We start from the raw sequence: 55,405 nt of genomic DNA, 5'->3' as shown, positions 1-55,405 counted from the left end.
CCTCGCTCGGCCTGTCCCTCATCGAGGCCATGCTGCTCGGCATGCCCGTCGTGGCGCTGGCCACCACGGAGGCCGTGGAGGCCGTCCCCGCCGCAGCGGGGGTGATCTCGACCCGCGTCGCCACCCTGACCGCCGCCCTGGAGTCCTTCGCCTCCGACGCCGCCCTGGCGAGGCGGACGGGCGAGGCCGCCAGGCGTGCCGCCCTCTCCCGGTACGGCCTGGGCCGTTTCCTGTCCGACTGGGACCTCCTGCTCACGCGGACGGCCTGAGGGGCCCCGCGGGCGTGCGTGGGGCTCAGGCGCTCCCGGCCTCCCGTGGCCGGTCCTGGCGCCGTTCGGGTCGTTCCAGTGAGTCACGGGCCGCCTCCACCCACGGCGGCAGTGCCCGGCGGCTCGCCAGCGCGGCGGGCAGCCTTCCCACGGCGTCCCGGATTCCCCGCCGCCCCGCGGGCCCGCCACGCGCGGCCGACGACACGGCGCGCGCGACCACCGGCCACGGCCGCCGCATGACGGCGGTGAGGACGGCGTTGCGGGCGGCCAGCGCCCGCCTGCCCCCGGGGTCCCGCGCCGGGGAGGGATGGTGGTGGGCGACCACGGTCTCGACATAGGCCAGTCCCCATCCGGCCGCCGCCAGGTCCAGGGCCAGGCGTTCCTCCTCCCCGAAGAAGAACACCACCTTGTCGAAGCCTCCGGCGGCCAGGTAGGCCTCCCGCCGTACCACCGCCCCGCACGCCAGGAAACCCAGCACGCTCGGCCCCGGCAGGTCCGGCTCCGTGCCCAGCGGACCGGCGGCCATCTCCGCGCAGACCGGGTCGGGCCGGCCCTCGGGGCCGACCAGGACGCGCCCGGCCAGCACCGCCAGCCGGGGATGGGCGTCCAGCACGTCGGCGGCCCGTTCCAGGGCGCCCTCGGCCCACCAGGAGTCGTCGTCGGCGAAGGCGACGTAGGGCGTCCCGGCGAGCCGTACCCCCAGATTCCTGGCGGGCGCGCCCAGGTTTCGTCCCAGCTCGACGACCCGCACGTGCACGAGGCGCCGTCGTGCCATCTCCGCGCTGCCGTCGGCCGAGCCGTTGTCCAGCAGGATCACCGGCCCCTCGTGGCGAGGCAGGGAGCGCTCAAGCTCGGCGCGGCGGTCGCGGCTGGCGACCACGACCGTCACTCTCGGCCCGTCCGCCCCGTTCCTCTCCGGCGTCGTGTCGCCCATCTCCGGCGGGCCCCCTTCCCGGGTACGGCGGGGCCGTACCCGCCGGTCAGTCCCGCTGCTCCCCACCGCCGAACCCGAGCGTTTCGGCGATCTCCTCGACGTTGGCGAAGGTCCGGTCGGGCAGCGCCCGCAGGGCGGAGAGCACCGGATCCGGCGCGGACTGCGCCTCGGCGCGGGCCAGCAGGGTCGCGCGGTCGGCGGGAAACGCGTGGGTGCCGCTGATCCAGCGGGCCAGGACGCTACGGCTGTCCACCTCCTGCGGGGTCATCTCCTCCGGGGAGCACGGTTCGTGCCCGGGTGGCCGGGGCCCCGGGGCCAGATCCCTCTCGCCGGGGGCGTCGAGGGGCTCCGGCTCCTTCCACTCCTCGACGCTGCTGTCCTCTCCTCCTTGGACGATGCCCTGAGCCTCGTGTTTCTGCTCGTCGTCCAGCCGCGGACCGTGCTTGGTGCTTCCCCGTTCCATCTCTGGTCCCCCTTCCGAGTTCGTACTCCTGCCCCTGCCCCGTATGCCGGCGGCTACCCACCACCGGACCGCCGAGCGGCGTGGCCGGGACAGGCGCCGCCCCCGGAGACGGATCTCCAGGGGCGGCCGTACGGTGCCTATCCCTGGATGAGCGGGAGGTGGCGCACCCCCGTCAGAGAGGGGGTGGGGATGAACAGCACGGGGTCGTCCGGGTCGGTCCGCAGGGTTTCGAAGCGGTCGAGCAGGATGTCCAGCGCGACCCGTCCCTCCAGCCTGGCCAGTGGCGCGCCCAGGCAGAAGTGGATGCCCCGGCCGAACCCGAGGTGCGGGTTGGGGTCACGGCCCGGGTTGAAGACGCCGGGATCGGGGAACTGGCGCGGGTCCCGGTTGGCCACCGCGAGCCAGACCATGACCATCTTGTCGGCCGGGATCGTCACGCCGCCCAGTTCGGCCTCCCGGGTGGTGGCGCGGCCGAGAAGGGCGAAGGGGGTCATGTACCGGATCGCCTCCTCGATGACGGCCGGGATCGAGGACCGGTCGGCGCGCACCTTGGCCTGCTGCTCGGGGAAGGCGTCCAGGCACAGCACCGTGTTGCCGAGCAGCATCGTCGTGGTGATGTGTCCCGCGAGCAGCAGGATGATCGCGAAGTTGACCACCTGGTCGTCGGGCAGGCGTTCGCCGTCCACCTCGGCCTGGACCAGCCTGGTGAGCAGGTCGGCGCGCGGCTGCCGCCTGCGTTCGGCCGCGTGGGCGGCGAGGTAGGCGGTCATCTCCCGCCACGGTTTCAACGTGGCCGCGACGTCCGCCTTGCGCTCCTCCTCCGAGCGGTTGAGCGAGATCTCGGCGTCACGCTGGAACAGCGCGTCGGCCCACTGCTTGAACAGGGCGCGGTCGCCGCTGGGCACGCCGAGCAGCTCGGCGATGACGATGACCGGCAGCGGATAGGCCAGGTCGCGCACGAGCTCGAAGCGGTCCTGCTCACGTGCCGCGTCGAGCAGTTCGTTGGTGAGGGCGGCGATCCTCGGTTCGAGGTCCGCCACGACCTTCCTGGTGAAGGCGTTGCTGACCAGCTTGCGCAGTTTGCCGTGCTCCGGCGGGTCGATCTGGGTGATGAAGCCGTCCAGCGAGAACTCCTCGCCGAACGACATCTCCTGGGGAATCACCCGCATGGTGTCGGAGGAGTACGTCGCGGGGTCGCTGAAGACCTCGTGCGTCTCCTGGTATCCGTAGACGTTCCACAGCCCGGTCCGGCTGTCGAACTCGACCGCCGGGCCCGATCGGGGCCCGTGCAGCCAGAAGTGCTGTTTGGGGATGTCGTACCGTTCGACGATGCCTGACATCGCCTCTCCTTGGTTGAGGATCCCTCTGCCTGATGCGGTACGTCAGGACGTCTTCTCGCGGTACTCCTTCCAGCGCTCGAGCATCCCGTCCGCGTCCTGCAGGACGAAGGCGTAGAAGTCCCGGGTCTCCTTCAGCCGGGCGCGCTGGTCCGGCCGGTCGTCGCCGACGATCGACAGTCCGAGGTCGAGCGTGTCGAGGCTCTGCCTGACGGCGGCCAGCTGGGCCCGCACGATCTCGGCCCACTCGCCGCTGGCCGTCCGGTAGCGGTGTTCACGGGTGGCGGTCGGAACGCGCTCCGCCATCCCGCTCAGCTCCAGCTGCCTGGCGACCGTGCTGACCGCGGTCTTGCTCACGCCCAGTTCGGCCGCCAGCTCGGTGAGGGACCTGTCGGGCGGGTCGCAGATCATGAGCCACGCGTGCAGGCGGCCCATCGTGCGCGTCCTGCCCATACGCTCCATGATCAGCCCCATGCGATCGACGAACTCGGTCTCCGAAGGGTCCACAAGCGCCAACTCCGCAATGAACGTCAAGTACGTACTTTACGAAGCGTACGCCTCTTTCCGGCGGGAGTGAAGGACCGCGCGTCCACCCCTCCGCCGGAACCCGCCGGGCTCCATGAGTGACGTAGATCACACTTCATCCGCCGGGCGCGCGACGAGCCGGGACATGATCCGCGAAACCCCAGGTCCCACCCGCGAACGGAGACATCCGTCACACACGGGACGAGCCGGACCGGCCGGACCCGTGGCGTCAATCGCCCGTTCACGGTTGACGCGCTTTCTTGACATGTCGCATGCTCTTGAAGTCGAACATATTCACTCGCACCGGGAGCCGTTTTTCAGCCAGGCGTGCGGGACAGTGCTTTCCTTATAGCGGAACGGTTCTCGGGAAGGGTTCCCTCCGCGTTTCCGGAAAGATGACAAACGGACGCGCGACCCTCATTTCCCGCCCGTCCGGAAACACTGCACAACCTCTTGAAATTCTATTGAGCGTACGAGAGGTGAAAGGCCGTGGACTGGTCCCGTAATCTTGTGGTCGTCGTGAGCCCCGATTCCTTCATTCGCGGGCTCGGGCGCCGAATCGTGGACGACGTGCTGAACGCCGGCTGCGAGGAGGTGGCGGCACGGGTCGTCCAGCCGGGAAGTCTCCTGCTCGACGTCATCTACGACGACCTGGCCCTCAGGAGGATCCACTTCGGGACCTACCGGTACCGCGCGATCGACGCGCTGTACCGGCTCGGGCCCTCACTGGCGCTCCTGCTGACCGGCGGGCCCGACATCCACCGGCGCTTCACCGAGATGAAGGGCTCCGGACCGCTCGAACGGGCCTCCCCCTCCTCCCTGCGGCTGCGCTACGGGGCGGTCAACACGATCCTCGGCCTGCTGCACGCCTCGGACAGCCCGCAGGAGGCCGAACTGGACTGGCGGACGTTCTTCGTCAGGGAGTGGGGCAACCTCGGCCGCGGCGAGCTGCCGGAGAGCCACGCCCAGCTCGCGACGCCGGGGGCCCGCACCCTCGCCTCCCTGCTCGACAGAGCGCCGGGAACCGGGGAGAACCGCGGCTTCCTGCAGGTGAGAGACCAGTTCAGGAGGGTCCTGATCGCCCACCTGTGGGAGCTCCTACCGGACTCCGAGGCCGCCTCCGTGGCCCACGACCTCGCCGGGACGCCAAAGACCCCGCTCGACGACGAACTCGTCGCCCGTGTCGCGAAGAGCCTGGACGGCTCCGCCGACCTGCTCCTGCGCCGGGCCCTGGGCTCCACGTTCACCCCCGAGGGGCCGCCGCTGGACACCGACCGGCTGTGGACCGCGCTCCAGGGTTACGGAATCAGGGTCGACCCCTGGTCCAGGGCCGTCCTGGCGACCTCGCAGTACTTCCCGCCGGTGGCCTATCCCGACCCGGTCGCGGGCGGTGACGCACGTGGGTGAGAGCGCCTCCGCACGGATGTGGACGAGCGCCCAGGAACCGCCGGAGGACTCCCCCGAATGGGTCTCCCGGGAACGGCGGCGAATCCGTGACGCCCTGCTCTCCACCCATCCCTTTCCCTACCCCTGCCACTTCGGCGCCATCGGCGAAGCCGCGGGAAACAATTACTACACGTTCATGAACCTGCGCCGGGACTTCTCTGGCGAGGTGGCCGCCGTGGCCCGCGACCTCGCGCATTTCATCGGGATCCAGCGCGGTTCCCCCGAAGAACGTCTTTCGTTCCTCCTCATGGTCGGCCCGCCGTCCGGCGAACGCGACTTCGCAGGGTACCGCGCCCTTTTCTGGAAGGTCCTTTCCGGCCTGCATTCGTCTGACAGAGGACCACGCCCCCCTGACGTTCCCGACGACCCCGACGACCCGAAATGGGATTTCAACTTCGGCGGCGAACGGCTCTTCGGTTTCGGCATGTGCCCGGCCTACGGCCCCCGGCGCAGCCGGGCCCTGGGGCAGTGCCTCCTCATCGCGATGCAGTCCCGGAGCGTCTTCGGGAACATCGGCGGTTCGACGGCGGCGGGACGCGCGGCCAAACGGCGCATCCGCCGGAGCCTGTCCCGGTACGAGGACGTTCCGCTGCTCTCGGACGCCGGAGACGGCCTGGGATCGACGGCCGAGAAGTGGAAGCAGTACTTCCCCGAGATCGACGGACGGCCGCTGACCGGCGGGTGCCCCATCCGATGGGAGCGGCGTTGAGGGCCGGGGGCGGGGCGCGGCTCGTCGTCGACGAGGCCCTGCCGCCGCACTGGCCCGACCTGACCTTCCTGACCTCGCCCGCGTGGCTGGAGATGATGGGGGACAGACCGCCGGGCCGGGGCCACTACTTCCGGCTCGTGCGCGACGGCGTCACCCTCGCCGCGACCACGGGATACCTGATCGAGGACCCGGACTGCTACGAGTCGTTCAACCTCCACGAGCTGATGTGGCGTGATCCGCCCGTCTTCCCCGACCAGCGGCGCCCGCCCGGCGAGGCCCCGGAACGCTCGCTCTGCTTCCCGTTCCTCGCGATCGTGCAGCCCGGCTACGACGCCGGCGTGGTCGGCCCCGGCGGCCCCTCACCCGAGCGGGTCGGCGATCTGCTGGCCGCCGTCACGACGTGGGCGCGGGAGGCCGGTGCGGTCTGCGCGGCGGTGCTGTACGCGGCGGGTCCCGCGCTGTGCTCGGCGCTTTCTGCCTCCCCCGCGTGGTCGCGGATCCCCGGCACGGTGCGGTCGGTCCTCGACGTGCCGCGGGGCGGGTTCGACGAGTACGTCGCCCGGCTCCCCAAGACCAGCCGCCAGAAGGTGCGGTGGGACCTTCGCGACCTCGCCCGCGCCGGAGTGCGCACCGCCCCGGCGCCCGCGGACGTCCCCGGCGCGGCGGAGATCCGCCTGCGGATGAACCTCGTCGGGAAGTACGGCGGGTACAGCACGCCGGAGACCGAGTGGTCCAGGCTGGAGCGGCTCACCTCGCTCTTCCCGCCACAGCGCCTCCGGCTGTTCCACAGCCGCTCCGCCGGCGACGAACTGCTGGCGTTCAGCCTGTTCATCCGGTACGGCGAGCAGTGGCACGTGTTCTGGTGCGGTTTCGACTACGAGAACCCGGCCTGCCGCAGGACCTACTTCGACGTGATGTTCTACACCCCGGTCCGTGCCGCGCGGGAGGAGGGGGTACGGACGATCGACTACGGGCTGGGCTACGAGCGGAGCAAGAAGTGGCGGGGATGCCACGGGGCGAGGCGGGACATCTGGGTCACCGACCTCTGCGGAGGACTCACCCCGTGGATCGAACGTGCCGCACGCCGGGACGACCCGCCCTGAGAACCACCCGGCAGCACCCCCCGACAGCACAGCGAGTGCACGGCGAACTGGAGACGCAGACTTGGATGTCATTGCCGCGCGAGAAACCGAGCGAACTCCCGTGCTGGCCGAGGAGGTCTTCGCGGCCGGATACGACTTCATCACCGGCGTGCCCGACTCCCACCTCGCGGGTTTCCTGAGCGGGCTGGCGGAACACCCCCGCGCCATCGACCGTTACCTGCCCGGGACGCGGGAGGACAACTGCGTCGCGCTCGCGGCGGGCGCGTACCTGGCGGGCGCGACACCCCTGGTGTTCATGAAGAGCGCCGGGCTCGGGACGTGCGTCGACGCACTGACCAGCCTGGCGCTCGTCTACCGCGTCCCCCTGGTGCTGATGGTCTCCTGGGCCGGGCACGACGGCCGGGACGTCCCCCACCACAACGTCATCGGCGGGCCCGCCCCCGCCGTACTGGACGCGCTGGGCATCCCCGTACTGCGCTGCCGGCTGGCCGACCCGGCGCAGGTGGCGGAGCGGTTGCGCGCGGCCCTGCGCACCGCGCGCTCCTCCCGGATCCCCGTCGCCGTCCTGTGCGCGCCGGAAGGGGCGTGAGCGGCGGATGCTGACCAGAGGCGAGGCGCTCACCCGCGTCACACGGGCGGCCGACGCGGCGGACGCTGCGGTCTTCACCGGCAACGGGCTCATCCCCCGCGCGCTGTACGCGCTCTCCGACCGGGCGGAGAACTTCTACATGATGGGCAGCATGGGGCTCGCCCTCCCCATGGCCGTCGGGTTCTCGAAGCTGTCCGGGGCGGTGGCCTTCGCCGTCGAGGGCGACGGGAACACCCTCATGGGGCTGTCGGCGGCGCCGCTGGCCGCGGCCGCCACCGGCCCCCTGGTCCACGTGGTGCTGGACAACGGGATGTACGAGAGCACCGGCGGGCAGGGGTCACCGGCGCCCCGGTTCTCCTTCGTCAAGATGGCCGAGGCCTGCGGGTACTCGACGGCCGTCTCCGTGGCCGAGGGCGACGCGCTCTCCCTGGCGCTGTCCGCGGCGGTCGGCGGAGGGCACGTCGGCCTGGTCCACGTCCTCGTCGCGACGGACGGCGGCCCGCCTCCGCCCCGGGTCCCCTTCCACCCGGCCGAGATCACCGAGAGGTTCATCGCGCGGTTCCGTGAAGACGTTTCCCGGCAGGAGACAGCCCAATGAACGAGTTACGCATCGGCATAGGCGTGCACAGCCCCATCACCGCGTTGCTCGCGGAGGAGGCCGGGGCCGACGTCCTGTGGCTCGGCAGCCTTGAGATGTCCGCCAGCCGCGGTGTCCCGGACCGGGAGGTCCTGGAGGTCACCGAGGTGGCCGCCATCGTCCGCTCGGTGCGGGCCGTGACGTCTCTGCCGATCTACGTCGACGCCGACACCGGCAGGGGCAGCGACGAGGTCGCCGTGCTCGCGACCAAGCTCTACGAGGAGGCGGGCGCCACCGCCATCTGCGTCGAGGACAACGTCTTCCCCAAGCGGAACTCCCTCGACGACCGGTTCAGCGGCCGGGAGCTGCTGGGCGCCGAGGCGTTCGCCGAGCGGATCTCCGCCATGGTGGCCGCCCGCCGTTCCATCCAGGTCATCGCCAGGACCGAGGCCCTGGTCGCCGGGCACGGGGCCGACGTGGCGGTGCGGCGGCTGCGGCGCTACGCCGCGGCGGGCGCGGACGCCCTGTTCGCGCAGGCCAACCGGGCCAGCGCCGACCAGTTGCTCCCCGTCGTCGAACGGATCGCCCCGCTGCGGCCCATGGTGCTCGCCCCCACCGTGCTGCCCGGCGTGGACGCCGAGGCCTTCGCCGCGCACGGCCCGGTGACCGTGATCTTCGCCAACGTCGTCATCCGCAACCTGGTGGCGCAGACCTCCCGGGTGCTGCGCGACCTGATGGCCTCGCGGCGTCTGGAGAACGTCCTTCCCGACCTCGCCGGGGTCGAGCGGCTGTTCGAGCTTGCCGAACACGGCCACGCGACCGACCCGCCGCCCGCGACCGGCGTCCCCGTTCCCGAGCCCCGGCCCCGGGTCGAGGAGCGCGCGACCCGCCCCTCCGACGTCGAGACGGCCAGGGTCAGGATGACCGAGGCGGCCTTCGACTACTGCGCGGGCGGCGCCGGGGACGAGTCGGGGATGCGGCGCAACGTCGAGCGCCTGGACGCCCTGACGCTCACACCGCGTGTGCTGCGGGACGTCTCCGCCCGCAGCACCCTGACCGAGCTGCTGGGCACCCCGCTCTCCGCGCCGCTCCTGGTCACCCCGATGGGGCTGCAGGCCCTGTGCCACCCCCGGGCCGAGGTGGCCACGGCCGCCGCCGCGCACTCCCTGGGGCTCGGCTTCACCCTGTCCATGTTCAGCTCCCGCCCGGTCGAGGAGGTGGCCGAGGCCGCCCCGGACCGGCTGTGGCAGCAGGTGTACCTGCTGCGGGAACGCGAGGTGAGCTGGTCCCTGGTCGGCCGGGCCGAACAGGCGGGCGCCAGGGCGGTGGTGTGCACCGTGGACGTCCCGCTGGTCGGCCGCAGGAGCCGCGACGCCCGCAACGGGTTCCGGCGGTTCGACACGGCGCCGCCTGCGATCGTCCAGGACCCGTGCTTCGTCGACCTGCTCGCCCACCGGCGGCGCCGGGACCCCTCCCTGACCCCCGCCGGTCTGGTCGCCGAACTGTTCCCCGATCCGGCCGTCTCCTGGGCGGACCTCGCGGAGCTGCGCTCCCGCACCCGGCTCCCGCTCGTCGTCAAGGGCGTCCTGCACCCCCAGGACGCCCGGCGGGCCGTGGACGCAGGCGCGGACGCGATCCAGGTGTCCACGCACGGCGGCCGTCAGTCCGACCGGCACGTGGCCGCGGCGGACGCGCTGCCCGCCGTCGTGGCGGCGGTCGGCGACCGGGTGCCCGTGCTGTTCGACTCCGGGGTGCGCACCGGGGCACACGTGGCGACCGTGCTGGCGCTCGGCGCGCGGGCCGTCCTGGTGGGCCGTCCCGTGCTGTGGGGGCTGGCGGCGCGCGGCCAGGAGGGGGTTGAGGGCGTCCTGCGTTCCCTCACCGAGGAACTCGACCACACGATGGCCCTCCTCGGCGCCCCCGCCGTCGACGGCCTCGACCGGGAGCTGATCGGGGTGCGGGAGTGGGCGTGAACCAGGGACAGACGAGCGGCACCCCGGCCGGCACCACGGTCGGTATTACGGCCAGCACCACGGCCCACCAGCACTGGGACCAGGTGTGGCGGACCGGCGACGGGCGCGCCGACTGGTCGACCGTCGACCCCTGGGTCGCCGGCACCGTAGGCCTGCTGCGTGAACGGCGGGCGCGGACGGTGCTCGACCTGGCCTGCGGGGTGGGCAGGCACGCGGTGTTCCTGGCCCGGTCCGGCTTCCGCTGCTGGGCCGTCGACGCCAGCCCGACCGCCGTCGAGCACACACGCGCGGCGGCCGAGCAGGCCGGGGTCGACGTGGACCTGCGGATCGGCCAGATGAACCGGCTCCCCTACCCCGACGGCCACTTCGACTACGTGCTGGCCTACAACGCGATCTACCACGGAGACCCGGAGGCGGTGCGGGCGACCGTCCAGGAGATCCACCGGGTGCTGCGGCCCGGCGGGCTCTACCAGGTGACGATGCTGTCGCGGCGCAACCGGGGCTACGGCCAGGGCGTCGAGGTCGCGGAGGGGACCTTCGTACGGCCCGACGCCGACGACGACAAGGTGCACCCGCACTTCTACTGCGACGCCGCCGGGCTGGTCACGCTGAACCGGCCCGCGGAACCCCTGTCGATCCACGACGCGGAGCACTCGGCGCCGGGGTCCTTCCACTGGCACTGCCTGTTCGAGACGCCCGCGGGGCCGGAGCGCGGATGACCCGGGAGCCCAGGACCACCCTGCTGTCGCGGATGGCGGACCGGCCGCAGCTGCGGCCCTTCCGGATCCGGGACTTCAGGTACCTGTGGGCCGGGTTCGCGGTCTCGCTGCTCGGGGACGGCATGATGTTCGTGGCGCTGCCCTGGCTGGTGCTCTCCATGAGCAACACCGCGACGGCGCTGGCGTCCATCGGGGTGGTGATGGCCCTGGCGGCACTGCCCGCCGCGCTGGTCGCCGGGGCGCTCGTGAACCGTTTCGGCGCTCGGCGGGTGATGCTGGCCGGTGACCTCTGCCGGGCGGTCACGCTGGCGGCCCTCGGCCTGCTGGGCATGGCCGGCCTCCTCAACGGCTGGTTGCTTCTGTGCGGGCTGGCCCTGTTCTCCGCCGCCGAGGCCGTCTTCGTCCCGGCCTTCGCGACGATGGTGCAGTCGCTGGTCCCTCCCGAGCACCTGGTGGGCGCCAACTCGGCCGACCAGGCCATCCGGCCCCTGATGTGGCGGCTGGTCGGCCCGGTGGCCGGCGGCGCCCTGGTGGCGAACTACAGCGCGGACTGGGTGCTCCTGCTGGACGCGGGCACCTTCGTCGTCTCGTTCCTGTTCCTGCTGCGGGTCGGCGCCGAGCGGGATCCCGGCCCCGGGGACGGCGCGAACCTGCTGGCCGACGGCCTCGGCGGCTGGCGTTACGCGTGGAGGCACCGCTGGCTGCTCTACGCCTTCTCCGCGGGCGCGGTCGCGGTCGTCTGCGTCATGGGGCCGTGGAACGTGCTCGTCCCCTACGTCCTGCGCAACGAGGTCGGCGGCGGCGCCGAGATGTACGGCCTCGTCCTGGCCGTCGGCGGGGTCGGCCAGGTCGCGGGCGCCCTCCTCGTCGGAGGCAGGCCACTCGACAGGCGGACGCTGCCGTTGCTCTACCTCGCGTGGGGGGTGATGGCGGGCGGCCTGGCGGGGTTCGCCGTCCACTCGTCGCCCTGGCCCGCGCTGGCCGGCAGTTTCGTGATCAACGCGGCGCTCGCCGTCTCGACGGTCCTGTGGGGGGCGCTGTTGCAGAGCGCCGTGCCACGCGACCAGGTGGCGCGCGTGTTCGGCATCGACTGGGCCCTGTCCCAGGTACTGGTGCCCATCTCGTACTCCGTCGCGGGGGCGCTCGCGGACACGACGTCCACGCGTACGGCCCTGCTGGTGGCCGCGGTGGGCGGCCTGGTCTGTGTCCCGGCGATGCTGATCGTCAAGTCGGCCCGGCGGATGCCGGAGGTGAGGGGTGTATGAGCGACACACTCGTTGAGGCGCTGGCACGGCGTTTCTCCTGGCCGGACGGCTGCGGCGTGGTGCTGGCCGGCTCCACGGCCGAGGGCGTGGCCATGCGCGGTTCCAACGTCAACGTGCTGGTGGTGGACGCGCCGTACGGCTGGGCGCCACCCGGTGACGGCACGCCGCGCGTGGTGCGGCCGATGAGCCTGTGCCTGAACCACATCTACTCCTGCGACCCGGTGATCAGCCTTGAGGTGCTGCGTCCGCTGGACGGCCTGGCCGAGCTCGCGGCCGGGATGTCCCGCGTCGGGGACCCGGGTACCCCGGATCTGGAGCTGCCCGTCCTCGACGTGCTGGAGATCAGGCTCCTGTCGCGGCTTCGGGGCGGCCTGGTCCTGCACGGGGACGAGACGGTCGAACGCTGGCGGAAACGGATGGAGCTGGGGTGGCTGCCCGCGTTCCACTGCGCCACCACCTACCTGACCGCGCTCCACTTCCATCGCAAGGCCGCGACCGCCCAGGCCGACGGGCTGCCGCTCGACGCCTCGGTCCAGTTGCGCCTGGCGGTCGAGCACCTGCTCGTCAGCGCGCTGGCCGCCGACGACCGTGTGCTGCACGAGGTCAAGAACCTCGGCAGGCATCTCACCGCGGACCTGTCGGCCGCCGTGGACAGGCCCCGGCTGCTCGTGGAGGCCGGCGCCCTGCTGCGCCGGGACATGACGGCCGTACCCGAGCTCTTCGCACGGATCGAGGAGCTGGCGGCGGGCCTGCTGGACTGGCTGCCCGGCACGGAGCACGGCGCGACCGCGGCCCGCTACCTGCGCGGCCAGGGGCTCGGGGGGCGTCCGTGACCACGCCTGCCTCCCACGTCCCCGCGCTTCCGCCCGTGGTCCGCCAGGTCGTGGACGGCCTCGCCGGCTCGCCCGTCGTCCGCTCCGTCCGGATCGCGGGCTCACGGGCCCGCGGCAGGCCGACCAGCCCGGACAGTGACTGGGACATCCTCGTCTACGTCGAGGAGGTGCCCTCCGAGGCGGAGCTGCGCCGCCTGCTGCCCGCTCTCCCCTCGGGGAGCGAGCCGGTCGAGCTCGTCACCGCCAACCTCGGCCACCCGTTCCAGGAGTCGGAGTTCTCGGTGCCGGTCTCCCCCAGGATCGACGTCTGCCTGCGCCCGCTGGCGAACCTGGAGGCCGAGCGGGAACGGGCGGACAGGGGGGCCTTCCTCGTCCACTCCTACCCCAAGATCCACAGCGGTGTGCCGTCCTACATCCTGCTGAGCGAGGCCGCGCTCTCGGTCTCCGTGCACGGTGAGGTCGGGCGGCCCCCCTGCCCCGTCGCGCTGCGGGACAGCGCCGCCGCCTGGTGGCGCGGGCGCGCGGCGTGCTGCCTGCTGCTGGCGACCGACCACGTCAGGGCGGGAGAGACGATCGGCGCCCTGGGGCACGTGCTCGCCGCCGCCACCTCCCTCGCGCACGCGCGGCTCATCGGCCGGGGGTACTGGTACCCCATCACGAAACGCCTGCTCGACGAACCGGGCGCGCTGCCCGACGGCGCCCGCCGCGGCCTTGAGGACCTGTCCGCCGGTCTGATGACCACGGCCTCGGTCGACCGGATCGCCGGGGACATGGCCCTCGACCCGGAGGACGGGCTCGAATGGCTGGCCCAGGGCCGGCACATGGGAGTCGAGTGATGCCCGCGAAAAGCACATCGACGACCCGCGACCACAGAAGCTGGAGATCTCGTGCCCGACGCCGGACTGTACGACTGTGACACGCACTTCACCGACCACCTTCCCGAGATCTGGGAGGACATCGGGTTCACCGCCGCCGAACGCCCCGAGGTGGTCGTCGAGGCGGGGGTGACACGGCTCCGGCTCGGAGACCGTGTCTTCCCCAAGCCGAGCGGCCCCGGGCACGGCAACCCCAAGGGCCTGGGCCACCTCATCGGGCCGGGCCAGGACGAGGACAGGGCCGTCTTCACCGGCAAACACGGCATCGCCGCGGCCGTCCTCCAGCCCGGGTTCGTCGGCCTGTCGGTACAGGCCGTCGAGGACGAGCAGACGCGCCTGCGCCTGCTCGACGGGTACAACCGGCTGGCCTCGCGGGCCTGCGCCCGGTCCCGCCTGACCCTGAAGTGGGCCTTCCTCGCCTCCGCCGAGGACCCGAAGTGGAGCGAGGAGACGCTGCGGGGGTACGCCGACGACCCGCACCTGGTCGCCGTCGTGGTACGGCCGACCGCCCGCACCGCCACGGCGCGGCTGAACTCCCCGGACCTCGCCCCGCTGCTCGGCACGGCGGCGCGGCTGCGGCTCCCGCTGGCCGTGCACGGCGGAACCGGCTGCCACCAGTGGTCGCCGCTGGCGGACGCCTACGACGACTACGCGATGACCCACGCCTTCGGGCACATGGGCGAGCAGATGATCGCGCTGGCCGACCTGGTCACCCGCCCCGACGGGCTGCCCGACGGCATGCGGGTGGTCATGCTGGAGTCCGGCATCGCCTGGATTCCCAGCGTGCTCGGACGGCTCGCGAGCCACACCAGGCGGCTGGCGGGGGACGTGCCGGACCCGGTCGAGACCTTCCGCGAGCACTTCGCCGTGGTGCCCGACCCCGGGGAGGAGCACGTGCTGTGGGCCGCTCGTCAGCTCGGCGCGGAGAGCATCCTGTTCGGCTCGGACTACCCCCACTGGGACACCGTGGAGTCCGGTGGCTGGCTGGCGAAGTTCTCGGACCTCTGCCCCCCTGACCTGCTGGCCGCCAACACCTCGCGGTTCGTCCCGCGCCTGGTCGGGCGGGCGGCGGGTGACCCGCGATGACGCCCCCGCCCCTCGTCCCCGCCGGGGACCGCCCCGTCCGTGTCCTGGTGGCCGGTTGCGGCGACCTCGCCGTACGGGTGCTGCACGGGCTGGCGAACGCGCCGTCCCCCCGCCGTCTCGCGATCCTCGGACGTGATGGGGAGGCGGTCGTCCGTACGGCCAACATGGTGGCGCTCTCGGCCGCCCAGCTGGGCAGGCACTGGCCGGTCGAGCCCCTGGTGGCGGACCTGGACGACACCGCGCGCACGGCGGAGGCCCTCGCCGGGTTCGCCCCGGACATCGTGTTCGCCGCGGCCAGCCTGCAGTCCTGGCACGTGCTCTCCGAACTGCCCCGGGACCGTTTCGCACGTGTCGGCGCCGCCCGTTTCGGGCCGTGGCTCCCGATGCACCTGTCCCCGGTGCTCGGCCTCATGAGAGCCGTACGGCTCGCCGGCAGTCCGGCGGTCGTGGTCAACGCGGCCTACCCCGACGCCGTGCACCCGGCGCTCGCCGGGGTGGGACTGAGCCCCCACCTGGGCATCGGCAACGTGGCCAACTCGGTCCCCGCGCTGCGGGCCATCGCGGCCCGGCACCTCGGCTGCCCGCCGGAGGAGGTACGGCCGCGTTTCGTGGCGCACCACTTCGTCGGGCACCGGCTCTCCCGGACCGGGGACGGCGGCGGCGCCGCCTACCACCTGACGTTCTGGCGGGACGGCGCCGACGTCACGGCGGCGTTGCCTCCCGAGGACGTCATGTTCGCCCTGATGCGTACGCAGTACCGCCGTACCGGCGGCCGGGAGGGGCAGGTCATGACCGCGGCGTCGGCCCTGAGCGTGCTGGAGCCCCTGGCCACCGGCACCGGCGCCGAGGTGCACGCCCCCGGCTGGGCGGGCCTGCCCGGCGGCTACCCGGTCAGGATCACCCCGGACGGCACGGAGCTCGACCTGCCGCCCCGGCTGTCGGAGAAGGAGGCCGTGGAGATCAACCTCGACGGCCAGCGTCACGACGGAATCGCCCGGATAGGGGCCGACGGCCTGGTGGAGTTCACCGAGGAGTCGACGGAGATCATGCGGGCGGAGCTCGGATACCACTGCAAGCAGCTCGCGCTCGACGACGCCGGGCAGGCCGCGGCGGAACTCGCCGCCCGATACGCGGAGTACAGCCGACGATGAGCGATGAGCCGGTACAGACCCTCGTCCTCGACCACATCGGTTACCGGTACTACCGGGACACCGACGGCCGTGCCTTCCTGCCCGCCTCCCGCAACCGCGTCCGGCTCGTCACCGACATCCGCAAGCTGGACCAGGCCCGCGGTGACGAACTCGCGGGCGTCGTCGGCGTCCCGCGCGGTGACGAGACCCTCCTTGAGGCCGCCGCGCACTTCCTGGACGGCGTCTCGGAGCGCCCGACCCAGCGGATCGTCGCCATCAGCGAGGGCCTGCTGCTGACCGCCGCCAGGATGCGGGACCGGCTGGGCGTGCCCGGCCCGACGGAGCACCAGGTCCTGGGGTACCGGGACAAGGTGGTCATGAAGGAGCGGCTTCGGGAGCGCGGCGTGCGCGTCCCCGACTTCGCTCCCTTCACCGAGGCGAACGCCCTGGAGCTGCTGCGCAGGCACGGCGCCGTGGTGGCCAAACCGCGGCGCGGGGAGAGCTCCGCCGGGATCGTCTTCCTCGACGACGCCGAGGACGTCCGCCGGTTCGCCGCCACGACCTCCAAGGACGAGCTGGCCCGCTACGAGGTGGAGGAACGTGTCGACGGGCGGCTGTTCCACATCGACAGCGTCGTCCGTGACGGGGTGCCGCTCGCCGCGGTGGCCGGGCGGAGCGTGGAGGAGACGACGTCCTACCGCCGCCTGGAGGCGTTCCGCGACGTGGCCGTGGGGCCGGGCGCGACCCTCGACCAGCTGCTCGCCTTCAACCGCCGGGTCCTCGCCTGCTACCCCGACTTCAGCGGCGTCACCCACCATGAGGTCTTCCTCACTCAGGGCTCCGGGGGCTCCGGGGACGAGGTCTGTTTCTGTGAGATCGGCGGCCGCGCGGGCGGCGGCGGCATCATCCCGGGTTTCCTGTCCCGGACCGGTGTCAACCTCGACGAGGTCGTCATCCGCTCCCAGCTGGGGCTGGAGGTTCCCCGGCCCCCTGAACCGGCCCCGCACCTGACCGGTTACGCGCTGGTCTACGCCCCCGCAGGACGGCTCGACACGGACCTGACGCCCCCGGCCGAGGACTGGATCATCGACACCCAGCTGCGCTTCCAGGTCGGCGACGTCATGCCGCGGCCCGCGGCCTGGAACCAGGCGGCCGTGACGGTGACCGTACGCGGTGAGACGGAGGCGCAGGTCCAGGCCCGGCTCGACGAGGTGATCGAGCTGACGCTGCGGCGGCTGCGCGGCCGGGAGCGGGGGTGAGACGGCGTTGGACACCGAGTCGGACACCGGGTTGGACACCGGGTTGGACATCGAAAGGCTCGCTCTCGTCGTGGCCCGGCGCGCGGCGGCGGAGATCGAGGACACCGCGCGGGAGACCTACCGGGTCACGCGCAAGAGCACCGAGCAGGACCTGCTGACCGAGGCGGACCTGAGGTCGGAGTCGGTCATCATGGACCTGCTGCGCACGGCCAGGCCGGACGACGCGGTCCTGGCCGAGGAGTCCGGCTACCAGGCCGGGCGTTCCGGGGTCACCTGGATCGTCGATCCGCTCGACGGCACCGCCAACTTCGTGCGGGCCTCGCCCCACTACGCGGTGAGCGTCGCGGCGGTCTCCGGCGAGCGCTGGCTGGCCTCCGTCATCGTCCGGCCCTCCGACGGGCAGTGGATGGCGACGCTCGACGGTTCGCTCGACGGCAGCTTCACCCGGTCGCCGGGCCCTGCGGAGCGGCACGTCCGGGTCGCCGTGGCGCTGCCGTACGGGGCCGAGGAGCTCAAGGAGGCCCACGGCATCCTCCGGCTCGTCGGCAGGCGCTACCAGGTGGTGCGGACCGGTTCGGCGGCCTGTGACCTGCTGAGGGTGGCGGCCAGGACCCTCGACGCCCACATCGCGGTCGCCCTCCCGTGGTGGGACACGGCGGCGGGACACGGCCTGGTCCGCGCGGGCGGCGGCACCGTGACACGCGGCCGCTCCCTGCGGCGCACCCGGATCGACATCGCCGGGGAACCGGCCGTGGTGCGCGCGCTGCTCGGCCTCCTGACCGAGCACCGCCACGTGGTGGGGTGACGGGAATGGCCCACACCCGCGCCGGGCGGCCCGTGCTGCTGCTCGTGACGAGCCGCAGGCGGCGTTTCACCCGTCACCTGCTGGAGCGGCCGGACATCGGCACGGTGCTGCTGTGCACAGGGGCCACGGCGGGTACGGTGCCGGACGGCGTGCCCTGTTTCGTGATCGACGAGGACCGGCCGCTGGCCGGGGAGGTGACCCGTTACAAGAAGTGGGCCGCCGGGCTCGGGGCCGTCCCCACCCACTTCTGCAACCCCGACGAGACGCTCCAGCCGCTGACGCACCGCTTCGCCGCGTTCGCCGGGCTGCCGCACATGACCCGGGACCAGGTCCGCCTGGTCACGGACAAGGTGGCGATGAAGGAGTTGTTCGCCGCCGCCGGGCTGCCCGCGGCGCGCTGGCGCGCCGTCACCTCGGCGCAGGAGGTACGGGCGTTCGCCGACCGGCACGGATGGCCCGTCGTGGTGAAACCGGCCGTCTCCGGCTCCAGCGTGGACGTCTGGAGGTTCCACGCCCACGAGATGACCTCGGCCGCCCGGATCATGGCGGTACGGCCCCGGCGGCGGTGGATCGTCGAGGAACACGTGGCGGGCACCGAGCACCAGCTGTGCGCCCTCGTGCACCGCGGCGAGGTCCAGGACGCCTTCGTCGCCGTCAACCCGGCCCCCATGCTGGAGACGCTTGAGGGCGCGATGAACGCCGACATCACCCTGGCGCCGTCGGAGCCCAAGCCCCTCGAGCCGAGGAAGGTGGCGCAGCGGATCTCCGACGCGCTGGGTTATCGCGACGGTTATCTCCACGCGGAGTTCTTTCTCCGGCCGGACGGTTCCCACGTCATGGGTGAGATCGCGGCGCGGCTGAGCGGGGCCTGGTTGCCGGAGAACCACGGCCTTTCCCACGGGTTCGACATGCTGGCCGCCGTCGCGGACGTCTATGTGGGACGGCGTCCGAAACTGGCGTACACCCTCGACAGGTCGGTCGGGGATCTTCTCCTTCCCGCCCGCCGTGGCCGCGTGCTGGACATCTCCCCCATAGAAGACCTTCTTTCCCTTCCCGGGGTCATCTCCGGCGAGGTCACGGCCTCGGTCGGCGACCGTCTCGAACCGGCGCGCGCCTCGAACGCCTGCACCGGATATCTGCACATAGCGGGAAGGGATTCGAAAGAGGTCAGGGAGCGCATGGAAAACGCGCTGTCCGAATATCGTCTGGTGACAACAGAATGATTCCACCGATAAATCATCGTCACATGTGTCGTTCAGGGCTTTTTCCGGCCGGTCGGCCGGTCCGCTGGCGACCGGCCGCGGCGGCCGTGTAGAAAAGCACCTGAGACCCGTACCCGACGCGGCCAGAAAGGACATTCGATGGTGGCAAGTGTCGCTGTTCTGTCCGATATTCACGGGGTGTTGCCCGCGCTTGAGGCCGTGCTCGCCGAACCCGAGGTGATGGCCGCCGACAGGATCGTCGTCACCGGCGACCACGCCGCGGGCCCCCAGCCCGTCGAGGTGCTCGACCGGCTCCGCGAGCTGGGCGACAGGGCGGTCCTGGTACGCGGCAACGCCGACCGCGACCTGGTCGCGTTCGCGCGGGGAGAGGGCGTCGAGGACGCCTGGGAGATCGACCTGTGGGCCGCGCGGCAGCTCCGCGACGAGGACGTCAAGCTCCTGGCCGACCTGCCCCACCCGGTCACCATGGAGGTCGAGGGCTTCGGCAAGGTCGTCTTCTGCCACGGGACCCCGCGCGACGACAACGAGGTCGTGCTGGTCGACACCCGGCTTGAGCGCTGGGCGGAGGTCTTCGCCGACCTGCCCGGCGACGTGCGCACCGTGGTGTGCGGGCACACGCACATGCCGTACATGCGGCTCGTGGACGAGCGTCTCGTGGTGAACGCCGGAAGCATCGGCATGCCCTACGGCCGCACCGGCGGTCACTGGCTGCTGCTGCGCGACGGCCAGGTCCAGATCCGCCGCACCCCGTTCGACCTCGACGACGCCGTGGAGTCCGTGGTGCGCAGGTCGGGTTACCACGACTGCCGCTCGTGGGCCGAGCACTACATCCACGCCGTCACGACGGACGCCGAGGCCGTCACCGCCTTCGGCCCGCGCGACGGCCGTACGGCCTGCTGAACGCCACCAGCCGGTCACCGAGGGGACTTCTGCGGTACAGGACGTGCCGCCCGTCACGGACCCGGGTGACCAGGCCGGTGCCGTACGGCACGCGCAGGTGCTGGGAGACGGCGTTCGGGGTCACCCCCATGCGGCGGGCGAGTTCGACCGTCGGCGACGGCTCCTCAAGCAGGCCGAGCAACGTGGCCCTGGGCGCGCCCAGCAGCGCCGCCAGGGCGGTGGCGTCCGGGGGCGGAGCCGATTCATTAAACCCCACCCTGCGTTGCTTGGCCGTTCGCGCCGGGTGGCGTGGACTTCTCACGTGGGCTCCTCCGGGGCGGGGAGCGCCGGACCGAGCGAGAGGAAGAGGACATGGAGGGGTTCGATCCGCGCACGAGCTTCGGCCGTGAGGTGTCCATGCGCTACGACGCCGAGGACACCCGTGGTGACGAGGAGCGGACGGTCGCGTTCCTGGCCGGGCTCGCTGCCGGGCGTGACGCACTGGAGTTCGCGGTGGGCACCGGCCGCGTCGCCCTGCCGCTGGCCGGAAGCGGGATACGGGTCGACGGCGTCGAGCTCTCACCGGACATGGTGGACCGGATGCGCGAGAAGCCGGGCGGCGACCTGATCGAGGTGACCATGGGCGACATGTCCACCGTCACCACCGGACGCCGCTACGGCCTGGTCTACCTGGTGTACAACACGATCGGCAACCTCCTCACCCAGGACGACCAGGTCCGCTGCTTCGAGAACGCGGCCCGGCACCTGGCCGAGGACGGGGTGTTCGTCGTGGAGTGCCGGATACCGACCGCCCCGGCGCGCCCTCGTCACCAGTACGTCGACGCCGAGCACGTCGGGGTCGACCACGTCGGCCTGGACGTGTGCCGCTACGACCCGGTGACGCAGATCCTCGACGAGAACCACGTCAGGATCAGCGCCGAGGGCATCGTCCTCAGTCCCATCAGGCTCCGCCTGGCCCATCCGCCGGAGTTCGATCTCATGGCCAGGATCGCGGGTCTCCGGCTGCGCGAGCGCTGGGGAGGCTGGGAACACGAGCCGTACACGGCCACGAGCCGGCGGCACGTCAGCGTCTACGAACACGCCGGGTGAGCCGGGGCGGTCCGGTCACGCCGGCGTCCGGTCCGTGAGGAGGGCGGCGAGGGCGGCCAGGGCCTTGTCCGGGTCGGCGGGCCTGCGGCCCTGGGCCGTCTCGGCGTTGCCGCCGCCCCGGCCCTCGGGCAGCGCTCTGACCAGGTCCGCGGCGGCCAGTCCCCGGGTACGGCCCGCGGCGTTCACGGTGACCACGAGGGCCGTTCCTGACAGCACCGCGGCGACGCCCGGCCGGTCCTCGGGCAGCGCCGTGCCGACGCGCTCCGCCAGGAGACGGGCGTCGGTCTCCGTGGTGCCGGTGGCCAGCAGGACGTCGCCGTGGACGGTCGCGGTCGCGGCGACCTGACCGGCCTCGACGGTCAGGAGCCGGTCGCGGAGCCTGGCCGTCTCACGTTCGCTCTCCCTGAGGCGTTCGGCGAGGGCGGCGACCCGGTCGGCGACCTCCGCGCGGGGGGCGTTGAACTGCTCGGCGATCCGGGAGACGAGGTCGCGCTCGCGAGCGAGGTAGCGGAAGGACTCGATGCCGGTGACGGCCTCGATGCGGCGCTGCCCCGAGCCGACCGACGACTCGGCGGTGACGGCGACGCCGCCGATCTGGGAGGAGCGGTCGACGTGGGTGCCGCCGCACAGCTCCCGTGACCAGGCGCCGCCGATCTCGACGACCCGGACCGTCTCGTCGTAGGTCTCGCCGAACAGCGCCAGCGCCCCGATCTCACGGGCCTCCCGAAGGGGCATGTGGCGCACCTCGACCGGCAGGTCCCCGCGGATCGCGACGTTGGCGGCGTCCTCGATCTCCCCGCGGGCTCCGGCGGGCAGGGCACCGCGCCAGGAGAAGTCCAGGCGCAGGTGGCCGGGCCGGTTGTAGGAGCCGGACTGCAGGGCGGCCGGGCCGAGCGTGGCGCGCAGCGCGGCGTGCACGACGTGGGTCGCCGAGTGGGCCTGGCGGGCGCCCGCGCGCCACTCGGGGTCGACCTGGGCGCGTACGGGCTGTCCCGGCGCCAGTTCCCCGTCCAGGACGCGCACCTGGTGCACGACCAGCCCGGGGACGGGGCGTTGCACGTCCAGCACCTCGGCGGACAGGCTCGGGCCGTGCAGGGTTCCCGCGTCGCTCTCCTGGCCGCCGGACTCGGCGTAGAACGGGGTGCGGTCGAGGACGACGCCGACGATCTGGCCCGCGACGGCCGTGGCCACGGGCGCCCCGTCGCGGAGCACGGCCAGGACCGTCGAGTCGGTGGTCAGCGTCGTGTACGCCCGCCAGTCGGTGGGGCCGTGCTCGTCGAGAAGGGCGCGGTGCAGTCCGGTGTCGGCGTGGCCGGTCTTCCTGGCGCGGGTGTCCTCACGGGCGCGGCGCCGCTGCTCGGCCATCAGCTCCCTGAACCCGGTGACGTCCACGTCGAGGCCGTGTTCGGCGGCGATCTCGACGGTCAGGTCGATCGGGAAGCCGTAGGTGTCGTGCAGCTTGAAGGCCGTGGCCGCAGGCAGCCGTTCCCCGGTCCGGATGATGGCCCGGTCGAGCAGCGCGCTGCCCTGGCGCAGCGTCGAGCGGAAGGTCTCCTCCTCGCCGTAGGCGTAGGCCGAGATTCGGTCGAAGTCGGCGGCCAGCTCCGGGTAGGAGGGCGCCATGCAGTCGCGGGCCACCGGCAGCAGTTCGGGCAGGACCGGGTCCTCGTAGCCGAGCAGCCGGACGGCGCGGATCGCCCGGCGCAGGATCCGGCGCAGCACGTAGCCACGTCCCTCGTTGGAGGGGGTGACGCCGTCGCCGATCAGCATGAGCGCGGTGCGGACGTGGTCGGCGACGACCCGGAGCCGGACGTCGTCGGGGTGGCTCTCGGCCGCGGACGGCCCGGAGCGCACGCCGTATCTGGTTCCGGTCAGCGCCGCGGCGGCGTCCAGGACGGGCCGGGTCTCGTCGGTCTCGTAGAGGTTGTCGACGCCCTGGAGCAGCGCCGCCATGCGTTCCAGGCCCATGCCGGTGTCGATGTTGCGGGAGGGCAGCTCGCCGAGGATCGGGTAGTCCTCCTTGCCGACGCCCTCGCCCCGCTCGTATTGCATAAAAACAAGGTTCCAGAATTCGAGGTAACGGTCCTCGTCGACCTCGGGCCCGCCCTCTCGCCCATAGGCCGGGCCACGGTCGTAGTAGAGCTCGGAGCAGGGCCCGCACGGCCCGGGGACGCCCATGGACCAGAAGTTGTCGGCCTTGCCGCGCCGTACGATGCGGGCCTCCGGCAGGCCGATCACGTCCTGCCACAGGGCGTGGGCCTCGTCGTCGTCCAGGTAGACGGTGGCCCAGATCCGGTCGGGGTCGAGGCCGTAGCCTCCCTCGGCCCGAGGCTTGACCGTCAGGTCCCAGGCGAGCCTGATCGCCTCCTCCTTGAAGTAGTCGCCGAAGGAGAAGTTGCCGCTCATCTGGAAGAACGTGCCGTGCCTGGTGGTCTTGCCGACCTCGTCGATGTCGAGGGTGCGGATGCACTTCTGCACGCTGGCCGCCCGGGGGGACGGCGGTGTCCGCTGCCCGAGGAGATAGGGCTTGAACGGCACCATGCCCGCGTTGACGAACAGCAGCGTCGGGTCGTCGGCGGGCAGCGGCGCGCTGGCGGCCACGGTGTGCCCCGCCGCCGCGAAGTGCTCAAGGAACCGCCGTTTGACCTCCGCCGTCCGCACTTGCCCTCCCGAATACCGCCAGTCTTTGCAATTGCAAATTTGTTGCAACAAGGCATCGTACAGCCGCCGCCGGAACCGGAGGCCATCTTCAGCGCATCAACGGCTTCGTGCAATGATGACCGGCGAAGGCGAGCGCGGACGAGGAAGCCGGTGCGAATCCGGCGCGGTCCCGCCACTGTGATCGGCGAGCGGACCCCCACGAGGTCACCGCCCCCTGCGGGGTGGGAAGACGGGGGCGAGCATCGACCCGAGAGCCAGGAGACTCACGCGGTCGCCTCCTCGACGAACTGGGGCGGATCTCCCCGGAGAGGAGCGGGTCGGCCGATGGATGACCTCGCGTGGCGACGACCGCACGAGCCCTCCGCGCCGACGTGTGCCCGGAGACGACCTCCTGGCCGGTTCCGTGACCTTCCGGCAGGGCCGTCCCATGGTGCAGATCCCGTGAGAGGAACCGTCCGTGACGGTCAGACGTCCCCTGTCCCTGTTGCTCGCCCTGTCCTGCGCCGTGCTCCTGGCCGGTTGCGGCGCCTCCTCCGGAGCCCCGGCTGAAGCCCCTGCCGGGGCCGTCGCGGGCTTCCCGGTCACCCTCGACGACTGCGGCGTCAGGACGACCTACGACCGCCCGCCGCGGCGGGCGGTCTCCCTCAACCAGCACGCGACCGAGGTGATGCTGGCGCTGGGACTGCAGGGGTCGATGGCCGGCACCGGATATCTCGACGACAAGGTCCTGCCCGAGTACCAGGCCGCCTACGACGGGGTGAAGGTGCTCTCCAGGCAGTACCCCTCCTACGAGGCGCTGCTGGCCGAGGAGCCCGACTTCGTCTACGGCGGTTTCTCCAGCGCCTTCGACGAGAAGGAGGGCCGCGGCCGCGACGCGCTGGGCAAGGCCGGGATCGACACCTACCTCAACGTCGAGCAGTGCCCGTCAGGCCCGGTGGACATGGACCTGATGGACCGGGAGATCCGCAACGTCGCCACGATCTTCGGCGTGCGCGAACGGGCCGAGGCGCTCATCACCCGGCTGCACGAGCCCCTGACGCGGGTCAGGGAGAGGCTCGCCGACGTCGAGCCGGTCAGGTTGTTCGTCTACGACAGCGGCGACAAGACCGCCTTCACCGCCGGGGGCAAGGGCGTCGGCGACGAGATCATCACGCTGGCGGGCGCGCGGAACGTCTTCACCGACGTGGACAAGACGTGGGCCGACGTGTCGTTCGAGCAGGTCGCCGAGCGCGCGCCCGACTGGATCGTCGTCTACGACTACGGCGAGGAGAAGGTCGAGGACAAGAAGAGGTTCCTGCTGTCGAACCCGGCGCTCGCCGACGTTCCGGCGATCAGGCACAGGCGGTTCGCGGTGCTGCCGCTGTCGTCGGTCGTGCTCGGGGTCCGGGCGCCGTCGGCGGTCGAGTCGCTGGCCCGGCAGATCCACCCCGACCGGTTCGAGTGAGCGGCCTGACCGGGCTCTCCCGGACGACGCCCGTCACCCGGCGCCCCGGCCTGCCGTACCCGCTGACGCTCGCGCTGTGCGCGCTGCTGCTCGGCGGGGCGGTCACGGCGGGGGTCGCGGCCGGTTCGATCAGCCTGCCCGCCGAACAGGTGTGGGGCATCCTGCTGCACCGCCTCCACCCCGCGCTGGCCGAACCGGTCTGGTCCCCGGTCAGGGAGACCGTCGTCATGGACGTACGGCTGCCGCGGGTGATCCTGGGCGGGGTCATCGGCGCCGGTCTTTCGGTCTGCGGGATGGCGTTGCAGGCGCTGGTGCGCAACCCGCTGGCCGATCCGATGCTGCTTGGCGTCTCCTCCGGCGCCAGCGTGGGCGCGGTGAGCGTAACTGTGTTCGGCCTGACCTTCCTCGGACCGTTCTCACTGCCGGTCGCCGCGTTCGCGGGGGCGCTGGCGGCGCTGGTCACGGTCTATTTCCTGGCCCGGTCCGGCGGGCGGATGACCACGGTACGGCTGGTGCTGGCCGGGGTGGCGACGGCCGAGGTGCTCTCGGCGGCGGCCAGCTTCCTGGTGGTGACCTCCGACGACCCGCACCGGGCCCAGTCGGCCGTCCGCTGGATGCTCGGCGGCGTCGCCGGGACGACGTGGACGACGGTGTGGGTGCCCGCGGCGGCCGTGACGGCGGGCACCGTCGTCCTGCTGGGCGTCTCGCGCCCGCTGAACCTGCTGCTGGCCGGGGAGGAGGCCGCCGCCTCCCTGGGGTTGGACGTGCACCGCTTCAGGGCGGCGCTGTTCGTGCTGGTGGCCATGGTGATCGGCACCGTCGTCGCGGTCAGCGGGGCCATCGGGTTCGTCGGGCTGATCATGCCCCATGTGGTGCGGCTGCTCGTCGGGGCCGACCACCGGCGGGCGCTTCCGGCCACGGCGCTGCTCGGGGCGGCGTTCCTCATCACGGCCGACCTGGTCGCCAGGACGCTGATCACCCCCGAGGAGATCCCGGTGGGGATCATCACGGCGCTGGTCGGCGGGCCGTTCTTCCTGTGGCTGATGCGCAGGAGGACCTGATGGGCGCTCTGGCCGTACGGGAGGTCTCGGTGCGGATCGGCGGCAGGGACCTGGTGCGCGCGGTGACGTTCGAGGTGGCCCCCGGTGAGGTGCTCGGCCTGGCCGGGCCCAACGGCGCGGGCAAGTCGACCCTGCTGAGGACCCTCTACCGGGTGCTGCGCCCCACCGCCGGGCAGGTGCTCCTCGACGGGCACGACGTGTGGCGGATGCCGGGCAGATGGCTGGCCCGCCGGCTGGCCGCGGTGCTTCAGGATGGCGGCGGCGACTTCGGGCTGAGCGTCCACGACGTGGTGTCCATGGGACGTACCCCGCACAAACGGGCCTTCGACGGCGACTCCCCCGCCGACCGGGCGATCGTCGCCGAGGCGCTGGAGCGGCTGGACGTGGCCGATCTGGCCCACGCGCCCTTCGACCGGCTCTCCGGCGGGGAGCGGCAGCGGGTGTTGATCGCCCGGGCGCTGGCGCAGCGGCCGGAGGTGATGGTGCTGGACGAGCCGACCAACCACCTCGACCTGCGCCACCAGCTCGACGCGCTGCGCCTGGTGCGCGGGCTCGGGATCACCGCGGTGATCGCACTGCACGACCTCAACCTGGCCGCCGCGTTCTGTGACCGCCTGTGCGTCATGGACGGCGGCGCGGTCGTGGCGCTCGGGACCCCGCGCGAGGTGCTGACGCCTGAGCTGCTGCGGGACGTCTACCGGGTGGACGCCGAGGTCGGGGCGCATCCGAGGACGGGCGTCCCCCAGGTGACGCTGATCACCGAGGGGGACGCGCCGTGAGGGGCTCCGCGCCTCAGTAGCCCAGTGAGACGGTGTGGCCGACGGTCTCGGGGACGGCCAGCGTGGCGAGGATGGCGTCGGCGAGGTCCGCGCGGGAGATGAGGATGCCCCCTCTGACGTTGACGTCGACGGCGGTGCGGTACGGCTTGCGCCTGCCGTCGGTGAGCCGGGGCGGACGCATGATGGTCCAGTCCAGGCCACTGGCGCGGACGGCGTCGTCGGTGCGGACGAAGTCGGCGAACCCCTCACGCAGGAGGCGCTGCAGCATCGGCTTGACCAGCAGGCGGCTGACCGGTCCGTCGCCGCTGTCGACGATGTGGCCGCTGGCCGTGACGACGACAAGGCGGCGGGTCCCCGCGGCGCGCATCGCGGCGATGATCGCGCGGGCGCCGTCCGCGCACACCGATCCGCCGCCTCCCGGCCGGGGGCCAAGGGCCGAGATCACGGCGTCCCCGCCGGTCACGGCGGCGACGACGGCCTCCGGGGCCGCGGTGTCCATGACGTCGGCGACGACCGGCTCAAGCCTCGGGTGGCCGGTGGACGTCAGCCGGGCCGGGTCGCGCACGACGGCGGTGACGTGGTGGCCCGCGGCGAGGGCCTGCTCGACCACGTGCCGCCCGGTACCGCCGGTCGCTCCGAACACGGTCAGCTTCATCTAAACTCCATGTGGTTAGTAAACGTTCGCTAACCCTTGGAGGTTAGTGAGCGATCACTAACCTCGTCAAGCGACGCCCAGCCAGAAAGGGACCGAGATGGGCACCAGGGACGTGATCCTCGACGCGGCGACGGCGGTGATGGCCGAAAGGGGCCTCGCCAACGTGACCACCCGTCAGATCGCGCAGGCCGCCGGGTTCACCGAGGCGACGCTCTACAAGCACTTCGCGGGCAAGGCCGACCTGCTCGTGGCGGTGATGCGGGAACGCTCCCCCGGCTTCACCCGGCTGGCGCAGGCGCTGAACGGCGGGGCGGGCACGGGCACGCTCCTGGGCAACCTCACCGCGCTGGCCCAAGCCGCGATCGCCTTCTACGGCGAGGGCTTCCCGATGCTCGCCTCGGTGTTCGCCGATCCGGCGACCCTCGCCGCGCACCGGGAGGAGCTACGTGTCCACGGCGCCGGTCCGCACAAGGTCAACGAGGCCGTCGCGGCCTACCTGAGCGCCGAACGGGACCTCGGACGGCTGCGGCCGGAGACCGACGTGACCGCCGCCGCCGGGCTGCTGCTCGGGGCCTGCTTCCAGTACGCCTTCCTTGGGCACATGACGCCGCCCGGCGACCGCGACGATGAGAAGGCCGCGGCGTCCTTCGCCCACACCCTCCTCGAACGGCTCACCGTGTGACGACCACTTATGGGATAGAGATCTTCACCGTGGCGTCGCCGTACGCCGATTCCGTGTGGGCGTCCCGCTGAGCGGGACGTTTCCATGGGCGGTTCCCCTCCGGCCGGCGGATCATCTCGGCAGGGCGGAAACGGCTCCCGCGTGGGACCCCCGGCCACGCGCCGGGGGTCCCACGCGGGACGAGTCAAGGAGATCCCCATGCCACGTCCCCTGCTGGTCCTGCTGGTCTGCGCGGCCGTCGTCGCGGCGCTGCCGCCGCTGTGGCGCCTGCTCGCCAGGCGGGTCAACACCCAGGTCCGCCGGATCAACCGGTGAACGCGCCCGACGGGCTCGACGGGCTCGACGGGGACCGGCGCGACCTGGTCGCCGCGGCCTGGCGGCACGTCACGGGCGACCGGCTGCGGGAGCTGTTGCGCGGCCTGGTGGACATCCCCAGCCCCACCGGCGGCGAGCGTCCCCTGGCCGAGCACATCGCCGCCACCCTGACCGCCGCCGGTGTCACGGCGGCCGTCCAGCCGCTCGACGACCGGCAGGCCAACGCGTGGGGCCGGTTGCGCGGCGACGGCGGCGGCCCCGACCTCATGCTGTACGCGCCGATCGACACGCTGACCACCGGCCGCGAGGACGAGGACGTCCCGTGGATCGGCCCCGCGCTGCGCCCCGACATGCGCCCCGCCGCCCGCGTCGAGGGCGACCTGGTGACCGGGCTCGGCGCGGGCAACCCGAAGGGGCACGCCGCCTGCGTGCTGATGGCCGCCGAGGCCGTCCACCGGGCCGGGCTGCCGCTGGCCGGGGACCTGCTGGTCGCCTTCGGGTCGGGCGGCATGCCCGCCAACGCGGCGCCCGGCGCCGGACGGCGCAATGTCGGGCAGGGGGTCGGCTGTTCCTACCTGCTCGAACAGGGGCTCTGGGCGGACTTCGCGGTGATCGCCAAGCCGGGGTGGACGGTCTGCTGGGAGGAGGTCGGGCTGGCCTGGTTCGAGGTCGTCGTCCACGGCGTCCACACCTACGCCGGCTCACGGCACCGCCTGCCGTACGAGAACGCGGTCGCCAGGGCGGGCGAGGTGGCCGTACGGCTTGAGCGGTGGTTCGCCGGGTACGCCGAGCGGCACACCGAGGGGACGGTCGCCCCGCAGGGCGTCGTCGCCGCGATCGAGGGGGGCTGGCCGTACCGGGCCGCGGTGACCCCGGCCGTGTGCCGGCTGCTCGTCGACCTGCGGCTGAGCCCGCGCACGACCCCCATGGAGGCCAAGCGGGAGTTCGGCGCCGCGATCGAGGAGATCCGCGCCGAACTGCCCGGCGCCCCGGTGACGTTCGAGATGGTGCTCGCCGTACCCGGCACCGCCTCCGACCCCGGGGGCTGGGTGGCCCGTGAGGCCGTCGCCGCCTGGGAGGCCGCCGAGGGGCGTCCGCACGAGGTGGCCCTCGGCAACAGCGGCGCCACCGACGCCAACATCCTGCGGGGGCGGGGGGTGCCGACCGTGCGGATCGGCATGCCCAAGATCGCCGGGCTCGACTTCTCCCTGGGGATGAACACCGCCGACGTCAGGGAGATGGAGCGGCTCACCCGGCTGCTGGTCCGCGTCGCCGTCAACACGGTCACCAGGTCCCGCACGGAGGTGGGCATATGACCACATCGGTCACAGAGGGTAGCTATTTCGAATGGAACGCACCAAACTACTCCTCACAGGTCTCCGAACCACCTGGGAGGTCCCTGCGATGACGGTGCTCCCGTTCGCCCGCGCCGGATCGACGCCGGGCAACGCCGAGGCGATGAACTCCGTCCTGGGCAAGGCTCGTCTGATCATCGAGGCCTTCACGGCCGAGGACGACGCCCTGTCCCTGTCCGAGCTGGTCAGGCGCACCGGGGTGGCCAAGGCGAGTGTGCACCGGATCGCCCAGGAGCTGCTCGGCTGGGGAGTGCTCGAACGGGCGGGCAGCCACTACCGCCTGGGGCTGCGGCTCTTCGAGATCGGCCAGCGGGTGCCCAGGCAGCGGATCCTGCGGGAAGCGGCCCTGCCGTACATGGAGGATCTGCTGCTCGCCACGCACGAGACCGTCCACTTCGCCATCCACGACGGCCTCGACGTGCTGTACGTCGAGAAGCTCATGGTGCACCGGGGCCTGCGCAAGCAGTCCCGGGTCGCCGGGCGGCTCCCCCTGTTCTGCACCGCGACCGGGAAGGTGATCCTCGCCTTCTCCCCTCCGGCCCTCTTCCACGAGGTCGTACGGCGCGGCCTCACCCCCATGACGCACCGGACGATCACCCAGCCGGGGCTGCTCCAGGCCCAGATCGCCAGGGTCAGGGCGGAGCACCTCGCGGTCGAGGCCGAGGAGACCAGGCTCGGTTACACGAGCCTGGCCGTGCCCGTCTTCGGGGACACCGGCGCGCTCGCGGGCGCGTTGTCGATCACGGCGCCCACCTTCAGGATGAACCACGGCCGGTTCACGGCCGCGCTGCGCACCGCGGCGCTCGGTGTCTCCAGGACGCTCCAGGCGACGGGCTGACGCCTACGCGGAGATCGGGTGCCCGGCGAGGAAGGCCAGGCTCAGCCCGTTGTAGCGCACGGCCTGCTCGTGCTGGGGCCAGTGGCCGCACTCGTCGAACAGCACCAGCTCCGAGCCCGCGATGGCCCTGTGCATGGCGGCCGCCTCCGGCACCTCGCCGAAGGGGTTGTCACGGCCCCACACGATCAGGGTCGGCACGTCGAGCCTGGCGAGGTCCTCCGGGCGCAGGATGTTCCGCAGCCGGGTCTCCATGTCCTGCAGGCACAGCAGGTTGCCGATGTTGGCGGCGAAGCCCGGCCGGTGGTAGACGGCGTGCCTGACCGCGACCAGTTCCTCGGTCGCGTCCTTCGCGTCGGCCATCAGCAGCCGCAGCCGCCGCCTGGTCAGGTCGATGTCGTCGCCGGTGACCGCCTGCCTGGTCGAGGTGCGGATGCGCTCCATGACCTTCGGGTTGGCCACGGTGCCCCCGGCGCAGAGCAGTTGCAGGGAGGCCACCCTCCCGGGCGCGTCGATCGCGGTGCGCGCCCCGACCCAGCCGCCGAGGGACTCTCCGACGATGTGGGCGCTCTCGATCCCGGCCGCGTCCATGTAGGCGAGCAGGTGGTCGCGGTAGCGGGGGATCTCGTAGGGGTAGTCCGGCATGCCGGTGTATCCGTGGCCGAGCATGTCGATCGCGTGACAGGCGTAGCGGTCCGCGTGGGCGCCGAGGTTGCGGGCGAAGGCCTCCAGGTGGCCGCTGGTTCCGTGCAGGAAGATCACCGGCTCACCGGTCCCCGCCTGCAGGGAGCGGGTGGGGACGCCCCCGGCGTCGACGGTGGTGACCCGGAAGTCGAGACCGGTCAGTTCGGTCCAGATGGTGGTGGTCATGGGGTTCTCCTCCATGGTCGTTCAGGGGTGGTCGACGGATCGCAGGAAGCCGTCCACGACGGCGTGGTAGGCGGCGGGCCGTTCCTCCTGCAGGTGGTGCGAGACGTGGTCCATGACGTGCAGGTTTCCGCGCCTGAGCATCCGCGACAGCATGAGCGGGTAGTCGGGGGTGAGGAAGGCGTCCTCACGCCCCCAGATGAACAGCGCCGGCGCCTCGACCAGCCCGAGCTCGGCGGTGAGGTCCTGCCAGTCGCCCCGGGGCGAGTCCGTCATCGCGGCGAGTTCGCGCTCCCCTGGGTCGAGGCTCTGCCGCCAGCGCATGTCCACGGTCTCCTCGGGCAGGCGCGCGGCGTCGTACCACTCCAGCCGGGTGATCAGCTCGCGCATCTTCTCCCGGGTCGGTCCCCGCCCGCCGTAGTAGACGTCGCGGGCGGCGCGGCCCCGGTGTCCGCGCTCCGGCAGGGGCGCCAGAGGACCGTAGAAGACGGGCATGCTGCCGGTCACCACGAGGGAGCGGACACGGTCGGGGTATCGGGCCGCGAGGCACAGCGCGATGGTGCCGCCCCAGGAGTTGCAGACGAAGTCGGCCCTCTCGACGCCGAGGACGTCCATGAACGCGACGGTCTTCGCGGCATGGAAGTCCCACATCGGCCCACTGATTCGGCATTTTTCGGATTTGCCGTACTGGAGGATGTCCACGATCAGGCACCTCCGGCCGGCCGAGAAGTACGGCGCGACGGGCCCGAAGTCGCTCCAGCCGGTGCACCCGGGGCCACCGCCGTGCAGGAAGATCGTGTCCGGCCCCTCCCCCAGCTCGTGGAAGTGGTACCTGACGCCGTCCGCGTCGGCGAAGCGGCTCTCGGGCGGGACGCCCGCCGCCGGTGAGGGCATGCCGGTCATCGGTGACCTCCCGCGGGGTCGAGTACGGCCACGCCCATCCCGGTGAGCCACTCGGGCATGGGCGCATAGACCAGCGGCGTGCCCGGCACGAAGCCGAGCGCGGCGGCCATCACCAGCCAGCTCCGCAGCTCCTGGCCGCCGTTGCCCGCCGCCTCCTCCACCTCGGCGGTCGTCAGGGAGGCGTAACGGCGCAGACGGCCGCCCGCGAGGTCGTCGAGGAAGGCCTGGTCGAACTCGGGGAAGATCGTCGGGCGGGCGGCCACGATGATCTCCCTGCGCCGTCTGTCGTAGCGTTCCCACTCGCCCCGCCCGTTGGTCCAGGCGTCGACCAGGAAGGCCTCGTCGTCGTCCTGGGGGTCCGCCCAGTCGCTCGGCCACGGCAGCCGGTGGGACAGCCCGCCCGAGGCGACCACCACCACGCGCCGGTCCCCCGCGATCCGTCCCACGGCCCCGGCGAGGTTCTCCCCCAGCCGGACGCAGCGCGCCAGTATGGGCAGCGGCCGGGCGAAGACGTTGACGACCAGCGGGACGACCGGCACCTCCAGGTCGCCGAGCAGGTACTGGATCGCGTGCGACTGCCCGTGGTCGATCTGCAGCCGGGCCGAGATCGCCACCTCGGTGCCCGCCTCGACCAGGTCGGCCGCCAGCGCCCGCGCGAAGGCGGGGTCGGTCCGCTGGGGCCCCTTGGGGGTGCCCGCCTCCCCCGTGGCGACGACCTCGCCGACGCCCACGGTGAAGGCCGGGACCAGGTCCAGCCAGAGGCCGCGGAAGTGGTTCGACCCGACGATCACCACCACGTCGGGGCGCGCCAGCGCCACCCGGTGTCTGGCGGTCTCCAGCGCGTCGCGGAAGGCCTCCGCCCGGTCGGTGTGCACGACCCGGTCCCAGTGCGTGTTCATCAGGGTCGAGTGGGACGCCCCGACCCCGAGCACGATGTCAGACATATCCGGCCCTCAGTCCGTGTTCCCTGCGCGCAGCCGTTCGAGGCGTTCCTCGGTGGTGTCCTCGGCGAGTTTGCGCCACCGCAGGAGGGAGTCGTCGGGACGGTAGAGCTTCTCCGGCGGCGCGTCGGTGACCTCGACCATCCACTTGTCCTGGCCGGAGAACTGGCCGTGGAAGAGCCAGCGCACCGCGCCGAGATACTTGGCGTAGAACGGCAGCGCCCGGACACCCCTGCTGAAGTCGGCCAGCATGCCGACGTACAGGTGGTTCTCCGCGTCGACCGGCACGTAGAACTCGTAGTGGATGAAGGTCGGGTAGACGATCCGCAGGACGCCCGGCATGCCGACCGAGGCGAACCCGGGGAACTCCTGGGCCGCGATCGTGGGGTTGACCCGGCGGTGCGAGGCGGTGTTGCCGATGTTCTGGACCGTCCTCGGGGGGCGGGCCTTGTACCACGCCGTCCCCGACCACCTGCCGAGGCCGGGGAAGTCCGCCTCCCAGAACTGTTCCCGCTGCACCCGGTAGATCCAGCGTCCGCGCCTGACGATGCTCGTGGTGTTCCAGACCGGCATCGGTTTGAACAGCCGCCACAGCGCGGTGCGGTGGAGATACTTGGCGTGCCCCTCGTCGTAGCCGTTCTCGCAGGCGAACCGCCAGTTGCCCGCGCGCGCCTGGATCCGCTGGCCCACGACCGCCGGGTTGCCGACCAGTTCCTCCGGCAGCTGCTCGTCGATCGGGTGCGGCCTCTCGCCGTCGCCGACGTACACCCAGACCAGGCCCAGGCGCTCCTCGACGTCGTAGGTCGGCTGGGTGACCTTGCCACAGATCGGCGACCCCGGGCCGTCGGTGATCGCGGCCTTCAGGACGCCCGTCTCCAGGTCGAAGGTCCATCCGTGGTAGACGCAGGAGATCGTCCCGGGGAACTGCTTGTCGCCGTGGCTCAGCGGAACCCCCCGGTGGGGGCACCGGTCCCGCATGCCGTACACCCTGCCCCGGTCGCGGATGACGAACAGGCGCTCGCCGAGCAGGGTGACGGGGCGCGGCTTCTCACCGACCTGCGAGGAGAAGCAGACCGGGTACCAGTAGCCGCGGAAGCCCGCCGCCGCGGCCTGGTAGTGCGGCCAGCTCGACCAGTCCTGACGGCCCGGCAGCCTGCCCGCGCGGTACCCCCTCACCGGACTCACGGTCGGATTCACGGTTGGATCAACGGTTTCGGTCATGTCTGCTCCAGTCGCCTCACGCCGGTGCCGGGAGCAGACCATCCGGCCCGGGGCCCGGGGAAGGAACCCGGTTCACCCAGCGGACCGCGCGGCCAAGCGCACGGCGGTCCGGTGAGCGGTCCCCGCCACGGGACCTGACCGGGGTGCCCGGCCTACGTTCTGCTGCGAGAACGCACCGACCCCCAGGGAGCCCGTGGTGAGCACCCCCACACCCGTCTCGGCCGACGTCCTCGTCGTCGGCGCGGGACCTGCGGGACTGTACGGCGCCTACTGCGCCGGATTCCGCGGCCTGTCCACCGTCGTCGTCGACGCCCTGCCGCAGGCGGGCGGCCAGGTGACGGCCCTGTATCCGGAGAAGGAGATCCGCGACGTCGCCGCCCTCCCCGCGGTCAGGGGCAGGGACTTCGTCGCCGCCCTGGTGGAGCAGGCCTCGGCCTTCGGCGCGACCCGCCTCATGGGCAGGCGGGCCGTACGGCTCGAACACCGCGACGGCGAGCCGGTCGTGACGCTGGACGACGGCACGGTCGTCAACGCCCGCGCCGTCGTGCTGACCTCCGGGATCGGCACACCGACCCCGCGCCCGCTGGAGTGCGGCCAGGAGTGGCTCGGCACGGGCCTGTCGTACTTCGTGACCGACCCCCGGGCGCACACCGGCCGGGACGTGGTGGTCGTCGGCGGCGGCGACAGCGCCCTGGACTGGGCGGACACGCTCGGCCCGATCGCGCGTTCGGTGACCCTCGTGCACCGGGGGGCCGTCTTCCGCGGGCACGCGGCGACCCTCGACCGCGTCAGGGCCGGGCGGGCGCGCGTCCACACCGAGACACGCGTGACCGCGCTCGAAGGGGACCTCACCGCGGGCCGCCTGGCGAAGGTACGGCTGCGGGCCCGCTCCGGCGAGGAGACGGTCGTCGCGGCCGACCACGTGATCGCCGCGCTCGGCTTCGTCAGCGACCTGGGCCCGCTGCGGGACTGGGGGCTCACCCTGCGGGGCCACACGGTCGCCGTCGACCGGTCGATGCGGACCAACCTGCCCAGGGTGTACGCCGCGGGCGACCTGGCCGGTTACGAGGGCAAGGTGCGGCTGATGTCCGTCGGCTTCGGCGAGGCCGCCACCGCCGTGAACCACGTGGCCGTCGACCTCGACCCCGGCCTGTCCCTGTTCCCCGGCCACTCCACCGACGGCCCCTGACCCCCGAAAGGACACCACCGTGACCTATGTGATCGGCCCCGGCTGCATCGACGTCCTCGACCGTTCCTGCGTCGACGTCTGCCCCGTCGACTGCATATATGTCGGCGAACGCAAGAGCTACATCAACGCGAGCGCGTGCATCGACTGCGGCGCGTGCGAGGTCGAGTGCCCCGTCTCCGCGATCGTCGTGGACCGGCGCGCCCGAGGGGACGAGACGCTGAACGCCCACCTTGAGGACTCCCGCGCCTTCTTCCTTGAGGTGCTGCCCGGCCGTGACCGGCCCCTCGGCGACCCCGGCGGCGCGCTGCCGACCGGCGAGATCGGCGTGGACACCCCCCTGGTCACAGCGCACCCGAAGCGAAACGGCGGCCTTCCGTGACCCGCCCGGGCCCGCCGAGCCGGTGGCCAGGGCCGGACGAGCAGTTCCTCAGCCGAGGCTAGGACCTCGTCCAGACCCATCCCCTGCTGTCCTCGTCGTGGGAGGGGCTGCCACCGACCGCGAACACCTGGTCTCCCCCGGGGACCTTGGCCATGTCGAACACCTCGGGTGCGTTGTTGGCTTTGGGCGCCTTCTCGCGGGTCCAGGACCGGCCGTCGAAGTGGAGCAGAATGCGATGCTCGTCGTAGGCGTAGTTGGAAGCGCCCAGCCATACCCCGCCATGGCCGTCCGGCGCCACGGATCCGAACGAGATCGCCTCCTCCGGGACGCCGCCGGGCAGGTCCCATCGGCTGCCGTCCCAGCGCATCAGCAGTGCGGCCTGGCGGCGGCCCGGCCGCATGATCGTGCCCGCGACCCAGACCTCTCGTGCCGACACCGCCGCGACGTCGCGGAACGAGGCCTTCGCACCGCTGAGCGACGGCGGTGCGGGCACGGCTCTCCAGCGGCGGCCGTCCCAGTGTTCGATCGCGGAGACCTCCCCCAGATCATCGCGGGTGAGTGCCCACAGGTCGTCCGGGGCCGCCGCGCTCAATCTCTTCACGGACGAGGCCGAGGAAACAGGGACCTCGGCCCAGCCCGACGGAGACCAGTGCGCGAGAGGGAGGGGGCGCCAGCGCGGATTCTGCCGTGTCCCGGTGATCTGGCCGCCGGCGATCCACACGTCCTCGGGACCGGCGACGACGGCGTCGTTCAGGCGGGCCGAGCGCGGCCAGGGTGGTCTTCCCCGGCTTGTCCACCGGCGGCCGTCCCAGCGCCACATGTCCGCGTCCTGGTCGAAGATCCAGACGTTGGTCGCGGCCGTTCCGGAAACGACCGTGGGATACCGCAGGGTCCTCGGCGGGCGGGTGGACCGCCATTCGTGTCCGTCCCAGCGCCACAGGCTGCCGCCGTACGGGCCGACGGGCTCACCGTCGGTACCCACCGCCCACGCCTCGCCGGGCGCGACCGCGACGACCCTGGTCACCTCGGAGCCTCCATGGACCGTCTCGGCCCACACTCCCGCGGACAGAGGCGGGCCCCCCTCGGCCGGAGTGCCGTGCCCCGATGCTCTCCCCGAGGCGCCCCGCGAGTCCGCGGCGCCGTCGCCCGAACATCCCGCCGCGGCGACGCCCAGCACCGCGAGCACGGCCAGCGACCCGATCACGAGCGAATCGCGCGGGAACCGTGCCATGGAGCAGAAGCCTACGCATCCCGATCGGATGCTGTTCGTCCGGTGAGGCGGCGGTGGCGGTGACCGGCGCGAAGCACCACATAAAAATTACGGACGGCGATGATTCCAGAACGTTCTCCTGGATAGCTGTCCTTTCTCGCGTTTTGGTGGAGTAAAGGGGGCGGCGATGACGACACATCACTCCGGCAGCGGCGACACGGCCACCATGCCGACGGACGTGAACGCCCGCCTGTCGTTCTTCGACCGCTTCGCCACCAAGGCCGCCGCCTTCGTCTCCGGCGCCTGGTTCTTTGCGATGTGCGTGCTACTGGTCCTGATCTGGGCTCCGTCGTACTTCCTCTTCGGTGACGTCGACACCTGGCAGCTGATCATCAACACGGCCACCACCATCGTGACGTTCCTGCTGGTGGCCCTGCTGCAGAACACGCAGAGGCGGGCCGATGAGGCCCTGCAGCACAAGCTGAACGCGATCGCCGACGCGCTGGCCGACCTGATGAAGCAGGTCGCCGCCGACCGGCAGCTGAAGCAGTTGCACGAGGACATGCGCGAGCTGCGTGCCGCCGTCGGCCTGGAGAACAAGGAAGGCACCTGATCCCGGCCCGCGGTTCTCACGCACCGTGGCGAGCGCCGACACCGGCCGATCACGACGACGCCCGCCGGCGTCGTGGCGTAACCGATCTCCCGCAGGCACCTCTTCGGATCGTGGCGACTGAGCGATCGGGCCGGCCGAGCGATCGCGGCGGCCGATCAGGAGAGCGGCCTCTCCTTTTTCGGCCGTGGATCATCGACATCAGCAGCCCGTGGGCCTCGGCGTCGGCGGCCACCACAAGCCCGCGGCCCGCCCGCCCGATCGGGGCGCCGTCGATCCCGGTGACCACACAACCGGCGGCCCGGCACACGGCGATCCCGGCGGCGAAGTGCACGCTCCCGGACAGGTCACCACCGTCGGTGACGTACGCGGCGCGTCTACCGGCCGCGACCCAGGCCAACGCCAGCGTCGTGGACACGACCCTCGGCCGGAACCGCTCGGCGAACCCGGCGTGGGCCAGCAGGTCAACGGCCCGGAACCCGGGCGCGCTCGGGAACGGCGGGTCCAGGTTGACGTCCACCAACCGGCTGGCGGAAGTGGGCACCAGCCGCGTGTCGGCTCCGTCGTGCCGCGTCCAGGCGGACTCGCCGTCGGTGAAGAGGACCTCGCCGCCGAACGGGTCGGCCACCGCCGCCGCCCCGTCGCGCAGCGCCACGTTGACCGCCACCGGCATGCCGCCGACGGCGTAGTTCAGCGTGCCGCACAAGGGATCGACCAACCACTGGCGCTCGGCGCCGGCCGCGCCCTGCCGCCCGCCTTCCTCGCCGAGCACCGCGTCATCGGGCCGGGAGGCACGGAGGACGCGGAGGATCGCCTTCTCGGCCTCCACATCGGCGGTCGTGGCGAAGTCTCCGGCGCCCTTGTCGATGCGGGCGAGCCGCCGGCCGTACAGGCCACGCACCACGTCAGCGCCGGCACACGCCGCGGCTATCGCGACCTCGGCGTCGCCGGGACCCGCGTTGGAGTCGATCACGCCGTGCAGGGTACCGGGAGCCGGTCTCCATCGGCCGGATCGGACGTCACCCGTACGGCTGACCGGCGGGCCCTGTCTGCCACCGGACAAGGCTGTGAACATTCCCACCGTCGCCGCTGGCCGCACCACGTTGGCCGGAGCGGTGATGGCGTCGCCACCGCCAGCCAGGAAAGCATGCTCGCTGCGGTCTGGCGCCAAGGATCACAGGCCCGATGATCGGTGTCCATGCTGCCAAGCCGAATCAGACCAGGAGTCGGTACGCCCACCGGGTAAGGGCGAGGCCGGACTCCAGGGATGTTCATCCCGATGACCGTTGTCGGCCACCGCACTGGCAATCTCTCCAGGCGGGGCATCTCCGAAAGGCGTCGACGCCTTGCGGCCTGACCGGCGCGCCAGCGAACACCTCGCGATTGTGCGGCATACCCCGGGGAGGTCAGCGACGGGCTGTTCCCTCTTGGTGGCCTGCCGGAACAGCTGGCTTTGGCTCGGAGCGGTCATTCGTTTCCAGGACCTTTTCAAGCCGTTGTAGAGCCTGCCGCGGATCGCCATCCCTACCTCATTCCGCTGCTTGTCAGTCAAGCGCCTCTGACCGATACCGGACAAAAGATTCGTTGATCCGATGGACCTGTTGCCGCACCGCGCACATGACGGCGCCTGCGCCAAGCCGTCGGTGGGCGCCCGCCCGCTAGAGGCGCCGACCAAGGCGGACCTGCCCGCCTCACCGACTCGTTGATATCTCCTTTCCAGAACTGCACCTTCGGACCAAAAATCTTGAAGGCCGCAGCCTCGCCGAAGGTCACCGAACCTTCAACCAGGTCACCTGCGGCGCCCACGCGACGCCGAACGCACCAATTCCCTGATCAAGACCATCTTCAAGGCGCTGCGGCGAATGATTCTCGGCTCTTGGGGCATCGGCACGATCCTCAAGGCCGCTCTCTTCTATGCTCGTCTGGAACATGGCGACACCAGATGGCCGATCAAAGATCACCATGAGCTGTCACACGGAGGCTTAATCAATGGCTCAATGACAATCCATACGAACGATAGTCACGCTATGAAGCCATCCCATCGCGCAAAAGATCTTGCGCCCCCGAAGACGGACATATAATCTGTCACCGCGCAGACAAGATTAGACATTGAAGTTCAGACACACGGCACCACCGCATCAAATCGGGACAGCAGGATTATCATCTTTTCACCCCTGACTGCCTTTTGAAAGGTGCAAGTTTGGACAGTGAGGCCATCAAGCCCAGGATTCGGTCAACGCGGCCTACGGACAGGTGGCAGGCTACAAAAACGTGGAAGTCTGCATCGCCGGGCGGGGGGCGATATTCTAGACCGCCCGCGCCCTGCAGATGGAACTGGGCATGGCGTCGTTATCTGACAATTTTGACCCGGCCAGGCCAGGATCACACCAAGGCCGCTCAGCGAATGGGCAGGAAACGCATCCGCTGATGCCGCGCAGCCATCCCCTGATTTCTTCCTCGGACGATCGCAGCGTTCGCACGATGCTGCCCAGATTTCATGGAGGTGCAGAACAGCCGCCCAGAACAACCGGCTCAGGTGGCGCCTGCGCCTGGTCCGCGAAAAGACTCGACAACCGTTCGTTCGAATTCTGAAAGGATAACTTCATGCTCCGTAGAGTTTCCCTGACGATCGTCGCATTGACCACACCGGCTATGGCCGTCCTCTCAACGGCCCCGGCCAGCGCCGAACCGGCTCCCGTCACGGCCGGTGACCCCGTTGTTCAGCAGGGGACGCTCACCCCTGAGGGACGGGCCAGTCAGATGAAGCTTCTGCAAGGCGCCCCCGCGCCGCGACCCATCTCCGCCGAAGACCTTCCGCTGAAGGAGGAGGACAAGCCGAGCGCGACGAATCGCGCGCGCGGCGACGCCTCGATGCTGGCAGCGGACATCTATTGTGGGAATTGGCTGAGCGATCCCGGATCGGCCACTTTCTCAAGCAATCGAGTCGGGGTTGCCGGCACCGTCTACAACGGAGGTGGAACAAACAGCGACGGCTACGTAGAATACTTCCGGTCGCAGGTGAACGACGGGGTTCTTTCAGCTAACGGTATCACCTTCGGCTGGTCCAAGTCGTACAATGACTACGTGCCGGGCGGGACTCCGCCCAACGACAGGGTGACGACCGGTTGGTGGGACAATGCTGGCGATCCGCATTTCTGCGGCTGGGGCAGCGCGCTCGGCCGTACAATCACCTCCCCGAACACCGCTTACACCGCCGGCATCCGGAAGAACGAGGCCACCTACATTCGCGCCCACTCCGACTGGAACGGCGCGTGGTGGTACGGCGACAGGAAATCCTACTAGAGCGACCAGCGTCGTACGAAGTCATCGATGACCGGCTGACAACCATGCCGTCGCGCAGGCCAAATGAGCCGACGCGACGGCATGGCATCCCAGATAGGTTATGGCAGCCATACTGCTTGTCGTCATAGGAGAGACTTGAAGAGCCGTCCGATGGCCACCGCCGCATGCGTCACAACCTTTTTAGGTGCCATGTCCGCCTGCAGTGCACCAAGCCCGTCCGACCCGCCGCAATCCCGCCTCGTGCAGAACGAGTCTGACCTGGTCCTTCCTCTGGACGCTTACGATTTGACGCCCGAACAACGCTCTGCGGTCCAGACCGCCCGGTATCTCTTGATAGGGCGATGTGTGGCCGGTTTCGGACTGAATTTCAAACCGCACAACACCCAGCCGGTCACCTATCCGAAGAACGCGTCCTACCTCGGCTGGCTGGGGGCGAAGAAAGTCGCCGAATACGGCTACAGCGGCCCTCCCGGGCAATGGGAGGAAGTCGGTGCCGCCGTTTCCGGCATCCGTGGGTACGTCATTCCACGGGAGCAGGACGCTGTTCATGTCGGCACTGTGAGAACATACAAAGGCCGTGCCGTCCCTCCGGAAGGGTGTGACGGCTGGGCGCAGCGCGAACTCAATGGAAACGCTCCCGGCCCGGACGGCAAGGTGCCCGCGAAGCCGCACATCTACAAGAACTTCTATGTCCTGATGGACGACGCCGCGATAGCCGCGTACAGCGACCCCCAAGTGCGGGCCGCGGGCTCGGCATGGAGCGAGTGCATGCGCGCGTCGGGCTTCACCTACCCGGACCCCCTGGCCGCCGAGAGCGACAGGCGATGGGCCGGGCGCGGCGGGGAAGACAGTGTGTGGCAGCCGCCCGGCAAGGACGAGATCGCCGTGGCGGTCGCCGATGAGGCGTGCCGGTTGAAGGTGGACTACAGCGGTGCCCGTAAGCGCGCCTACGCGTCGGCCCAGGAGAAGGTCATCGCGGCCGACCGCCTCACCGTCGACCGCCTGTCCAACCTTCTGAAGGTGCGCTACGCGAACGCCGTCAAGGTCCTCTCCTGAACTGATTTCGATGCCGCCCGCGCGCATGGAGTCGAAGTCTGCCGGAACGTTTCCGACATCTTTCGACATCCACGCGGCTGAATCGTCTCCCAAGGAGCCGGAGATCCGACGCTTCGCCGTTTCGTCCCGCTGGACGATGCACCTGGCATGCACGCGCAAGAACACGTCAAGGCACGTCGACGCTGTGACCGGCGCGCTCGGCGGCCCGTGGCGCGGGCACCTCGGCATTGAGGGCATGTCAAGACACAGGCGTGACGGAGGTCGTGCGGCCGGACCGTCGGCGGGGATGCGAGTCCCTTCTTGGCCAGGGCGATTCCGCACCGCTTTCCCCGTGCACCGGTGCGTGACGAACTGCGGTTCTCCGCTCTTTACAGCGTAGAAGAGCCGTTCACCGGGGCCTTCTTCGAGCTCGGCAAGGTGGGCGCGAAGAATACGAAGTGGCCTGCTCGGCGTTCGTAGCGGTGGAGTGGACGGCGCTGAACGCGATGGCGATCGGCAGACCGGTGTGCTCGGTGATGAGGTGGATCATCGATCCTTTCTTGCCGCGCTCGGCGAGGCCGGAACGTGTTTTCCGGTCCCTGGCCCGTGCGCCCGCTGGGAGCGCTATGCACGCCATACGCCCGAAATATAAGGATTTGTAGGGTTCTCCGCCCCCCATGTCGATGGCACCGTTGGGGCAGCCCTGGCCGGCCACGGCTCCTTGCGCCTGCGGACAAGGAGTCATCGCGTATGAACCTCAAAACCACGCTGGGAGCGTTCGCTCTCATGACGGTCGTCACCATGGGCACGACGGCGCCGGCGAACGGCGCGGAGACCACGAGCACGGCGTCCCGGCTCGCCACGGTGCACAGCGGTGCGGGAACGGCCGGCCGGGCGCTCCTGGGCTCGGGCAACAGTCACTTCAACGGCAACCCGGTGGCCGTCCAGACCACGTACTCCGGGGGCCTGTACTCCCTGAACGACCCCACCCACCCCGGTCTGAGCTGCGGCCGTCTCAACGGCCCCGTCCTCACCAAGCCGACCGACGCCTGGGGCGACGGAACCGGCACCAGTCTGGAGACCGCCTGCGTCGACGTCATGTTCGCCGCGCAGAAGCACTGGGACATGCTGCGTGACTGGCTGGGGCGCAACGGCGTCGACGGAGCCGGCCACTCCTACCCGGCCTCCGTCGGCCTGAACGACGTCAACGCCTACTGGGACGGCGCCCGTGCCGTCTTCGGCCACAACAGCGCCCGCACCGACCAGCTCACCTCACTCGACCTGGTCGGCTACCACTACGGCCTGGCCGTCTACGCCAAAACCGGTTACGACGACGGCAACGGCCCGGAGGCGCAGTCCCTCCGCCTGTCTGCCGCCGACATCTTCGGCACCTTGACCGAGCACTACGCCAACCACCCCCCTGCCCTGGACGAACCGGACTACCTGATCGGCGAGGAGGTGAACATCGTGGGCGGTGGGCCGCTCAGGAACATGTACGACCCCTCACTGACGGGTAACCGGAACTGCTACCCCCTCTCCATGATCCCGCCCGCCGACGGCGGACCGCAGGACCACTGGTTCTACCTACTCGCCGAGGGCACCAACCCGCCGGGCAAACCCGCCAGCCCGGTCTGCGCGGGCCCGTCCACGCTGACCGGCGTCGGCATCCAGAAGGCCGCCCGGATCTTCTATCAGGGGATCCAGCGCAAGTCCCTCGGCTGGTCGTACGGCAGGGCACGCGTGGCCACCATGCTGGCCGCGAAGAACCTCTACGGCTGCCCCGAGATGAACGCGACCAAGGCCGCGTGGACCGCCATCCGCGTCCCCGCCCAGGCCGGCGAGCCGACCTGTTCGATGCCCACTCCCCCGCCCTCTCCCTATCCCAGCGGGATCACGGTCGACCCGCCCTCGGCCACGGTCAGCCCCGGCGGGTCCACCACCGTCCAGATCAGGCTGTCTCCCGACATGGCCCAGCCGGTGACCCTGTCGGCCACCGGCACCCCCGCGGGAACGACCGTCAACATCGTCCAGGCCGGTCAAACCATCACGGCGACCATCAACGTCTCGGCCGGCGCCCCCCTGGGTACCCACACCATCACCTTCGTCGCCACCTCCGGCGGCTCCGCCAAGACGGCCCATTTCACCCTCACGGTCATGGGGGAGGGCGATCAGGCGACGCCTTGACGAACGACCGCCACGGGTGCGGCCGGAGGAGGGGCGGACGCGGAGACCGTCCGCCCCTCCGGCCGCCGGGACACTCCGGTGGTGTCGCACGGGTGCCTCAGGCGACGGCGGTTCCCTCAAGTTCGACCATCAGGTCGGGGATCGCCAGCCGTGTCACCCCGAGCATCGTGGTCGACGGCGCCACCCCGGCGGCACCCAGCCGCGACGCCAGCACGCCGTAGTGCTCGAAGAGCCGGTCCACGTCGGTGGTGTAGACGTTGAGCCGGACGAGGTCGGCGAGGGACATGCCCGCCTCGCCGAGCACGGCCTCCAGGTTGTCCAGGCTCAGCGCCAGCTGCGCCGCCATGTCACCGGCGTGCCGGGGCCTGCCGTCGCCGCCCATCGCGGTCTGCCCGGCGCAGTACAGGGTCCGGGTCTGCCCGGAGACGAGTTCCCCCTGGTTGTATCCCAGCTCCGTCGACCACGCCCACGGGTTGACCGCCGTTCGCTCCACTGCCATGTCAGCTCCATTCGATTACATTCATCGGCCCGATGGCCATGTCACCAAGCCTCCCGGCAAATCACGACATCTTGTGTCGTGTATTCCAGTAGTGTTTTTGCGTGCGTGCCGATCGGCTGGTCTCGCTGGTGCTGCTGTTGCGGCGGCACGGCCGGCTGTCCGCGGTCGCGCTGGCCCGCGAGCTTGAGGTGTCCACCCGCACCGTGCTGCGCGACATCGAGGCGCTGTCGGCGGCCGGTGTCCCGGTCTACGCCGAACGCGGAAGGCACGGCGGGTTCTCGTTGCTGCCCGGTTTCCGGACCGAGCTGACCGGGCTGAACCACGACGAGGCCCTCGCCCTGCTGATCGCCGGGTCCCGGCGCGGCGCGCAGGCGTTCGGCCTCGGCTCCGCACTCGCCTCGGCGATGCTCAAGGTGATCGACGCACTGCCGGAAAGCCATCAGGGCATCGCGGCCGAGGCGGCCGAGCGGCTGCTCATCGACCCGGAGACCGACCTCCTCTCGCGCCGGTCGGTCGCCGAGGAGGTGCCGGACGCCGTGGTCGCCGAGATCCGGCGCGCGGTGCTCGCCGGGCACAGGCTGCGCATCCACTACGCGGCCGTCGGCCAGGCCCCGAGGTGGCGCACCGTCGATCCGATCGGCCTGGTCACCGTACGCGACCAGGGCTACCTGCTGGCCACGCGGTCCGGCGCCGACCGCACCTACCGGCTGTCCCGGGTCCTGGCCGCCGAGAGGCTCGCCGAGCCCGCGCGGCGGCCGGACCGGGTCGATCTGGACCGGGCCTGGCAGGAGCGCGGCACGCGGTTCCGCGCCGGCGGCGACCAGGTCGCCGTGCTGGTACGGCTGGCCCCGGCCAGGCGGGAGGAGCTGGTGGGCACCGCGCTGGCCGTCCTCGCCGAGGAGGCCGACCCGGACGGCCTGCTGCGGATGGAGGTGACCTTCCAGGACGCGAGACACGCCAAGTGGGCACTGTGGCAGCTCGCCCTGGACGCCGAGGCCCTGGCCCCGCGGTGGTTGCGCGCCTGGCTGCGCGAGCGCGCCACCGCGATCGCCACCCGCTACGAGGACCACCCCGAGGACTGACGGGTGCCGGGCCGTACGGCGGGCTCAGCGCAGCAGGCGGTCGAGCAGTTCCGCGCGCGTGTGCACGCCGAGCTTGGCGTAGATCGACTTGAGGTGGTGCTTGACCGTGTGCGGGCTGATGAACAGCTCGGCCGCGATCTCACCGTCCCTGCGGCCGGTGAGGGCGCGGGTGGCGATCTCGGCCTCGCGCGGGGTGAGGGACGCCAGCCGGTACGGGGCGACCAGGCGCGCCGTACCGTCCCGTACGGTGATGACCGAGACGATCACGTCCGGCTGGCCGGGCAGCCGCTGCGAGGTGACGGTGAGGTGCGGCCCGGTCTCCAGGGCGCCGTCCGCGCTCCAGGAGACGACCGTCCTGTCCCCGTCGCAGTCGAGCAGCCGCTCCACCTCCGGGCGGGCATCGCCGAGCCTGGCGAACAGGGACAGGGCGGGCGCGTTGAGGTGGCGCCGCGCCAGCGCCAGGTCGGTCAGCACGACCGGCGTGCCGCACCGGTCGAGCGCCTCGGCCAGCTGGTGGCGTTCACGCTCGATCGAGGACCGCTCCCGCACCGCGGACACCGCGATGCCCAGCACCATGGCCGCCACGTGGGCGGCGTCGCGGTCGGCCTCGGTGAACTCGGGCTGCCCGTCCCGCCGGGCCAGGTTCAGCGTGCCCGCCACCTCTGCGCCGACGACGAACGGGGCGCACAGCACCCGCGCCATGGCGTGCGGGGCGAACACGTCGTGCACGATGGGCAGCTTCAGCCACTCCTCCCTCGGCATCAGCGAGTCGCTGTCGCACACCCGGCGTTCGCGCAGGGCTCGCTGGACGACGGGGTCCCGGTCGCGGCCGTGGCGCTCGTAGCTGCGCACGTAGTAGTCGCCCAGTCCCCGCACCCTGGCCGCGGCGGGGCGCCCGGTCACGTTGTCGTGCACGTAGACGCCCGCGGCGAAGGAGCCGAACCTGCCCGGCGCCTCTTCGAGGAAGTCGAGGAAGCGGTCGAGCAGCCGGTCGAGGGAGGGCGAGGCGACCAGCTCGGCGACGAGCGCGGGCGGCAGCGATCGGACCGGATCGGCGGCGGGACTGCCCATCAGATTCTCCCGAGGGGACTGTCGCCTTTAGGTGACGGGAGAATCGGGAGCGGGAGCGGGAGGGCCGCCAAGGCCCGAGCGTGCAGTGACCCGCCTGGTCCGCGCATCGCGGATGTCCTTCCTGGTTTTGTCGGTGCCGGCCGATACCGTGACGGTGTAGTTACCGAACGTGAGAGGGGTGGGGCGTGCGCAGATCGTTCAAATTCCTGTTGCGTCCCACCCGCCACCAGGAGATCGCGCTGGCGGCGTGCCTGGACGATCACCGGGTCCTGTACAACGCCGCTCTGGAGCATCGCCGCACCGCCTATGCCAAGGCGGGCGTGAGCATCCGCTACGGCGAGCAGTCGGCCGAACTGAAGCACATCCGCGCCGACGACCCGGACGGGCAGGGGCGCTGGTCCTTCTCCTCCCAGCAGTCCACCCTTCGACGGCTCGACAAGGCGTTCCGTGCGTTCTTCGGCCGCGTCAAAGCAGGCCGCACGCCCGGTTTCCCGCGGTTCAAGGGGCGGGGCCGGTTCGACACCGTTGAGTGGCCCAGGGACGGTGACGGCTGCCGGTGGGACTCCCAGCCCGAACACCCCAGCGCCACCTATGTCCGCCTTCAGGGTGTCGGGCATGTCCGGGCGCACCGGCACCGGCCGGTCAAGGGCCGCGTGAAGACGATCGGCGTCAAACGGGAGGGGCCCCGCTGGTATGTGGTGCTGTCGTGCGACGACGTGCCCGCCGAACCACTTCCCGCCACGGGCACGACGGTCGGCATCGACATGGGCGTCGCCTCGCTGGTGACCACCTCCGGCGGCGAGCACGTCGCCAACCCGCGCCACCTGTCCGCGACCGCCGATCGTCTCGCGCAGGCTCAACGAGCCCTGGCCCGTAAGAAGAGAGGCTCCACGCGGCGCCGTAAGGCGGTCGCCCGTGTCGCCGCCCTGCACGGCAAGGTCCGCCGTCAGCGCCTCGACCACGGGCACAAGGCCGTGCTCGCCCTGGTCCGCACTTACGACGTGATCGTGCACGAGGACCTGCGGATCGCGAACATGACCCGCTCGGCTGCGGGCACGGTCGAGCGGCCCGGCCGGAACGTCGCCGCCAAGTCCGGGTTGAACCGGAGCATTCTGGATGCGGGGTGGGTGGTGTTCCTGACGATTCTGTCGTACAAGGCTGAGAGCGCCGGTCGAGAGCTGATCGCGGTGAACCCCGCCCACACCTCCCGCACCTGCGCCGCCTGCGGGCACCGCGCTGCGGAGAACCGCCTCACCCAAGCCGGGTTCCGATGCCGGGAGTGCGGGCATGCCGCGCACGCCGATGTGAACGCGGCGGTCAACGTCTTGAGGGCAGGGCTTGCCCTTCGCCAGGCCGCGGAAGCGGCTTAGCGAGAAGCCGCTTCCTTCAGGGAACGGAGGAGTCACGACGTGCTCCACTCTCGACACGCTCGGCCGGGCGGCCCGCCGAGGCGTCCCGCCCGGACCGGCTTCCTCCCACCTTCCAGGAGGACGGCCGTGGCCGCCAAGCGTCGGGTCCGCTCAGCGGACCCGCGCCCGGCGACTCGCCATCCGGCCGGGTCCGGCGGGCCGTCATCGGCCGGGTCCGCCGAGCCGCTGTCCGGCCGGGTCCGCCGGGGCCGTCATCCGGCCAGACGGCCGTGGAGGAAGAGCAACGGCTCACGCTCGGGTTCGGCGGCCAGTGAGACCACCCGCCCGATGAGCATCCAGTGTGAGTTGTTGCGCAGCGTCCCCGCCAGGCGGCACTCGAAGCTCGCCGTGGTCCCGGCGAGCAGCGGCGCGCCGACCGCGCCGGGGACGTGGTCCACGTGCTCGAACTTGTCGGAGTCCTTCGAGGCGAACAACCGGGCCGTGGCCGCCTGCCCCGAGGAGAGCACGTTCACCGCGAACACCCCGGAGCGTTCGATCGCCGACCAGGTGCGGGAGGTCGCCGCCAGGCAGACCAGCACCTGGGGCGGGTGCAGGGTGAGGGAGGTGAAGGCGTTGACGGTGCTGCCGTACGGCGTGCCGTCCAGGGTCGTCGTGACGACCACGACCCCGGTGGGGAACTGGGCGCACGCCGATCTGAAGGCCTCGGGAGTCGGCTCGGTCGACGGCTCGCACGAGGTGGCCCCGTTCATGACGCCGTGCGCAGGGCCGGTGCCTGGCCCGGGTCGAGCCCCATCGAGATCAGACCGGCCATCTCCGCGCACGCCAGCGCGTTCGGCGGCATGATCGGGCCGGTCATGGCGTCCCGCAGCATCAGCTCGTAGCCCTTGGCCCGCATCAGCGAGTTGAGGCCGCCCGCCGTCGTGCCGAGCGTGGAGATCGTGTGGATCGCCGTGCCGACCATCAGCTTCGCCCGCAGGAACGCGGCGCAGGTGTTCAGGCTCGGCCCGCTGTTCTCGTCGGCCTCCCAGGCCGCGTGGTACATCATCAGCCTGGCCGCCTCGATCTGGGCCGCGATGTGCCCCATCGCGGTGCTGATCGTCGGGTGGTAGCCCATCGGCTGGGCGTGGCCCTTGGCCGTGCGCGTCCCGAGGGCGTTCCGCAGCCACTCCGCCATCGCCTCGGCGACACCGAGGTAGACGCCGGTGTAGCCGCCCCACGCGATGTGGGCCTGGGCCACGATCCAGTTGCCGAGGAAGTCGCCGAACTCGCACAGGACGAGGTCGTCCGGCACGAACGCCCCGTCGATGCGGACCTGGTTGCTGCGGGTCGAGCGCATGCCCAGCGTGTCCCAGTCGTCGGTGACCGTGATCGCGCCGTCCTGGCGGGTCGGCATCAGGAAGCCGACCACGTGGGTCGGGTCGTCCGCCCACTCCGGGTGGGCGAACATGAAGGCGTAGTCGCTGGCCTCCCACAGGGAGGCGAACATCTTCGTGCCGCTGACCTCCAGGCCGCCGGGCACCCGGCGCGCGGAGAGGGTGGGCATGTAGGTGGCGGGCAGCAGGCTCGACGCGGACGGCTCGGACAGCGGCGCGCAGATCAGCGCGCCGTCCCGGACCACCAGGTTGGCCACCCGCTTCCTGGCGTCGGCCGGTACGGCGTCGAGTGTGGCGATGATGCGGGTGGCCACGTAGTGCATGTTGAAGCCGAGCGCGGTCGAGGCGTCGCCCTTGGCGAGCGCCTCGACGGTGGCCAGCCACTGGGTCGTCCTGGCCCCGAGGCCGCCGAGGTCGCGCGGGAGCGCGACGCCGTACAGGCCCGCCTCGCGCAGTTTGGCGAGGTTCTCCGTCGCGGTGCTGCGGTCGCGGTCGTGCTCCCCGGCGTGGGGGGCGAAGTCCGCGGCGAGCCTGGAGCCGAGCGCGGCCAGCCGCTCACTGTGTTCGTCGAGGTCGAAGCGCATGTGGGGTGCCTGTCTTCCTGGTCGTGGGTTCTGGGTTCCTCAGGTCCACATCGGTGGACGCGCGGTGTCGAGGCTGGCGTGGACGACCTTGGTCGAGGTGTACTCCAGCAGGGTCGAGGTGGCCCCCTCCCTGCCGAAGCCGCTGGCCTTGACGCCGCCCTGCGGCTGGCCGAGCGGTGTCGCGAACCAGGTGTTGATCCAGACCATCCCGGAGTCGAGACGGTCCGCGAGCCGGTAGGCCTGGGCGAGGTCGGTGCTCCACACCCCGTTGGCCAGCCCGAAGGCGACCCGGTTGGCCCGTTCGACGACCTCCTCCTCCGAGGTCCAGGACTCCACGGTGAGGACGGGGCCGAAGAACTCCTCGCACGAGGCGCTGGTCGTGCCGTCCGGGGAGGCCAGGACGGTCGGCCGGTAGTAGCTGCCCCCGGCCAGTTCGCCGGGCATCTCCGGGACGCGTCCGCCCGCCCTGAGTCGCGCTCCCTCGCAGAGCGCGGCCCGCACCCTGGCGGCGACCAGGTCGCGGTGCCCGGCCGTCACCAGCGGGCCGAGCTGGGTGGCCGGGTCGAGGGCGTCGCCGACGACGATCGCCTCGGCGCGGGCGACGACCCTTTCGAGGAGTTCGTCGTGGCGGTCCCGGTGCACCATGAGCCGTGAGGAGGCGAAGCACACCTCGCCGTTGGCGGCGAAGACGCCGGTGAGCACGTCCTCGGTGACGGTGTCGAGGTCGGCGTCCGGGCAGACCACCATGGCCCCCTTGCCGCCCAGTTCCATCAGCGCCGGGACCAGCCGCTCCGAGACGCCCCCGAGGATGCGGCGCCCGGTCTCGGTACCGCCGGTGAAGCTGACCTTGGCGACGTCGGGGTGGGAGACGAGCGCGTGCCCGGCCTCGGGGCCGAACCCGGTGACGACGTTGACGACGCCGGGCGGGAACAGGTCCTGCACGAGCCGGACGAACTCCACCGTGCTGACCGAGGCCAGTTCCGACGGCTTCACCACGACGGTGTTGCCCGCGGCCAGGGCGGGCGCCAGCTTGTGCGCGACCGAGATCAGCGGCGAGTTCCACGGGACGATCGCGGCGACGACGCCGAGCGGGCGCGGGGTGGTGGAGACGTGGGCGCCGGGGCCGCAGGGCACGGTCCGCCCGTGCAGGTCGCGGACGACGCCGGAGAAGAACCGGAAGATCTCCGCGGCCGTCGGCACGTCGATCAGGCCGCCCTCGCGGACCGCTCTGCCGTTCTCGGTCGCGAGCAGGGCGGGCCAGCGTCCGGCGTCCTGGGTCAGCCGCTCGGCGACGGCCCACAGCAGGGCCTGCCGGGTGTCGAGCGAGGTCCGCCGCCAGGTGTCGAAGGCGCTCCTGGCCGCGGCGACCGCGCGGTCCACGTCGCCCGCCGTACCCTCGGCGACCTGCGCCCAGACGCGGCCGGTGCTGGGGTCGACGGCGGGGAAGGTCCGGGCGGCCCTGACCTCCTCGCCGCCGATCAGCAGGGGTTGCGGGGCGGCCAGCGAGAGCCGGCCGGCCGTGACTCCCGTGGTGGCTTCGGTCGTGGTCATGTCAGAAGCCGATGTGCTGGGAGTGGAAGGGGTTGTCGATGCGGATGCGCCAGGTGCCGTCGGCCTGACGGCAGAAGACGTTGCTGTCCACGGCGCCCATCTCGATCGGCTCCCCGTCGGGGCCGGTCCCGGTCAGGTGCCACCTGAGCGCGACCAGGGCGACGTCCCCCGCCTCGACCCGGTGCAGTTCCTCGATCGTCAGGTGGGGCTTGGTGTCGATGAACCGCTGGAGCGCCTCCCGCAGGGCGGGCAGCCCTCGGACGGGCTCCGTCCCCGGCGCGGTCTGGAAGACGGTGTTCTCGTCCCAGCAGGACACGGCCAGGTCGAGGTCCCCGGTGTTCATTGCCTCGACGAACAACTCGTTGAGCTCGGTGACGCTGTTGTGCGAACCCACGGTTACTCCTTGGTGAGGGGGGTGCGTTTCCCTCAACGTAGGTTCGGCCGCAGGCGGCCACATCCCGCCGGGACGGGGTTCGCGGGCATCCCCTGTTCGGGGGATGCCCGTCAGTTCGCGGGGAAGGAGCCCGCGCGCAGGCTGGCGATGCCCATGTCGAGGGCGGCCTCCAGGTGGGTGGTCTCGCCGGTGGACATCTGGATCAGCACGCCGCCCTGGACGCACGCGAGCAGGGCCGCCGCGGCGCGGTCGGGGTCGACGGCGGGGTCGATCTCACCGGCGCCCTGCATGTGCCGTACTCCGGCGGCGAGCTCGGCCTGCCAGCGGCCCATCAGCCCGGTGACCACGGCGCGGGCGCCGGGGGTGCCCTCGCCCAGGTGCGAGGTGACGGCGTTGAGCGGGCACAGGCCGCCCTGCCTGCGGTAACGCTCGACGACGGTGTCGCGCCACGACCACCAGGCGGGCCAGGAGGTGAGGTCGCCGAGCTGGGGCCGCTGGTCCTCAAGCACCCGGTCGGCCTCCAGTCGTGCCACGGCCAGCAGCAGCTCCTCCCTGCCGCCGGGGAAGTAGTGGAACAGCTGGCTCTTGCTGGTGGCGGTCCTGGCCAGCACGTCGTCGAGGGTCGTCGCGGCCACGCCGAACTCGCGGATGTGTGCGGCGGCGCCGTCCAGGATGCGCCGCCGGGTCGCGGCCCCCTTGCGGGTGAGCGTGGGCATGACCACCTCCAGATTGGACTTTTCAGTCCATATTATCGCGTCAGTTTTGGACTTGACAGTCCATTTTATGCCGCGCAAGGTGGGTCGCGAAACCACCCGCCCATCTCAGAACGGGAAGGACCCCCATGTCTCTCGACCAGTACTACCTGCTCGGACGTTCCGGGCTGCGGGTCAGCAGGCTCGCGCTCGGCACGATGAACTTCGGCACCGGCGGCTTCCACGCCGCGTACGGCAAGGCCCGGGACGAGATCCGCCCCGTCTTCCGCCGCTACCTGGAGACGGGCGGGAACCTCATCGACACGGCCGACTTCTACACCGCCGGAGAGAGCGAGACCATCCTCGGCGACCTCATCGCCGAGGCCGGGGTGCGCGACAGGGTGGTGCTCACCACCAAGTTCACCAACAGCGTCGAGCCCGGAGACCCGAACGCGGGCGGCAACGGCCGCAAGCACATGATCAGGGCGGTCGAGGCGTCGCTGCGCCGCCTGCGCACCGACCACATCGACCTGTTCCTGCTGCACACCTGGGACCGGATCACCCCCGTCGAGGAGGTCATGCGGACCTTCGACGACCTCACCAGGGCCGGGAAGATCCGTTACGCGGGCCTGTCCGACGTGCCCGCCTGGTACGCGGCCCGCGCCCAGACCCTCGCCGAGACCGGCGCCTTCCCCCCGGTGCTCTGCGTGCAGCTGCCCTACTCCCTCATCGACCGGGCGATCGAGTTCGAACACGTCCCGATGGGACGCGACCTGGGAGTCGGCATCACGGCGTGGAGCCCCCTCGGCGGCGGCTTCCTGACCGGCAAGTACCGGCGTGACGGACAGGGTCTGACCGGGCCGGGCAGGCTCGACCGCTCGGGCTCGGCCTGGCGGTCGTGGACGGACCGGGAGTGGCGGATCCTGACGGCGGCCGAGAAGGTCGCCGCCGAGCTCGGGGTGACGACGGCCCAGGTCGCCGTCAACTGGGTCGCAACCCAGCCCGGGATCGCCTCGGCGATCGTCGGGGCGAGCGACGTGCGGCAGCTCGACGGCACCATGGCCGCCCTCGGCTTCGAGATCCCGCCGGAGCTGCGCGCCGTCCTCGACGAGGCGAGCGCCGTGACGCCCCCGCTGGTCTACGGCATGTTCACCCCGGAGTACCAGGGCAATCTGGTCAGCCCGGGGGTCAAGGTCGGAGACAAGCCCGCCGGATACGCCCCCGCCGTACGGAACTGGGTGGCCTGACGCCCGTCAGGGTGGGAGTGGCACGGCCCCCTTCAGGGCTTCTGCCTCCCCGGCGCCGGGCCTGGCCTCGAAGGCATGGACCCTGAGACCACGGGCGCGGCCGCGGCCCGGGACAACCCGCTCGGCCGGTTCCTGCGCGCCCGCCGCGAGCGCCTGAGCCCCGAGGACGCGGGCATACCGTACGGCACTCGCCGCCGGGTCGCGTGCCTGGCTAAGCGAGGTCTCGGCCGTGGTGTTGCAGCAGGCGCTGGCGGACCTGAACGCCGCCTACCGCAACTTCTTCTCCTCGGTCACAGGCAGGCGCAAGGGGCGAAAGATCGCACCGCCCCGGTTCCGGTCGAGGAAGGACAGCCGACAGACGGTTCGTTTCACGGACGAACTGGTCGGGCCCCTCCATGCGTCAGTCCGGCGTCCACATCGACGACTACGCGGAGACGGCGGGCGCGCGACGGGCCTCGACCCTCGCCACGTACGGCAGGCAGCCCGGCGACCCGGTCCGCGCGAGCGAGGCGATCATCACCGCCGTCGGGTCGGAGCGGCCACCGCTGCGCCTGCTGCTGGGCAGGGCCGCCTACGACGTGGCCTCCGCCCGCCTCGGCACCCTCAGGACCACCTTCGACACCTGGCGCGACCTCACCCTCAGCGCCGACCACCCCGCCTCCTGACAAGGGGTCCGTGGATCTGGCCGCCCGCTACCCGACAGGCGTCACCCTGGCATCTGTCATGCTCTGGCTCCGCGACTTCGAATTGCCGGACAGGTCCTAGTACTACAACAACATTTCGTTGTTGATTAAGTGTCGTCGC

Annotated in this window: 55 protein-coding genes, 1 pseudogene and 1 riboswitch (1 of these 57 cut by a window edge); of the genes and pseudogenes, 35 read left to right on the top strand and 21 right to left on the bottom strand. The window is 71.5% G+C overall.

What is annotated here, in order from left to right:
* Positions 1–269, top strand: the 3' end of a protein-coding gene (locus ACFOYY_RS03510; RefSeq protein WP_386187782.1) for a glycosyltransferase. It extends 685 nt beyond the left edge of the window; 269 of the gene's 954 nt are visible here — the last part of the coding sequence; its start codon lies off the left edge, out of view; its stop codon occupies positions 267–269.
* Positions 270–294: 25 nt separating this feature from the next.
* Here the strand turns inward: ACFOYY_RS03510 and ACFOYY_RS03505 are convergent, their stop codons facing one another.
* From ACFOYY_RS03505 to ACFOYY_RS03490, 4 genes are all read right to left on the bottom strand, one after another.
* Positions 295–1,203: a glycosyltransferase family 2 protein gene (locus ACFOYY_RS03505; RefSeq protein ID WP_386187779.1), complete on the bottom strand. Its 909-nt coding sequence runs from the start codon at positions 1,201–1,203 to the stop codon at positions 295–297.
* 46 nt (positions 1,204–1,249) lie between these two features.
* Positions 1,250–1,666 (bottom strand): DUF2795 domain-containing protein, encoded by a 417-nt coding sequence (locus ACFOYY_RS03500; RefSeq protein WP_386187777.1) that lies wholly within the window; start codon positions 1,664–1,666, stop codon positions 1,250–1,252.
* Positions 1,667–1,803: 137 nt separating this feature from the next.
* Positions 1,804–3,006, bottom strand: a complete 1,203-nt coding sequence (locus ACFOYY_RS03495; RefSeq protein WP_362776191.1) for a cytochrome P450 — start codon at positions 3,004–3,006, stop codon at positions 1,804–1,806.
* Positions 3,007–3,048: 42 nt separating this feature from the next.
* Complete coding sequence (locus ACFOYY_RS03490; protein ID WP_352011872.1) at positions 3,049–3,537, bottom strand: GbsR/MarR family transcriptional regulator; 489 nt, start codon at positions 3,535–3,537, stop codon at positions 3,049–3,051.
* Between the two features lie 510 nt (positions 3,538–4,047).
* Here ACFOYY_RS03490 and ACFOYY_RS03485 point away from each other — a divergent pair.
* From ACFOYY_RS03485 to ACFOYY_RS03410, 16 genes are all read left to right on the top strand, one after another.
* The gene (locus ACFOYY_RS03485; RefSeq protein ID WP_352011871.1) at positions 4,048–4,935 is read left to right on the top strand and encodes a nucleoside-diphosphate kinase; all 888 of its coding nucleotides are present in this window, start codon (positions 4,048–4,050) and stop codon (positions 4,933–4,935) included.
* Positions 4,928–5,683, top strand: a complete 756-nt coding sequence (locus ACFOYY_RS03480; RefSeq protein WP_362776194.1) for a YqcI/YcgG family protein — start codon at positions 4,928–4,930, stop codon at positions 5,681–5,683. The genes ACFOYY_RS03485 and ACFOYY_RS03480 overlap by 8 nt, the downstream gene beginning before the upstream one ends.
* Positions 5,668–6,786, top strand: a complete 1,119-nt coding sequence (locus tag ACFOYY_RS03475; RefSeq protein WP_386187772.1) for a GNAT family N-acetyltransferase — start codon at positions 5,668–5,670, stop codon at positions 6,784–6,786. The genes ACFOYY_RS03480 and ACFOYY_RS03475 overlap by 16 nt, the downstream gene beginning before the upstream one ends.
* 61 nt (positions 6,787–6,847) lie before the next feature.
* Positions 6,848–7,375, top strand: a complete 528-nt coding sequence (locus ACFOYY_RS03470; protein ID WP_386187770.1) for a thiamine pyrophosphate-binding protein — start codon at positions 6,848–6,850, stop codon at positions 7,373–7,375.
* Positions 7,376–7,382: 7 nt separating this feature from the next.
* Positions 7,383–7,973 (top strand): thiamine pyrophosphate-dependent enzyme, encoded by a 591-nt coding sequence (locus ACFOYY_RS03465; RefSeq protein WP_352011867.1) that lies wholly within the window; start codon positions 7,383–7,385, stop codon positions 7,971–7,973.
* Positions 7,970–9,925: an alpha-hydroxy-acid oxidizing protein gene (locus ACFOYY_RS03460; RefSeq protein WP_386187767.1), complete on the top strand. Its 1,956-nt coding sequence runs from the start codon at positions 7,970–7,972 to the stop codon at positions 9,923–9,925. The genes ACFOYY_RS03465 and ACFOYY_RS03460 overlap by 4 nt, the downstream gene beginning before the upstream one ends.
* Positions 9,922–10,644 (top strand): class I SAM-dependent methyltransferase, encoded by a 723-nt coding sequence (locus ACFOYY_RS03455; RefSeq protein ID WP_386187765.1) that lies wholly within the window; start codon positions 9,922–9,924, stop codon positions 10,642–10,644. Before ACFOYY_RS03460 ends, ACFOYY_RS03455 begins: the two co-directional genes overlap by 4 nt.
* A complete protein-coding gene (locus tag ACFOYY_RS03450; protein WP_352011864.1) occupies positions 10,641–11,909 on the top strand; it encodes an MFS transporter in 1,269 nt (422 codons plus the stop codon). The genes ACFOYY_RS03455 and ACFOYY_RS03450 overlap by 4 nt, the downstream gene beginning before the upstream one ends.
* On the top strand, positions 11,906–12,742 hold the full coding sequence (locus ACFOYY_RS03445; RefSeq protein ID WP_386187762.1) for a hypothetical protein: 837 nt from the start codon (positions 11,906–11,908) through the stop codon (positions 12,740–12,742). Before ACFOYY_RS03450 ends, ACFOYY_RS03445 begins: the two co-directional genes overlap by 4 nt.
* Positions 12,739–13,578, top strand: a complete 840-nt coding sequence (locus tag ACFOYY_RS03440) for a nucleotidyltransferase family protein (RefSeq protein WP_386187760.1) — start codon at positions 12,739–12,741, stop codon at positions 13,576–13,578. Before ACFOYY_RS03445 ends, ACFOYY_RS03440 begins: the two co-directional genes overlap by 4 nt.
* A 51-nt stretch (positions 13,579–13,629) precedes the next feature.
* Complete coding sequence (locus ACFOYY_RS03435) at positions 13,630–14,703, top strand: amidohydrolase family protein (RefSeq protein WP_386187758.1); 1,074 nt, start codon at positions 13,630–13,632, stop codon at positions 14,701–14,703.
* The gene (locus tag ACFOYY_RS03430; protein ID WP_386187756.1) at positions 14,700–15,854 is read left to right on the top strand and encodes a hypothetical protein; all 1,155 of its coding nucleotides are present in this window, start codon (positions 14,700–14,702) and stop codon (positions 15,852–15,854) included. The genes ACFOYY_RS03435 and ACFOYY_RS03430 overlap by 4 nt, the downstream gene beginning before the upstream one ends.
* Complete coding sequence (locus ACFOYY_RS03425) at positions 15,851–17,092, top strand: ATP-grasp domain-containing protein (protein WP_386187753.1); 1,242 nt, start codon at positions 15,851–15,853, stop codon at positions 17,090–17,092. Before ACFOYY_RS03430 ends, ACFOYY_RS03425 begins: the two co-directional genes overlap by 4 nt.
* A gap of 7 nt (positions 17,093–17,099) precedes the next feature.
* A complete protein-coding gene (locus tag ACFOYY_RS03420) occupies positions 17,100–17,897 on the top strand; it encodes an inositol monophosphatase family protein (protein WP_386187751.1) in 798 nt (265 codons plus the stop codon).
* A gap of 5 nt (positions 17,898–17,902) precedes the next feature.
* Entirely contained in the window at positions 17,903–19,120 is a 1,218-nt protein-coding gene (locus ACFOYY_RS03415; protein ID WP_386187749.1) for an ATP-grasp domain-containing protein, read from the top strand.
* 138 nt (positions 19,121–19,258) lie between these two features.
* The gene (locus tag ACFOYY_RS03410) at positions 19,259–20,020 is read left to right on the top strand and encodes a metallophosphoesterase family protein (RefSeq protein WP_352011856.1); all 762 of its coding nucleotides are present in this window, start codon (positions 19,259–19,261) and stop codon (positions 20,018–20,020) included.
* Here the strand turns inward: ACFOYY_RS03410 and ACFOYY_RS03405 are convergent.
* Positions 19,980–20,276, bottom strand: a complete 297-nt coding sequence (locus ACFOYY_RS03405) for an ArsR/SmtB family transcription factor (protein ID WP_386187745.1) — start codon at positions 20,274–20,276, stop codon at positions 19,980–19,982. The two genes, ACFOYY_RS03410 and ACFOYY_RS03405, sit on opposite strands and share 41 nt — an antisense overlap.
* Before the next feature lie 95 nt (positions 20,277–20,371).
* Here ACFOYY_RS03405 and ACFOYY_RS03400 point away from each other — a divergent pair, with 95 nt between their 5' ends.
* Positions 20,372–21,109 (top strand): class I SAM-dependent DNA methyltransferase, encoded by a 738-nt coding sequence (locus ACFOYY_RS03400; RefSeq protein WP_352011854.1) that lies wholly within the window; start codon positions 20,372–20,374, stop codon positions 21,107–21,109.
* 15 nt (positions 21,110–21,124) lie between these two features.
* Here ACFOYY_RS03400 and alaS read toward each other — a convergent pair whose 3' ends face one another.
* Positions 21,125–23,770: an alanine--tRNA ligase gene (gene alaS, locus ACFOYY_RS03395; RefSeq protein WP_386187743.1), complete on the bottom strand. Its 2,646-nt coding sequence runs from the start codon at positions 23,768–23,770 to the stop codon at positions 21,125–21,127.
* Positions 23,771–23,911: 141 nt separating this feature from the next.
* A riboswitch (cobalamin riboswitch) is annotated at positions 23,912–24,034 on the top strand.
* Positions 24,035–24,227: 193 nt separating this feature from the next.
* On the opposite strand from alaS, the gene ACFOYY_RS03390 reads away from it, so the two are divergent.
* From ACFOYY_RS03390 to ACFOYY_RS03380, 3 genes are read left to right on the top strand one after another with little or no spacing between them, the layout of a single operon-like run.
* A complete protein-coding gene (locus tag ACFOYY_RS03390) occupies positions 24,228–25,214 on the top strand; it encodes an ABC transporter substrate-binding protein (RefSeq protein ID WP_386187740.1) in 987 nt (328 codons plus the stop codon).
* Complete coding sequence (locus tag ACFOYY_RS03385; RefSeq protein WP_352011851.1) at positions 25,211–26,275, top strand: FecCD family ABC transporter permease; 1,065 nt, start codon at positions 25,211–25,213, stop codon at positions 26,273–26,275. Before ACFOYY_RS03390 ends, ACFOYY_RS03385 begins: the two co-directional genes overlap by 4 nt.
* Complete coding sequence (locus tag ACFOYY_RS03380) at positions 26,275–27,054, top strand: ABC transporter ATP-binding protein (RefSeq protein ID WP_386188051.1); 780 nt, start codon at positions 26,275–26,277, stop codon at positions 27,052–27,054. Before ACFOYY_RS03385 ends, ACFOYY_RS03380 begins: the two co-directional genes overlap by 1 nt.
* Before the next feature lie 13 nt (positions 27,055–27,067).
* On the opposite strand, the gene ACFOYY_RS03375 is transcribed toward ACFOYY_RS03380, so the two are convergent.
* Positions 27,068–27,709, bottom strand: coding sequence for an NAD(P)-dependent oxidoreductase (locus ACFOYY_RS03375; RefSeq protein ID WP_386187738.1), 642 nt, complete (start codon positions 27,707–27,709; stop codon positions 27,068–27,070).
* A gap of 97 nt (positions 27,710–27,806) precedes the next feature.
* Between ACFOYY_RS03375 and ACFOYY_RS03370 the strand changes: the two genes are divergently transcribed.
* From ACFOYY_RS03370 to ACFOYY_RS03360, 3 genes are all read left to right on the top strand, one after another.
* Positions 27,807–28,391 (top strand): TetR/AcrR family transcriptional regulator, encoded by a 585-nt coding sequence (locus ACFOYY_RS03370; RefSeq protein WP_386187736.1) that lies wholly within the window; start codon positions 27,807–27,809, stop codon positions 28,389–28,391.
* Positions 28,392–28,702: 311 nt separating this feature from the next.
* Positions 28,703–30,022: a M20 family metallopeptidase gene (locus tag ACFOYY_RS03365; protein ID WP_386187734.1), complete on the top strand. Its 1,320-nt coding sequence runs from the start codon at positions 28,703–28,705 to the stop codon at positions 30,020–30,022.
* An 88-nt stretch (positions 30,023–30,110) separates the two neighbouring features.
* Positions 30,111–30,899 (top strand): IclR family transcriptional regulator, encoded by a 789-nt coding sequence (locus tag ACFOYY_RS03360; RefSeq protein WP_386187731.1) that lies wholly within the window; start codon positions 30,111–30,113, stop codon positions 30,897–30,899.
* A 3-nt stretch (positions 30,900–30,902) separates the two neighbouring features.
* On the opposite strand, the gene ACFOYY_RS03355 is transcribed toward ACFOYY_RS03360, so the two are convergent.
* From ACFOYY_RS03355 to ACFOYY_RS03340, 4 genes are read right to left on the bottom strand one after another with little or no spacing between them, the layout of a single operon-like run.
* On the bottom strand, positions 30,903–31,766 hold the full coding sequence (locus ACFOYY_RS03355; RefSeq protein ID WP_386187728.1) for an alpha/beta fold hydrolase: 864 nt from the start codon (positions 31,764–31,766) through the stop codon (positions 30,903–30,905).
* A 21-nt stretch (positions 31,767–31,787) separates the two neighbouring features.
* Positions 31,788–32,666, bottom strand: a complete 879-nt coding sequence (locus ACFOYY_RS03350; protein WP_386187726.1) for an alpha/beta fold hydrolase — start codon at positions 32,664–32,666, stop codon at positions 31,788–31,790.
* Positions 32,663–33,610, bottom strand: coding sequence for a DODA-type extradiol aromatic ring-opening family dioxygenase (locus tag ACFOYY_RS03345; protein WP_386187723.1), 948 nt, complete (start codon positions 33,608–33,610; stop codon positions 32,663–32,665). Before ACFOYY_RS03345 ends, ACFOYY_RS03350 begins: the two co-directional genes overlap by 4 nt.
* 9 nt (positions 33,611–33,619) lie before the next feature.
* Positions 33,620–34,783 (bottom strand): Rieske 2Fe-2S domain-containing protein, encoded by a 1,164-nt coding sequence (locus ACFOYY_RS03340; RefSeq protein ID WP_386187721.1) that lies wholly within the window; start codon positions 34,781–34,783, stop codon positions 33,620–33,622.
* A 241-nt stretch (positions 34,784–35,024) separates the two neighbouring features.
* Here ACFOYY_RS03340 and ACFOYY_RS03335 point away from each other — a divergent pair, with 241 nt between their 5' ends.
* Together ACFOYY_RS03335 and ACFOYY_RS03330 are read left to right on the top strand one after the other, a co-directional pair.
* Positions 35,025–36,017, top strand: a complete 993-nt coding sequence (locus ACFOYY_RS03335) for an NAD(P)/FAD-dependent oxidoreductase (RefSeq protein WP_352011843.1) — start codon at positions 35,025–35,027, stop codon at positions 36,015–36,017.
* A gap of 19 nt (positions 36,018–36,036) precedes the next feature.
* Positions 36,037–36,396, top strand: a complete 360-nt coding sequence (locus tag ACFOYY_RS03330; protein WP_352011842.1) for an indolepyruvate ferredoxin oxidoreductase subunit alpha — start codon at positions 36,037–36,039, stop codon at positions 36,394–36,396.
* 58 nt (positions 36,397–36,454) lie between these two features.
* Here ACFOYY_RS03330 and ACFOYY_RS03325 read toward each other — a convergent pair whose 3' ends face one another.
* Complete coding sequence (locus ACFOYY_RS03325) at positions 36,455–37,627, bottom strand: hypothetical protein (protein WP_386187718.1); 1,173 nt, start codon at positions 37,625–37,627, stop codon at positions 36,455–36,457.
* Positions 37,628–37,793: 166 nt separating this feature from the next.
* Between ACFOYY_RS03325 and ACFOYY_RS03320 the strand changes: the two genes are divergently transcribed.
* Complete coding sequence (locus ACFOYY_RS03320; RefSeq protein WP_386187715.1) at positions 37,794–38,219, top strand: low affinity iron permease family protein; 426 nt, start codon at positions 37,794–37,796, stop codon at positions 38,217–38,219.
* A gap of 49 nt (positions 38,220–38,268) precedes the next feature.
* Here the strand turns inward: ACFOYY_RS03320 and ACFOYY_RS03315 are convergent, their stop codons facing one another.
* Together ACFOYY_RS03315 and ACFOYY_RS03310 are read right to left on the bottom strand one after the other, a co-directional pair.
* Positions 38,269–39,189, bottom strand: coding sequence for an inositol monophosphatase family protein (locus tag ACFOYY_RS03315; protein WP_386187713.1), 921 nt, complete (start codon positions 39,187–39,189; stop codon positions 38,269–38,271).
* A 796-nt stretch (positions 39,190–39,985) separates the two neighbouring features.
* On the bottom strand, positions 39,986–40,180 hold the full coding sequence (locus tag ACFOYY_RS03310; RefSeq protein WP_386187711.1) for a hypothetical protein: 195 nt from the start codon (positions 40,178–40,180) through the stop codon (positions 39,986–39,988).
* A gap of 796 nt (positions 40,181–40,976) precedes the next feature.
* Between ACFOYY_RS03310 and ACFOYY_RS03305 the strand changes: the two genes are divergently transcribed.
* From ACFOYY_RS03305 to ACFOYY_RS03295, 3 genes are all read left to right on the top strand, one after another.
* The gene (locus ACFOYY_RS03305) at positions 40,977–41,519 is read left to right on the top strand and encodes a hypothetical protein (RefSeq protein WP_386187709.1); all 543 of its coding nucleotides are present in this window, start codon (positions 40,977–40,979) and stop codon (positions 41,517–41,519) included.
* A gap of 150 nt (positions 41,520–41,669) precedes the next feature.
* Positions 41,670–42,575: a hypothetical protein gene (locus tag ACFOYY_RS03300; RefSeq protein ID WP_386187707.1), complete on the top strand. Its 906-nt coding sequence runs from the start codon at positions 41,670–41,672 to the stop codon at positions 42,573–42,575.
* A gap of 729 nt (positions 42,576–43,304) precedes the next feature.
* Positions 43,305–44,738 carry a M4 family metallopeptidase gene (locus ACFOYY_RS03295; RefSeq protein ID WP_386187705.1) on the top strand — a complete coding sequence of 478 codons (1,434 nt, stop codon included), beginning with the start codon at positions 43,305–43,307 and terminating at the stop codon, positions 44,736–44,738.
* 97 nt (positions 44,739–44,835) lie between these two features.
* On the opposite strand, the gene ACFOYY_RS03290 is transcribed toward ACFOYY_RS03295, so the two are convergent.
* Positions 44,836–45,231: a RidA family protein gene (locus ACFOYY_RS03290; RefSeq protein ID WP_352012082.1), complete on the bottom strand. Its 396-nt coding sequence runs from the start codon at positions 45,229–45,231 to the stop codon at positions 44,836–44,838.
* Between the two features lie 107 nt (positions 45,232–45,338).
* Between ACFOYY_RS03290 and ACFOYY_RS03285 the strand changes: the two genes are divergently transcribed.
* Positions 45,339–46,319 carry a helix-turn-helix transcriptional regulator gene (locus tag ACFOYY_RS03285; RefSeq protein ID WP_362914442.1) on the top strand — a complete coding sequence of 327 codons (981 nt, stop codon included), beginning with the start codon at positions 45,339–45,341 and terminating at the stop codon, positions 46,317–46,319.
* A 24-nt stretch (positions 46,320–46,343) separates the two neighbouring features.
* Here the strand turns inward: ACFOYY_RS03285 and ACFOYY_RS03280 are convergent, their stop codons facing one another.
* Complete coding sequence (locus ACFOYY_RS03280) at positions 46,344–47,390, bottom strand: LuxR C-terminal-related transcriptional regulator (protein ID WP_362776244.1); 1,047 nt, start codon at positions 47,388–47,390, stop codon at positions 46,344–46,346.
* 185 nt (positions 47,391–47,575) lie between these two features.
* Between ACFOYY_RS03280 and ACFOYY_RS03275 the strand changes: the two genes are divergently transcribed.
* Positions 47,576–48,760 (top strand): RNA-guided endonuclease InsQ/TnpB family protein, encoded by a 1,185-nt coding sequence (locus tag ACFOYY_RS03275; protein WP_386187702.1) that lies wholly within the window; start codon positions 47,576–47,578, stop codon positions 48,758–48,760.
* Between the two features lie 251 nt (positions 48,761–49,011).
* On the opposite strand, the gene ACFOYY_RS03270 is transcribed toward ACFOYY_RS03275, so the two are convergent.
* From ACFOYY_RS03270 to ACFOYY_RS03250, 5 genes are all read right to left on the bottom strand, one after another.
* Positions 49,012–49,509 carry a flavin reductase family protein gene (locus tag ACFOYY_RS03270; RefSeq protein WP_352011833.1) on the bottom strand — a complete coding sequence of 166 codons (498 nt, stop codon included), beginning with the start codon at positions 49,507–49,509 and terminating at the stop codon, positions 49,012–49,014.
* Entirely contained in the window at positions 49,506–50,717 is a 1,212-nt protein-coding gene (locus ACFOYY_RS03265; protein ID WP_386187698.1) for an acyl-CoA dehydrogenase family protein, read from the bottom strand. Before ACFOYY_RS03265 ends, ACFOYY_RS03270 begins: the two co-directional genes overlap by 4 nt.
* Before the next feature lie 39 nt (positions 50,718–50,756).
* Positions 50,757–52,268, bottom strand: coding sequence for an aldehyde dehydrogenase family protein (locus ACFOYY_RS03260; RefSeq protein WP_386187695.1), 1,512 nt, complete (start codon positions 52,266–52,268; stop codon positions 50,757–50,759).
* Position 52,269: 1 nt separating this feature from the next.
* The gene (locus tag ACFOYY_RS03255; RefSeq protein WP_386187692.1) at positions 52,270–52,662 is read right to left on the bottom strand and encodes a YybH family protein; all 393 of its coding nucleotides are present in this window, start codon (positions 52,660–52,662) and stop codon (positions 52,270–52,272) included.
* Positions 52,663–52,772: 110 nt separating this feature from the next.
* Positions 52,773–53,378, bottom strand: coding sequence for a TetR/AcrR family transcriptional regulator (locus ACFOYY_RS03250; protein WP_362776253.1), 606 nt, complete (start codon positions 53,376–53,378; stop codon positions 52,773–52,775).
* Positions 53,379–53,503: 125 nt separating this feature from the next.
* Here ACFOYY_RS03250 and ACFOYY_RS03245 point away from each other — a divergent pair, with 125 nt between their 5' ends.
* The 3 genes and pseudogenes from ACFOYY_RS03245 (at position 53,504) to ACFOYY_RS03235 (ending at position 55,266) form a co-directional block, all read left to right on the top strand.
* Positions 53,504–54,601: an aldo/keto reductase gene (locus ACFOYY_RS03245; protein ID WP_386187688.1), complete on the top strand. Its 1,098-nt coding sequence runs from the start codon at positions 53,504–53,506 to the stop codon at positions 54,599–54,601.
* 202 nt (positions 54,602–54,803) lie between these two features.
* Positions 54,804–54,974: pseudogene (locus tag ACFOYY_RS03240) on the top strand (RNA-guided endonuclease TnpB family protein); the annotation flags it as partial.
* A gap of 22 nt (positions 54,975–54,996) precedes the next feature.
* A complete protein-coding gene (locus ACFOYY_RS03235) occupies positions 54,997–55,266 on the top strand; it encodes a hypothetical protein (protein WP_386187685.1) in 270 nt (89 codons plus the stop codon).
* The last annotated feature ends 139 nt before the right edge of the window (positions 55,267–55,405 follow it).

Origin of the sequence: Streptosporangium jomthongense, from assembly GCF_042650425.1 — a bacterium.
In the GTDB taxonomy this organism is placed as follows: Bacteria; Actinomycetota; Actinomycetes; order Streptosporangiales; family Streptosporangiaceae; genus Streptosporangium.
This window is presented reverse-complemented; position numbering and strand designations above follow the sequence as displayed.

Coding starts and splice junctions, on each gene's coding strand:
- ACFOYY_RS03505 (WP_386187779.1), bottom strand. CDS start 1,203: ATGGGCGACACGACGCCGGAGAGGAACGGGGCGGACGGGCCGAGAGTG.
- ACFOYY_RS03500 (WP_386187777.1), bottom strand. CDS start 1,666: ATGGAACGGGGAAGCACCAAGCACGGTCCGCGGCTGGACGACGAGCAG.
- ACFOYY_RS03495 (WP_362776191.1), bottom strand. CDS start 3,006: ATGTCAGGCATCGTCGAACGGTACGACATCCCCAAACAGCACTTCTGG.
- ACFOYY_RS03475 (WP_386187772.1), top strand. CDS start 5,668: ATGGGAGCGGCGTTGAGGGCCGGGGGCGGGGCGCGGCTCGTCGTCGAC.
- ACFOYY_RS03465 (WP_352011867.1), top strand. CDS start 7,383: ATGCTGACCAGAGGCGAGGCGCTCACCCGCGTCACACGGGCGGCCGAC.
- ACFOYY_RS03460 (WP_386187767.1), top strand. CDS start 7,970: ATGAACGAGTTACGCATCGGCATAGGCGTGCACAGCCCCATCACCGCG.
- ACFOYY_RS03450 (WP_352011864.1), top strand. CDS start 10,641: ATGACCCGGGAGCCCAGGACCACCCTGCTGTCGCGGATGGCGGACCGG.
- ACFOYY_RS03445 (WP_386187762.1), top strand. CDS start 11,906: ATGAGCGACACACTCGTTGAGGCGCTGGCACGGCGTTTCTCCTGGCCG.
- ACFOYY_RS03430 (WP_386187756.1), top strand. CDS start 14,700: ATGACGCCCCCGCCCCTCGTCCCCGCCGGGGACCGCCCCGTCCGTGTC.
- ACFOYY_RS03425 (WP_386187753.1), top strand. CDS start 15,851: ATGAGCGATGAGCCGGTACAGACCCTCGTCCTCGACCACATCGGTTAC.
- ACFOYY_RS03415 (WP_386187749.1), top strand. CDS start 17,903: ATGGCCCACACCCGCGCCGGGCGGCCCGTGCTGCTGCTCGTGACGAGC.
- ACFOYY_RS03410 (WP_352011856.1), top strand. CDS start 19,259: ATGGTGGCAAGTGTCGCTGTTCTGTCCGATATTCACGGGGTGTTGCCC.
- ACFOYY_RS03400 (WP_352011854.1), top strand. CDS start 20,372: ATGGAGGGGTTCGATCCGCGCACGAGCTTCGGCCGTGAGGTGTCCATG.
- ACFOYY_RS03380 (WP_386188051.1), top strand. CDS start 26,275: ATGGGCGCTCTGGCCGTACGGGAGGTCTCGGTGCGGATCGGCGGCAGG.
- ACFOYY_RS03375 (WP_386187738.1), bottom strand. CDS start 27,709: ATGAAGCTGACCGTGTTCGGAGCGACCGGCGGTACCGGGCGGCACGTG.
- ACFOYY_RS03370 (WP_386187736.1), top strand. CDS start 27,807: ATGGGCACCAGGGACGTGATCCTCGACGCGGCGACGGCGGTGATGGCC.
- ACFOYY_RS03360 (WP_386187731.1), top strand. CDS start 30,111: ATGACGGTGCTCCCGTTCGCCCGCGCCGGATCGACGCCGGGCAACGCC.
- ACFOYY_RS03355 (WP_386187728.1), bottom strand. CDS start 31,766: ATGACCACCACCATCTGGACCGAACTGACCGGTCTCGACTTCCGGGTC.
- ACFOYY_RS03350 (WP_386187726.1), bottom strand. CDS start 32,666: ATGACCGGCATGCCCTCACCGGCGGCGGGCGTCCCGCCCGAGAGCCGC.
- ACFOYY_RS03345 (WP_386187723.1), bottom strand. CDS start 33,610: ATGTCTGACATCGTGCTCGGGGTCGGGGCGTCCCACTCGACCCTGATG.
- ACFOYY_RS03325 (WP_386187718.1), bottom strand. CDS start 37,627: ATGGCACGGTTCCCGCGCGATTCGCTCGTGATCGGGTCGCTGGCCGTG.
- ACFOYY_RS03320 (WP_386187715.1), top strand. CDS start 37,794: ATGACGACACATCACTCCGGCAGCGGCGACACGGCCACCATGCCGACG.
- ACFOYY_RS03310 (WP_386187711.1), bottom strand. CDS start 40,180: ATGGTGATCTTTGATCGGCCATCTGGTGTCGCCATGTTCCAGACGAGC.
- ACFOYY_RS03305 (WP_386187709.1), top strand. CDS start 40,977: ATGAAGCTTCTGCAAGGCGCCCCCGCGCCGCGACCCATCTCCGCCGAA.
- ACFOYY_RS03300 (WP_386187707.1), top strand. CDS start 41,670: ATGGCCACCGCCGCATGCGTCACAACCTTTTTAGGTGCCATGTCCGCC.
- ACFOYY_RS03295 (WP_386187705.1), top strand. CDS start 43,305: ATGAACCTCAAAACCACGCTGGGAGCGTTCGCTCTCATGACGGTCGTC.
- ACFOYY_RS03280 (WP_362776244.1), bottom strand. CDS start 47,390: ATGGGCAGTCCCGCCGCCGATCCGGTCCGATCGCTGCCGCCCGCGCTC.
- ACFOYY_RS03270 (WP_352011833.1), bottom strand. CDS start 49,509: ATGAACGGGGCCACCTCGTGCGAGCCGTCGACCGAGCCGACTCCCGAG.
- ACFOYY_RS03265 (WP_386187698.1), bottom strand. CDS start 50,717: ATGCGCTTCGACCTCGACGAACACAGTGAGCGGCTGGCCGCGCTCGGC.
- ACFOYY_RS03260 (WP_386187695.1), bottom strand. CDS start 52,268: ATGACCACGACCGAAGCCACCACGGGAGTCACGGCCGGCCGGCTCTCG.
- ACFOYY_RS03250 (WP_362776253.1), bottom strand. CDS start 53,378: ATGCCCACGCTCACCCGCAAGGGGGCCGCGACCCGGCGGCGCATCCTG.
- ACFOYY_RS03245 (WP_386187688.1), top strand. CDS start 53,504: ATGTCTCTCGACCAGTACTACCTGCTCGGACGTTCCGGGCTGCGGGTC.
- ACFOYY_RS03235 (WP_386187685.1), top strand. CDS start 54,997: ATGCGTCAGTCCGGCGTCCACATCGACGACTACGCGGAGACGGCGGGC.